Here is a 56,357-nt window from a genome sequence, read left to right on the forward strand (position 1 = left end):
CTCACCCTCTACCTCCAGGACACGCTCGGCTTCTCCCCGCTCGCCGCGGGCGCCACCTTCGGTGTCCTGGGCGCCGGTACGGTCCTCGGCGGGCTCACCGCCGCGCGCGTGATCGCGCGGACCTCCACCACGACCACGCTGGTGGCCGGCGGCCTGCTCCAGGCGGTCGCCACCGCCGTACTGCTCCTCCTCGGCACCGGCACGGGTACGGCACTCGCCCTGCTGCTGCCCGCCACATTCCTCGGCGGCATCGGCAACATGCTCGTCATCGTCGGTTTCATGATCACCGCGACCAGCGGGGTGCCGGACGACGAACAGGGCCTGGCGACCGGGCTCGCCTCGATGTCGCAGCAGGTGGGCATCACCCTGGGCACACCGGTCATGTCCGCGATCGTCACCGCGGCGAGCGGCGGCGCGATCACCGCCTCCGCGATCCACCACGGCGTCACGACGGCCGTGGCGGTCAACGCGGCACTCGTGCTGCTCGGAGTCGTCCTCGCCGCGAACTTCCGACGCGGCGACCGCACGCGTACGGCGCACCACGAGTAAACGCGCGCGGTGATCACACCGTCGCCGCCGGACCGTGCCGCCTCACCTCTCGATCGGCGCCGGATGAGCGGCGAAGGACGCGCGGTCCCGATGGCCCGTCGTGCGCAGCAGGCTCGCGAGGTACTTCCCGGCCGTACGGATGCGGCACGGGCGGCGGGGCGTCGGTTCCAGGATGACGGCCCTCACCCGTCGCCCGCCGGCGGGACGTGGACGGCGAGCATCGCGATGTCGTCGCGGTGGTCGGTGCGGGGCACGGAGTCGGCGAGGAGCTCCAGCACCTCCGACAGCGAGGTCCCGGCCGTACGGGAGCGGGCGAGCAGCCGGCCGACCTCCTCGATGGACACGTCGATCGGGCTGCCGGGCTGTTCGACCAGGCCGTCGGTGTAGAGCAGCAGGGTGCTGCCGGGCGGGAGCACCTGCTGGTGCGCCGTGCGCGCGCGGGGCGGTTGCACATACGGGTGCAACAGCCAGTCGTGCCGCTCCAGTTGCTCGACCGGTCGGCCCGGGACGAGCAACAGGGGAGGCGGATGGCCCGCGTTCGTCCATTCCCACAGCCAATGGCCGTCCGGCAGCGGAGTCAGGTGGCCGTGCACGAGGGTGCCGCTGAGATCGACGTTCAGACGGCGGCCGGCGCTTTCGAGAGCGTGCACGGCGGCCACCGGCGAGCGGCCGGTATGGTCGTACTCCGCTTGGCGGAGCATGCTGCGGGCCTGACCCATCACCGTGGCGGCCTGCACGCTGTGGCCGGTGATGTCGCCGACGGTCACCACCACCGGCCGCCGTCCGTCCAGGACCTCCGATCCCTCCGGCCGGTCCCGCCCGTCCGACCCGTGCGACGCGTCCGGCCCGTCCGTGACCGCGTACGCGTCGTACCAGTCGCCGCCGATCATCTCGTCGTGCGCCGCGGGCCGGTACAGCGCCGCCAGATCCAGGCCGGGAACGTCCGGCAGGTCGGTGAGCATGGCCCGCTGCAGGTGCCGCGCCGTACTGACCTGATGGTCGAAGTACAGCGCGCGCTCGACGGCCCGTGCGGTGTACCCGGCGATCGCGGTCAGCACGGCCTGCTCGGGCACGTCGATCTCGTGCGGTGTGTCCCAGGCCAGTACCAGACTGCCGAGGTTGGCACGGTGCGTGCCGGGCAGCGGGACGCACACGGCCGTCTGGAGGCCCATCGCGTCGAAGACCGCCACGGTTCGGGGGCTGTAGCCGTCGATCAGGGCCTGCCGGTCCGGGACCACGACCACCCGGTTCTCCCGGGCGGCCTGCGCGCTCGGCCAGTCCGCCGTCAGCGCGTACTCCGGGAACTCCGTCTCCAGCTTGACCGGCGGCGCCAGCCGGTCGACCGTACGGCGCATGGTGTTCCGGTCGCGCAGGGACAGCCCCACATAGGCGGGTCTCAGGTCGCCGCTGACCAGGTCGCTGACCCGGCGGCGCACCTCGCCCAGGCCGGTCGTGGCGGTCAGCACCTCGGCCGCCCGCAGCAGCAGCTGGGCCCGGCCCAAAAGAGCCTCCAGCGGCTGCGCCACCTCGGAGGCCAGCTCCGCGCTGTGCCGCAGTGCCTGTGCGTCCGGCCGCGCGCCACTCGCGGGCGTGGCGTACATCCGCAGCCGCAGCTCCGCCCCGCACGCGGCCGACAGATCGCTGAGGTCTTCCAGATTCCGGGCCGTCCACGCCCGGTGCTCGCCGTCGAACGCGCCCAGCACGCCGATCGGCTCGTCGTCCCCGCCGACGACCGGCACGCCGAGGAACGCTCCCGGCAGCCCGTCCGCCCGCCGCGGCTCCGGACCCGCGGCGGCGGCCCGCCATTTGGAACGCGGCGCCGGTACGACGGCCGAGTCCACCGTCCGTGCGGAGCGACCTTGCAGGACGACGGGTGCGCCCGCCGTCATCACCTGGCGGCACAGCCCGACCTCGGCGTCGGTGTGCCAGTATTCCCGGGGCGGCCAGGATTCCACCGTCGGCGCGTCGGAGCCGGGCGACTGCCAGGTCGTCAGTACCAGTGTCCGGGGCACTTGCAGGACACTGGCCACCAGACGGGCGAACCGGTCCACCATCCGCCTCCGTACGGCGCCGAGGGACCCGCGAGTCCGGGAAAAACAACTGATCTGGCACGCCCAACGTAGTCCATCGCAGCGCCGGTCGTTCAGCCGACCGGACCGTGAAGGACGGTTCGCGGCCGTCCGGCCCTCCGCGGGGCGCACCCCGTGGTAGGGGAGAAGTGGAATCGAACGCGCGCACCTGGGCAGTGGTGCAGCGGGGGAGCGGCCACGGTGTCGGGCCGGACGACGGACCGGCGCCGGGCGCTGACCTGCCGAGGAGAGGTATTGAGGATGTTCGGTCGCCAGGAGGGCGTGGAGCGGGAACTGCGGGCGACGGCGCCCCACGAGATGGTCGCCGCGGCACGGGCGCTGTTGATCGAGCGGGCCGGTGCGCTGGACGCCGCCCTGCTGCTCGCCGACTACGGCCGTACCGTGCTCCAGCCGGTCACCGAGCTGCCCAGGACCGCGGGGGCGCTGCCGATCGCCGACGACCCGTGGGGGATCGCCTTCTCCCAGCAGATCCCGGTCGTGGCCGGGATGGACGGCGACACGGTGGTGCACGCCCCGGTAACGGTGCGGGGCGACCGGCTGGGAGTGCTGGCGGTGAGCTTCGGCGAGCCGGACGTGAGCCGGGAGCTGGTGGCCGATCTGGCCGAATTCGCCGGCGCGCTCGGACACGAGCTGCTGATCGCCGACCGCGAGACCGACCTCTTCCAGCAGGCGCGCCGCCGCAGACGCCTCACGCTGGCCGCGGAGATGCAGTGGCAGTTGCTCCCGGGAACGGGCTGCGCCAGGAAGGAATTCGCCCTGGGCGGCCACCTGGAGCCGGCCTACGCGGTCGGCGGCGACAATTTCGACTGGTGCGCGGACGCGGACCAGCTCGTCGTCACCGTGACCGACGGCATGGGCCAGGGCGTGGACGCCTCGCTGGTGACCAGCCTGGCGGTCAACGCGATGCGCAACGCCCGGCGTGCCGGTCTCGATGTGGTCGGCCAGGCCACCCTCGCCGACCAGGCCCTCTTCGGGCAGTACGGCGGGGCCGCGCACGCGGCCACGCTGCTGCTCCGCTTCGATCTCACGACCGGCCGGGTCAGCGCGGTCGACGCGGGTTCACCGCGGGTGTACCGGCACCGGGACGGCCACGTGGAGCAGATCGAGCTGATCGCGCAGATGCCGCTCGGCATGGCGGAGGACACCCCGTACGAGGAGCAGTCCTTCCTGGTCGAGCCCGGGGACCGGCTGGTCCTGGTCAGTTCCGGTGTGCACCGGGCCCGGTCGGACGACGGGACGGAGTTCGGTCGGGGTGCGCTGCACGACGGGCTGCGCGGCGTGGCGACCTCGGCGCCGTACGACACGGCACGTGCGGTGGTCGGTTCGCTCTTCGACCACATCGGCGGTGGTGACCTCGAATCGGACGCGGCCGTGGTGGTCCTGGACTGGAGCGGTGGGTGAGGTGTGCCCTCCGGGTGGGGCACACCCCTGAGCCGGCGCACCGGCGCCGGTTCAGGGCAGGCACTCCTGGAGCGCCTGGAGTGCCCGCAGGAGCTCCCTGCGCCGCCTGGGCGTCAGATCGCGCAGCACCGCGGCGAGATCGCTGCGCCGCTGCGCGGACACCTTCTCCAGCAGATCACGGCCGCGCCCGGTGGTGGCGAGGGTGATCTCGCGGCGGTTGTGGGCGGAGCCCCGGCGGTCGAGCAGCCCCGCCGCCTCCAACCGGTCGCACAGGCGGCTCGCGGCCGGTACACCGAGGTCGAGCGTCTTGGCCAAGCTGGTCAGATTGACGCCGGGCGACGCATCGACGCCTTCCAGCACGCGCATCTGCTGCGTCGACAGCTGCGGATTGACGCGTGTCTGTGCGCGCGACCACAGCACGCTCAGCCGCCGTATGGGCTCGGACATCTGCCGGGCGAGCTCCAGCAGCTCGGCTGTCGGGTCCGTACTCTCTTCGGTCACGTCAGCACCAGGCGACCGCTGCGGACGCCCGCCGGTCGCGGCGCATGGCACGGCAGCAGAACGGTGTGCCGTCGATCACCGCGTTGCCGTACTGCACTCTCACGCCTCCGCGCCGCCGTCCACAACCCCGTATGGGCGCCCTACCCTGCCTCATCAGCACTACACGGACGGATTCGGCGGAACGGCCGGCGGCCTCCGGGGAGTGTCCCGTACGGAGGCGGACCGGGGCCGTGCTCGAACACGACTCGCACAACGGGCTCGTACGGATGACAGGGCGGTCCCGGGAGCGGTGGGGCGGCCCTACACCGCTCGCGCCACGGTCGTTCGCGCGGCTCGCGCCGCGTCGAGCCGTGCGCACTGTTCGACGGTCAGGTCCAGCTCCACCGCGTCGAGCGCTTCGTCCAGCTGACCGAGGCTGCTGACGCCGACCAGCGGTATCACGGCCGGAGTGCCGTGCAGCATCCATGCGTACACGACCTGGTTGGGTGTGGCCCCGGCCTCGTCCGCGACCTCCGCGAGGACGGCCAGCGCGCTGTCGGTGGCCGCGTGCCGGTACTCGACGGGTACCGGCTTCGTACCCGTGTAGGCGCCACCCAGCAGCGAACTGTAGGCCAGGACCGTCAGGTCCGGCTGTGTCGCGGTGTAGTCGAGCATGGGCGTGTCGAGGGCGACCTGGTAGTCGAAGTCGGCCTCGGCCGCCGGGGTCAGATACGTGTGCCGCTGCTGCAGTGCGGTGAACGCGGGGAGGTTCTGGCGCCGGGCGATCTCGCGGGCCCGCGAGAAGCGCAGGACGTCCTGATTGCTCATGCCCACCTGGTCCACCACCCCGTCGGCCACGAGTCGGGCAAAGACGTCCACGGTCTCGTCCAGTCCTGTGCGCGGATCGTCGATGTGCCCGTAGAGCAGATCGATGCTCTCCCTGCCCAGGCGTCGCAGGCTTCCGGACACGGCGGTCTCGACGGCCGCGCGGGAGAGTCCCTCGCGGTTGGCGGGCCACTGACCGGCGCCCGCGGGCAGGGCGCCGACCTTGGTGGCCACAGTGATCTCGTCCACGATGCCGCGCTCCGCGAGCCAGCGGCCGACAAGGCGTTCGCTGTCCCCGCCGTCGCTGCCGTCGCGCCAGAAGCAGTAGCAGTTCGCGGTGTCGATGAAGGAGCCGCCGCGCTCCACGAACCGGTCGAGCAGGGAGAAGGACGTGTCGTCGTCGACCACCGAGCCGAACGGCAGCGTGCCCAGGCACAGCGTGGAGACGGAACGGGAACCGAGATCGCGGTAACGCAAGGGGATACACCTCTTCGAATGGTGCCGCCCGCGCGGCGGCCCTCGGATCCTCACAGTTGAACCGCGCTCGAACGCAAGGGCTGCGCCGATTCAGCCGTGGCCCGGACGCCCACGGCGGCGTGTGTGCGGACCGGACCTGCGTCGGCCGCCACCCCGCGGGAGGCGCCCGGAGCCCCGGGATCCGAATCATCCGGGTGTGATCTCGCGCGTACCGGTATTGAGCGGCCCGAACCGGGCAGCAGACCGGAAGAGGCTGATCGGCCAGGCGGTCGGCGTGATTGAGGGAGGCGGATCATGAGCGGCAGCGACAAGGCCGAGGGCAAGAAGGACGTGGCGGCGGGCAAGGTCAAGGAGACCGTCGGGAACGCCGTGGGCAACGAGCGCCTTCAGGCCGAGGGCCGCGGTGACCAGGCCAAGGGCCATGCGACCGAGGCCAAGGAGAAGGCCAAGGACGCGATCAAGGACGTGTTCCACCGCGACAAGGACTGATTGCGTTGTGCGTGATCAAGGCGGACCGGGTGCTCTCCGGTCCGCCTCGATCACGCGTGGCGGGGCCGGGTGCCTGCATCGCGTTCAGGTATCGCGTGGGTGCTCGTCGCCTTGCGACGGGGTGAAGGTGAAGTAGGCGTGCGTCCCGGTCACGTCCATCAGGCGGTGGACGACGGGCGGCACGGTGGCGGAGATCAGCAGCGCGCACTGCGTTCGTCCCGGCCGCGGGGGCAGCGGCCGGGACGAACGCGGTCAGGCGGGGACGCGGCCCGCTTCGTCGTCACCGGCCGGTGCCGCTGTGGGGGGCGGGGCGGTCGCGGTCGGCGCGATGAGGTCGAGCAGAGCGGCCGTACCGCCCTCTTCCCGCGCGCGGCGTTGCCGCTCGGCGCCTGTGTTGGCATCGAGCAGGCGGACGAGGCCGTCGTGGACGCGCTGTTCGTCACCGTATTCCCGCAGGGCGGGAGTGACATGGTCCAGCAGTGCGGCGACGACGTCGGCGGCTCTGGCGGGGGAACCGCTCAGCGGGTCGACGAGGTTGCCGGTGAGGCCGTGCCGGGCGGCGTGCCAGCCGGCGGCGTGCAGGACGCTGCTGGGCGGGTCCAGCGGTGGGGCTCCGTCGATCGTCTGGCGCAGTCCCGTGGCGACCAGGGCACGGGCCAGCCCGGCGAGGGTGATGGCGCTGTCGACGTCCAGTTGGACGTCGGCCGCGCGTACTTCCAGGGTGGGGTAGGTCTCGGAGAGCCGGGCGTGCCAGTAGAGCTGCCGACGGTCGGGTATGACGCCGGTCCGCAGCAGTGCGTCGACACGCTGCTCGTACGTCGCGGCGTCTCCGGTGTAGGGCGGGGCGCCGCTGACGGGCCAGCGGCCGAACACCACGGTCCGCCAGCTGGCGAAGCCGGTGTCACGGCCCTCCCAGTAGGGCGAGTTGCCGCCGAGGGCGACCATGACGGACAGCCAGGGCCGCAGCCGGCCCAGGGCGGCGGCGCCCGCGTGCCGATCGGGTACCGCGACGTGGATGTGCATGCCGTCGATGAGCTGCTCGTCGACCAGTACCGCCGCGTTCTCGCGCATCTCGTGATAGCGCTGCTTGTCCGTGACGGGGATCGTGGTGCCGGAGGAGAAGGGCGCCGCGCCGGTGGCCGCCAGCCGGCAGCCCGCGCGGGCCGCAGCGTCGCCGACCGCCGTACGGAAGTGCGCCAACTGCTCGGCGGCGTCGCCCAGTTCGGTGCAGATGCCGGTGGCGACCTCCACCTGGGCCTGCAGGAGTTCGTTCTCCACTTCGGTGACACCGACCTCGGCACCCAGATGTGCCATTGCCTGTACCTGTGTCGCGCGCGGCGACGGTAGTCCGGTACCGGCGTCGAGTAGCAGGTATTCCTCTTCGATGCCCAAGGTGAGGGGGGAGTCCGTCATAGAAGGTGCGTACCCCCGATTTCTCCGACCACGGCGGGCATTCGCGCGGGCAACCTGCCCTGCCGCGGGCACGGCATCCGCGCAGGACCTCCATGCCGACCGGAACGGCGAGGCGGCCAGCCGGGCTGGCCTCCGCCGAGCCGTGCGGCTCCGCTCGCGGGCATGAGATGACGCCTGCGGTGGAAGATGTGTGGACATGCGTCCTGATGAGTGGTTGCTTGCGGCGGGGGAGCGGGGCAATCCGGCGACGCGGCTCGAAACGCGGCGCGGCGACGCGCCGCCGTGGTCGGAGGGCAACGACGTCCGGCCGCTGGTCCACGGAGCGGAATACTTCCCCGAGCTGCTGGCGGCCGTGCGCGCACAACAGGCGGGTGATCTGCTGCTGTTCACCGACTGGCGGGGTGACCCGGACGAGCGCCTGGGGGAGGAGGACGAGGACGCGGTGGGTGCGGTCCTGTGCGACGCCGCGCGCAGGGGAGTCGTGGTCAAGGGCCTGGTGTGGCGCTCCCACGTGGACTCGTTGGCGTTCAGCGAGCGGGAGAACGCCCACTTGGGGGAGGAGATCGAAGAGGCTGGGGGCGAGTGCCTTCTCGACATGCGGGTGCGGCCCGGCGGGTCGCACCACCAAAAGCTCGTCGTCCTGCGGCACCGGGCGCATCCCGAGCGGGACGTGGCGTACGTCGGCGGGATCGACCTGTGCCACAGCCGGGGAGACGATGCCGAGCACCGCGGTGACCGGCAGCCGCTGCCGATCGCGGACGCCTACGGCCCGAGACCGCCCTGGCACGACATCCAACTCGCCGTGCGGGGCCCGGCCGTGGGGGACATCGAGGCGTCGTTCCGGGAGCGCTGGGAGGATCCTCACCCGCTCAGCCGCAGCCTGCCGGGCCGGATCCGGCAACTCGTCCACCATCAGGACACGGTCGCCGACCCGCTGCCCGAACAGGGTCCGGACCCCGGGCCGCGCGGTACGGCGCGCGTGCAGGTGCTGCGCACCTATCCTCCGCTCAGGCACGGCTATCCGTTCGCACCCGAGGGGGAGCGGAGCATCGCGCGGGGCATCCGCAAAGCCGTGCTTCCGCCGTTCCCCGACCAGAACGGCGCCCTGTCGGGGCCGATGAATCTGCTCGGACGCGCCCGTGCCCTGAACCTGCTGCGCCGTGCGGGCGGTCGGCGTTTCGCCGTCTACAGCCTGGAGAACGAACAGGGGACGCCGGTCTACACGCACGCGAAGGTGTGCGTCGTGGACGACGTATGGGCCTCGGTGGGATCGGCCAACCTCAACGTGCGTTCCTGGACCCACGACTCCGAGCTGACCTGCGCCGTACTCGACACCCGGGAAGCCACACCACGACCAGGCGAGGTTGCCGACGGTGCTCGCGCGTTCGCCCGGAATCTGCGGCTGCGTCTTGCCGCGGAGCACTTGGTCCGCGCCGAGGATTCCCGCGACGACCTCCATGACGCCGTCCCCGCTTACGACGCCTTCGCGGCCGCGGCTAGCGCTCTCGACTCCTGGCATCACGGCGATCGCCTGGGAACCCGGCCGCCGGGCCGTCTCCGTACCTACGCCACACCGCGCATCTCCCCGGTCGCCCACGCCCTGGCCGTCGTTCCCGCGCGCATCCTGGCGGACCCGGACGGCCGCCCCCGCCCACTGCGTCGTCGCGGCACCTTCTGACGACCTGTCCGGTGTGCTACCAGGAGCGTGACGGCCCGCCCGCGCACAGCGCGGTCCGGACGGTGGTCCGCATCATCTTCCTGAGCTGGGCCGGGCGCAGCAGTCTGCCGCCCAACAGGGCCGCGGGGAAACGATTGACGTCACCGGTGCTGGAGATCATCTCGCCGGAGGCGCCCGCGACCGAAGGGGTGATCGCGGTGATGTCGCCGAGGGGTGCGCAGGCGCCGAGGCGTACGGAGCCGCGCGGGTGTGGGCCGATGATCGCGGTGTCGTCGCCTGGTACGGACGTTCGGTGCAGACCGAGTTGCAGCACGACCGTGGCGACGAACGGCTTCGTCATACTGCCGATGCGGAATCTGCTGCCGGCCTCGACAGGAGCCCGGCTGGTGATGTCCGCGACACCACTGGCCAGTACCGCGTCATGTCGCCGACCGCCACGGTCAGTGCGAGCGCTCCGCCCAGCATGCTCTTGGTCCTGATCACACGCTTCTCCCCGCGTTCGGCCGGACCACCGTGATTCCGGCGTACTGCTCCGCTCACGTCCACTGCTGGTTGGCGCCGCCGTTGCAGTCCCACAGCTCGGTCAGGGTGGCGTTGGCGGTGGTGGCGTGCTGATTGGCGGAAGCCCCTCCGTTGGAACATGTTTTATTGATACGCACCTTGACGCAGAAATGAACATGACCCCACGCTGTCGCGCAGTCTCCCGGTCGTGCGGCTCCAGGTTGCGGATCGGGAGGCGCTCCTGTGCCGTTCCCCCCACCGGCGAAGGGCCACGCCGTGCAGCGATGCCCCGAACTCCGCGGCCCTCTGCCGCCGCTGCCGTCACGCGGCGCGCTGTCGGCATCTGCCCGGACGCCACCAACGACGTCTCACGTCGGTGACCCGTTCCGACCCGACCAAGGAGCAACGACCATGCCCTTCAGTGCACGCCTCTTCTGCCGGCCGCCGCGCGCGGCCCGGTCTCGTCGCTCCCTGTCCACCCGGATTTCGGCCGGCGTGACCGCGTTGGGACTTGCCGCCGTCACCGCGCCCGCCCTCGTACTGCTGGCTCCGGCACCGCAGGCCGCCGCCCTGCCGAACGGACTCGCCGCGACACCTCCCATGGGGTGGAACGACTGGAACTCCTTCGGGTGCAACGTCACCGAGCAGAAGGTCAAGTCGGTCGCCGATTTCATGGTCACCTCGGGCCTCGCGGCGGCCGGCTACAGCTATGTCGACATCGACGACTGCTGGATGTCCGGCAGCCGTGACAGCGGCGGCCACCTCGTACCGGATCCCGCCAAATTCCCCGACGGGATCAGCGGTACCGCCGCGTACGTCCACAGCAAGGGCCTCAAGCTCGGTATCTACGAGAGCGCCGGAACCAAGACCTGTGCGGGCTATCCCGGCAGCCTCGGCCATGAGCAGGCCGACGCCAACAGCTTCGCGTCGTGGGGCGTGGACCTCCTCAAGTACGACAACTGCAACGGCGACGGCACCTCCCCGCAGCAACGGGACACGACCATGCGCGACGCTCTGGCCAGAACGGGACGCTCGATCCTGTACAGCCTGTGCGAGTGGGGTCAGGACAACGTCTGGACCTGGGGCGCGGGCGTCGGCAACATGTGGCGCACCACCGGAGACATCAACGACAGCTTCGGCTCGATGCTGTCCATCTTCCATGCGAACGTGCAGCTCGCCGCGTACGCCGGTCCGGGCGGGTGGAACGACCCCGACATGCTCGAAGTCGGCAATGGCGGTATGTCGTTCACCGAGGACCGCAGCGAGTTCAGCCTGTGGGCCGAGATGGCGGCCCCGCTTATCGCCGGCAACGACCTGCCCGGTTCCTCCGCCGCGACCTTGTCCCTGCTCGGCAACCGGGACGTCATCGCCGTGGACCAGGACTCGCTGGGCAAGCAGGGGACCCAGATCTCCTCCGCGGGCGGTCTGGACGTGCTGACCAAGCCGCTGGCCAACGGGGACCGGGCCGTGGTGCTCTTCAACGAGAACGCCGGGGCGGCGACGATCTCCACGACCGCCGCCGCGGTCGGACTCCCCGCATCGTCCGGCTACACCCTCAACAACCTGTGGTCGCACGTGAAGACCACGTCCAGCGGTGCAATCTCCGCCACGGTGCCGGGCCACGGCAGCGTCATGTACCGCGTCTCCACCGGCTCGTCGACCACCACCGGGACCACCCACCCGCTCGTCGGGGCGTCCTCCAACCGGTGCCTCGACGCGTTCAACAACCAGACCGCACCCGGAACCAAGATCGAGATCTGGGACTGCAACGGCGGAGCCAACCAGCAGGTGACGTCCACGGCTTCCGGGGAACTGCGCCTGTACGGGGGCACTCAGTGCCTGGACGCCACGGGCGGAGGCACGTCGACGGGCACCGCGGTCGAACTGTGGACGTGCAACGGCGGCGCCAACCAGCAGTGGCGGCTCAACGCCGACGGCTCGGTCACCGGTGTCCAGTCCGGTCTGTGCCTGGACGTCACGGGCGGCGACCAAGCATCGGGGAACGTCAACGGCACCGCACTGGAGCTGTGGACGTGCAACGGTGGCGCCAACCAGCAGTGGCGCCTCGGCTGACCTTCCCGCGCGCCCCCCGCGCCCGCGGCCCGGCGCGGGGCCGTCCGGCCTCACCCCCACCCGCGGCCACTTCGCTGGAGTGCCCTGGCATGCACGGTGGTTGTCCGGGCAGCCGGATGGCAGATCATTCCTTTGAGGACAGTGAAGATGACGATGGATTCTCCGTTCTTCTCCCATACAGCCGACGCCGTGGCGGAGTTGCCCGCCGTCCCCGCACCGGTGTGTGACCCTTTCGCGGTTCCGGCGCCGGATTCCGTTGATCGCTCGGCGTCCGTTCCGGTCGACGCCACCGCACCGAAGGCGTCGTAATACCGGCTGGATTGCCGAGGCAGAGAACTTCCGTATGGGTACGAGACGGTAGGAGGCTTTTGTGGACTGGAAGCTCGACGCGGCTTGCCAGGGTGAGGATCCAGAGCGTTTCTTTCCTGTCGGCCACAGCGGGTCCGCGCTGCTTCAGGAGCAGCAGGCCAAGGATGTGTGCCGCCGGTGCCCGGTCGTGGAGCAGTGCCTTGCCTGGGCCATGGACACCCGGCAGGAATTCGGTGTGTGGGGTGGCCGCAACGAGGACGAGCGGCGTTCGATGAGGCGGCGCGCGGCCCGGCAGACGCGGACCGACACCAGTCGGTCCTGAAACACCCGGCGCGCCGCCCGTCGACCGGGCAGAGCCTCCGGCGCATGACGGCAGAACACGCTCCTCCACCCAACAGCAAGCGGCAGAACCATGATGTCCGGCAGTCACACCGGGGTGTCACCGTGCAGCCGGTCCGGAGCCCACTCGAACGGCGCGGCCGTCCTGGGGACCTGATCGTGCGGTACGTGCCCGGGGCGGATCACTCCATCGAGGGATGCCCGATTCCCGGGCGAGGGGGAAGGCTGCCGGTGCGGGCGCACCTGTGAGGGCCGTCAGGCGGTGCGAGGGTCGGGGAGGGGGAGGACGAGATGGAGCAGGACGCGGATGCGTTTGCCGCCGGATGCGGGGCGGGTGACGGTGACCGAAGAGGCGAGAGCGAGGACCATCGGCCAGCCGAAGCCACCTTCCTCGCCCCCGGGCCCGTCGGCCGCATCCGTGGCGGGACGCGGCGCGGGAAGGCGTGTGTCGCGGTCGCTGACGCAGATGTCGACGGTGTCAGGGCTGACGCGCGCTTCCAGCAGGACCAGATTCCCCGCGTGCCGGAAAGCGTTGGCGATCAGCTCGGTGATCATCAGGCTGACGTCGATGCGGTCCGTGCGACCGGCCGCCGGGCAGCCACGGTCGATCAGGGCAAGGACCGCCTGGCGGGCATCGGCGCTACTGGCGGGCTGTCCCGCGACGGAGCAGTCGGTATGCAGCATGTGCGGCTCACACCTTTCCTCGGGCCGGTCAACGTCCGACACACCGGCGCAGATGCTCCACACCGTGTCACGCATGCCTCCCGCGCTACCGAATACCCCGAACGAGTGACAGGCCGGCCATGACGCACACCTCTGCCCACCCGCGCCCGGTCATGGCCGGGCTCTCGCTGAGCCCGCCGGACGCCGGTCCGCCGCGGCGCAGCGGCCCGGAGGGCGTCTCCCGCGCCCTCACGGTGCGCCACGAGGTGTCAGGCACCTGCCGTCTGGTGGCACTGACCGGAACCTTCGACTGGACCAGCCACAGCGATTGGCGCGGCCTCGTCGACGACCTACGGGCGCGCCCGGCTGACGTCACGCTGGATCTGCGCGCGGTGACAGACGTCGACTCCACCGCCCTGCACCTGCTTCTCGACCTCCAGTGCGATCAACGCCGGTCCGGCCACGGCCTGATGATCCACGATGCGCTGCCGCCCGCACTGGAACGTCTTCTGGAAGTCACCGGCACCCGCCCCTACTTCACCTTCACCACCTGAACGCCTGTTCGGGACAGGCACGGCGGGCCCACCGTCGGACATGATCGGAGGGCCCCACCGCGAGGGGCTTCGCGGAGGGGCCTCACCACCGTGTCGGGGGAGCACGGTGATGCTCTTGATACTGACGGTGACGAGTGTGGTGCACAACGGTGCGAACCAGCCGATGATCACGACCGGAACCCGCCGTTTATACCGGCCGCACGCAGGTACCCGACCTAATGGCGCCTCGCTTCTTCCCCTGACGGCGACGGTGCCTGCGGGGGCTGACTGCGCTTGGCCCCGGGGTCCGGCCGGGCCCGTCTGGCGACGCCGGCCGGACCCCGTTCCCAGCCAGGGGATCGACGCCGGCATGCGGGGGCCGGGCCACGCCACCGTGCGGGTGTTCCCACTCGCGCTAGCCGCGCGTGTCACCGCACTCGACCTTGCGCAGCTCGGACCCTCGCGGTCGCCACGGCGCAACGGGCTGGGACACGTCCGGCGTGCCGCCGGCCCGTCCCTTTGCCAACTGCCCCGACCGGTACGCGAATTCGATGCATGCTCGCTCCGAGTCCGGGCACATGGGCGTCACCGGTCCCCACAGCATGAGGTCAATGACATGATCACTACCACTGAACACCCAGCGAAAGATGCCCCAGCCCGGCATGAACAGGCTCTGCCGCGGGTGGACGATGCCCGTACGGTGGCGCCGGCGGACGCCCGGGTGCTGTCGAAGCTGTTCTTCGACCGCCTGCAGGTTCTCGAGGAGGGCACGCCGGAGTACCAGTACGCACGGAACACCCTGATCGAGATGAACCTGACGCTGGTGCAGTTCGCGGCCCGGCGTTTCCGCAACCGGGCCGACACCGACCTGGAGGAGGTCGTGCAGGTCGGCACGATCGGTCTGATCAAGGCGATCGACCGATTCGACCTGTCGCGGGAGAACGAGTTCACCACGTTCGCCATCCCCTACATCGTCGGGGAGATGAAGCGCTTCTTCCGCGACACCTCCTGGGCAGTCCATGTGCCGCGCCGGCTGCAGGAGTTGCGCGTGGAGCTGGCCAAGGCCAAGGAGGCACTGGCACTGCGCCTGGACCGTGACCCGACGGTCAAGGAGCTGGCCACGCACCTGGAGCTGACCGAGGACGAGGTCGTCGAGGGCCTGATCGCCTCAAACGGCTACACCGCCGGATCGCTCGACACCCCCTATACCGACGGTGACAGCAGCGGTGACGACGACCCGGGACGCACGCTCGCCGACACCGTCGGCGTGTGGGACCCGCAGATGGAAATGATCGAGGACTTCCGCACCCTGGCTCCGCTGCTGGCCAAGCTCCCGGACATGGAGCGGCGACTGCTGGAGATGCGGTTCGGGCAGGAGATGACCCAGGCCGAGATCGGCGCCGCCATGGGGTACTCCCAGATGCACATCTCCCGCCTCATCTCCCGCACCCTGGCCAACCTCCGCAAAGGCATGCTCACCACGCGCTGACCATCCGGCAGCGAGCCGACTTCGACACCTGCTGAGGGCGACCGGGCAGAAGGACTGCCCGGTCGCCCTCAGCAGGTGTGCTTCATCGACGGACCGCCCGCGGCGGGTGCGTCCGGCGGCGTTCTCGGATTCGACATGAAGATGAACTTCAGGGGAACACCAAGTATTTACCTTCCCATGAACAAATCTGGAGGATCCGTGTCCGTTCCGCCGCCCGCGTCCACCGGTCCGAGACATCGCCCCGACCCGGACGCCGACGACGGCGTCCACACCGGCCTCGCGGACGGCCTCGAGGAGGAGAACGACCAGGAGCGGGCCAACAGACGCTGGGGAGAGGTGCTGCAGGAGACCCGCGTCGCGCAGATGGGAGTCCAGATCCTGTTCGGCTTCCTGCTCAGCATCTCCTTCACGCCGCACTTCCGTCAGTTGGAAACGTTCGACCTGACCGTCTACGTCACTGCGGTCGTCTCGGGAGCCCTGGCCACCGGTGCGCTGATAGCCCCGGCGTCCATCCACCGCATCCTCGCCGGCCAGAGCCTCAAGCAGGAGATCATCGGCGTGGCGGGCCGCCTGATGGTCTGCGGCATGGCATTGCTCGCGTTGACTGTCGCCTGCGTGGTGCTGCTGATCCTGCATGTCGCCCTGGACGACGTCGTCGCCGAGATCGTCACCGGCGTCGTAGCGCTCTGGTTCGTCGGCTGCTGGTACGGACTCCCGGTGTGGCTCCGTCGCAGGACCGCGCGCCACGGTCAACAGGCATGACCCACGTCGCGCGGCCGGCCGCCGTCGCACTCCTGCGAGCAACGGCCGCTCTTCCCTCCGCGGGCATTGGCAGGAGCAAAGCGGAAGCCTCTCCACGGAAGGTGGCCCATGCCGAAGACGACCGGTGATGCGGTGGACCCCACTCTGACGGCGGAAGCGCACGACACAGGCGGCGCCTCCGACGCCCGTGACGAGGACACGAAGCAAGTCAGCTGGGCCGAGCTGTTCTTCGACCTCGTATACGTCTTCGCCATCACCCAAGTCAGCGCGCTGCTGCAGTCCGACCACACATGGGCCGGCGTCGGCCGCGCTCTGATCGTGTTCGTCCCCGCCTACTGGGCCTGGACAGCCACCACCGTGCACGCCAACCGGCAGGACGTGGAGAACGCCGTCGACCGGATCGGCATCTTCGCCGTCGGCCTGAGCGCACTGTTCATGGGCCTGGCGATACCGGACGCGTACGGCGACCGCGGGCTGCTCTTCGGCGGAGCGTATCTGGCCGCGCGGTCGGTACTTCACGTTCTGGCGCTGCGCCGGCAGGAGGTCCGCCTCAACTCCTTCCTCGTGGGTGCCTTCGTCAGCAGCCCGCTGCTCCTCGTCGGCGGTCTGGTGGAGGGGCACGCGCGGATCGCCCTGTGGGCGGCGGCCGCGCTGGTCGACACGCTCACTCCGCAGCTCATCCGGCGGAAGACGGCCGGTTCACCGTTTCACTCGGGCCACTTGCCCGAGCGTTTCGGCCTGCTCCTGATCGTGGCGCTCGGCGAGACCATCATCGCCATCGGCAGTCCGGTCACCGGTTCCCGCCATATCGGCGCCGACGTTCTGGCGGCGGTGGCCGCCGCCTTCACTCTGACCGCCGCCATGTGGTGGGTGTATTTCGCCTTCGCGGCCAGCGCCATGCAGTTCGCGGTGGCCCACGCGAACAGGCAGTTCGACATGGTCCGGCACGTCATGTCGTACGCCCATCTGGGCCTGGTCAGCGGCGTCATCGCCACCGCGGTGGGCATGCACGAGACCGTCGCGCATCCCGGACACAGACTGGGAATCGGTCCGGCCGCGCTGCTGTTCGGAGGCTGCTGCCTGTACCTGGCGGTGTTCGGGTACACCCGTTGGCGGATGTTCCGGCTGTGGTCCACCACCCGGCTCATTGCCTCCGCGATCATTCTCCTCTGCCTGCCGCTCGCCACCCGCATGCCGGCGCTCGGGTCCATGACACTGCTGGCCGCGTTGATCATCGCCCTCGACCTGGTCGAGTGGTACCGGTTGCGGCGCGCCGCGGCCAGGAAGGGAACGCGCGACGGCGCCGACGCCGCATCGGCTGCGGCCGTCGGGAGCGGCGACGCGTCCGAGACCGAGGCCGAGATCCGCGTGGACGCCGAGGCGTAGGACGCGGCGCGCTGCCGAATCCGTCACGGACCGCGTCCACGCGGTTCGTTTGTATCGGAGCTTCGGGTCGGGGCAGGAGGTGCTGCAAGGAGTCCGCGCGTCTGCCGTGAAGGGCGGAGCCATGGCCGATCCGAATGAGTCCGTCGTGGCGGAGACGGACGGAATCATGCCGCCGCACCGGGCCGGTGGTGCGCCGCTGGAGCCGGGACCGGTACAGGTCCCGCACATCACCGGTTCCGGAACCGTGGCCGGCGAAGAGGTCGCACCGGCGGCAGGAGCGCGTGCTCCGGCATCCGCAGTGCTGAACGCTTGCCCGGCCGACACCTCCTCCCCATACGAGGTGGACGCCCTGCCGGCGGCGACCGAGCCGGCGTCGAACGCGCCGCGCCGCGGCGCGGCACCGGCTTCTCCGCATTTTTGAGCCCGGACGCGCGCAGACCGCGGCTGGTCGCCGACTTCGGGTCGACCGGAGTTCCTGTCCCGTCACCCGGTCGTCCGGCACGGACTTCCGCCGTAAGCCTGGTCGGAGCGGTCAGGAGTGCGGCCGCCGCCCGTGTCGTCAGTGCATAACCGGTCCGAGCCGGGGCACACGACCTCCGCGGCACGAGCCCGCAACCGGGGTGCGTTCATCCTTCCGTATGGATGTGCGATGAGAGTTTTAGGGGTCCGTCATGTCAATTTCTTTCGGTCGGCTGTGCCCGGGGGAGGACCAGCCGCACGGTGAGGCGTGCGATCTGCTGGACTTCATCGCGCTTGCCGACGACGAAAAGCACTGCTGCCTCAAGCACCACCCGGACGCGGTTCGGCGTGCTCCTGCCATCGCCGAGGCCGTCTAGGCGGTGTCTGTCGGCTCACCGAGGTCTTCGACTGTGCGCCGACGACGGCGCCCACCCTGTTCCTGGACCTCAGCAACGCCGACCTCGTCCACCGCACAAGCCCGATCGGTACCGGTACGTCCGCCGCCTCAGCCGCGATATGCGGTCCTCGGGATACGCACCCCGGGCGCCCCGTCTTTCCTGCACGGCAGATACGACGGGGCCCGCTACTGTTCCGGTGGCGCGGACCGATCAATCCGACGGGCACCTGATCGAAGTCCCCGGTACGACCGCGTCCGCGGACGCCGTCGTCGTCACCGGAGCCGGTGAGTGAGCCGGGTCCAGCTCTCGCCGGGGGCCATCGGCTCGCCAACGCGCGATCACGGGAAGTGTCGCGCGCGGATCTCGACACTGTCGGATCCGTTCGGCGGACTCGTCGCGGCGCCACCGGCGGCTACGGTGACGATGACCGCGACATCGCAGCACTCCGGCAGGTGAACCCATGGAATACATCGCCCAGGTGCCCGCGTCACCGCTCGACCGGTTCATTGACGACATCTACTGCCTGACCGGTGTGCCGCGCCATCGGCGGGTCACCGTACCGCCGATGCCGTCGGCCCACCTCTTTCTCCACCTCGGTGATCCCGTCCGCCTGAAAGACTCCGACTCCTCGGTGCCGCCGGCCCTCTTCACCGATGGTTGGTTCATGGGTGTGTGGACCAGGCGCTTCCTGGTCGAGTACCCGGAACGCGTACGGCTGGTCGGCGTGCACTTCAAGCCCTGGGGAATGTCGCCGTTCATCGGTGTGCCGGCCGGTGAACTGCGCAACCTGTGGGTGCCGGTCGACGCGGTCTGGCGCCGGTCGATCGGCCGGATCCGTGACCGGGCCGGTGACACCGCGTCGGCTGCAGAGACCCTGCGGGTGGTGGAGGACGAGCTGCGGTCGCGGCTCGCCGATTCCCCGCCGCGCGGCCTCGACCTGGTCCGGCACACCGGCATGCGACTGGAGACGTCGTACGGAGCGATCCCGGTCGGCGCTCTGGCCGACGACGCCGGGGTGAGCGGCAACCATCTGGCGACGCAGTTCAAGGCCCACGTCGGGGTGACCCCGAAACGGGTGGCGCGGATCTACCGCTTCGCGCGCCTGATCGTGTCCGTGGACGCCCGTCTGCCTGTCGACTGGTCAGATCTCGCCCAAGGCGCCGGCTACTTCGACCGAGCCCATTTCACGAGGGAATTCAAGGACTTCACCGGTCTCACCCCGACGCAGTATCTGGACCTGCGGCGCCGCTTCCCCGCCCGGCCGGACTTTCCGCCGGACAGCGGTCCGATGCCCGCCGATTGATTTCTTACATGCGCCCGCGCCCTCCCTCGCGTCAAGATCGACGTGACGCAGACCGACTCCGAGGAGAACTTCCGTGGGCACCGTGATCATGCACAACGTAGTGTCGGTCGACGGCTTCATCGCCGACAAGAACGACGAGGTCGGGCCGCTGCACGAGTGGTACTTCAGCGGGGACACCCCGATCACCCCGGCCGACGACCAGCAGTACGACCACTCCGCGGTCGGCACCGCCTTCCGGGTCTCGCACGCTTCGGCGCCGTACGTACGGGCGACGTGGGACTCGATCGGCGTGATCGTCATGGGCCGCACCCTGTTCGACCTGGTGAACGGGTGGGAGGGCCGCCCGCCAGTCGGCGATCACGTGGTCGTGGTATCGCACCGGCCGAAGCCTGAGGGATGGCATCCGGAAGCCTCCTACCATTTCGCCGAAGACGTCACGACCGCGATCAGCACGGCCCAGGAACTGGCCGGAGACCGGACGATCGCCGTCAACGCCGGTCAGGTCGGCGCCCAGATCCTCGCGGCCGGCCTCGTGGACGAGGTGGCCATGGACGTGGTGCCGGTCGTGTTCGGTTCGGGCAAGCGCTTCTTCGGCGGGATCGACGGGCAGGTGCTGCTGCGGGACCCGCATGTCGTCATCCAGGGCGAGCGAGTTCTGCACCTGCGCTACGAAGTCGCCCGCTAGCACGCGATCCCGGCCAGGCGCCCGCCTGCACCGGCGTGTGCAGCACGCGCGGGTCATGCGCGTCACTCCCTGCGCCGCCGCGGCGCGCCGGCGGGCGGCCTTTGCCGCACGACCGTTACGTCTCGTCGAGAAGCTTGTCCTCGAGCACTGCGGCGTCCGTGGCCAGTTTGCGTGCGGTCGCTTTGGCCTTGGTCAGCATCTCCGCGCGCCGGGCGTAGTCCTGTACTCGGCGATTGGCTTCCGCGTCCGTCAGTTCGGCATGGATGGTCGCCGCGCCCATCATCAAGGCAGAGATGCCGGCTGCCAGACATGTCACCGCCACTGTCACACGGAGCTCGCCGTCGCTTTCCACCGTCAGGGTCTGACCGAGTGCGACCGAAGCCCAGGCGCTCGTGCCGGGCGGATCGGCAGCACGATGCAGCAGAAGTGAACCGTCATCCATGGTGATGCGATCCGCGATCCGCCAGTCGGTGACGGCCAGCCAGTCCTCCAGCGCGCGGCGGTCCCCGGCATGGGTGAAGGCCGGTGCGTCCCCGTGGGCCGACGCAGCAGCCGGATCGTTCCTGTCGCTCATGAAGTGCTCCCTGTGCTGTGAGGTGAGCTGCGGTCGTCGGCTCGGAGGCGGTGTCCAGGACGTGCACCGTCCTTGCGAGCTGCCCTGTCGGGAAGCCGCCAGGCGCGGTTGGTCACTCGGCTCGACGGTGAGCCCGCACCACGACCGCCCTGCTGCACCGTCTGCCCCCGAACATCCGGCGGACAACAACGTCGCGGTCGCGAAGCAGCTGCCGGCCGAGCGTTCTTCCCCGTAACCGGGGCAGTCCTGACGGTATGAACCTTCAGGGCGGTCGCGCCTATCCCCTGGGCGCCGAGTACGACGGCGCCGGCACCAACTTCGCCCTCTTCTCCGAAGTCGCGGAGAACGTGGAACTGTGCCTGATCGACGACGACGGGAATGAGCAGCGTGTCGCGCTCCCGGAGGTCGACGGCTTCGTCTGGCACGGCTACCTACCGGATGTCGGCCCCGGCCAGCGCTACGGCTACCGCGTGCACGGCCCCTTCGACCCGGCCGGCGGACTGCGCTGCAACCCGGCGAAGCTGCTCCTGGACCCTTACGCCAAAGCCGTCGACGGTCAGGTCGACGGGGATCCGTCGCTGTGCGGCCATCGCCTGGACGCGCCCGGGGAACCGGACGACCGCGACTCGCTGGGCCACGGGATGCTGGCTGTGGTGACCGACCCGCGTTCTTTCGACTGGGGTGAGGACCGGCCGCCACGGCACTCGTATCACGACTCGGTGATCTACGAGGCGCACGTGAAGGGCATGACGGCGCTGCACCCCGACGTGCCCGAGGATCTGCGCGGCACGTACGCCGGCCTGGCGCACCCGTCGGTGACCGCTCACCTGGTGGAGCTCGGGGTCACCGCGGTGGAGCTGATGCCGGTGCACCAGTTCACCCAGGACGGCTTCCTGATCGACCGGGGACTGTCGAACTACTGGGGCTACAACACCATCGGCTTCTTCGCACCGCACAACGCGTACGCCGCAGCCGGAAGCCGCGGCGGGCAGGTCGACGAGTTCAAGGAGATGGTCAAGGCCCTGCATGCGGCGGGTCTGGAAGTGATCCTCGACGTGGTCTACAACCACACCGCCGAGGGCAACGACCAGGGCCCGACGCTGTCCTTCCGCGGCATCGACAACGCCTCCTACTACCGCCTGGTCGACGACGACCCGCAGCACTACTTCGACACCACCGGCACCGGCAACAGTCTGCTGATGCGCCACCCGCACGTGCTCCAGCTCATCATGGACTCACTGCGCTACTGGGTCACCGAGATGCACGTGGACGGCTTCCGCTTCGACCTCGCGGCCACACTGCTGCGCCAGTTCCACGAGGTGGACCGACTCTCCGCATTCCTCGACATCGTCCAGCAGGACCCGGTGATCGGCCGGGTCAAGCTCATCGCGGAACCCTGGGACATCGGGGACGACGGCTACCAGGTCGGCAACTTCCCGCCGTTGTGGAGCGAGTGGAACGGCAGGTACCGTGACACCGTTCGCGGCTTCTGGCGCGGCGACCAGGGAACACTGGGCGACCTGGCGGCCCGCATCACCGGCTCGCCGGACCTGTACGAACACGACACCCGGCGCCCCCGGGCGAGCATCAACTTCGTCACGGCCCACGACGGATTCACCTTGCGCGACCTCGTGTCGTACAACGAGCGGCACAACGAGGCCAACGGCGAGGACGGGGCCGACGGCGAGAGCAACAACCGCTCCTTCAACTGCGGCGCCGAGGGACCGTCCGACGACCCGGCAGTGAACGAACTGCGGTCACGCCAGCAGCGCAACATCCTGACGACCCTGCTGGTCTCACAGGGCGTTCCGATGATCGCCCACGGCGACGAGACGGGCCGCACCCAGAACGGCAACAACAACGTCTACTGCCAGGACAACGAAACGGCCTGGATGCACTGGGACCTGGACGACGACAAGCGCGCGCTTGCCGCATTCACCGCCCGGCTGCTCGGACTCCGCCACGACCATCCGGTTTTGCGCCGACGGCGCTTCCTGCACGGCCCGAGCGACACCATCGCCCCGGACCGCGCCGACATCAGCTGGCTGCGCCCGGATGCGAGCCCCATGAACGAGGCCGACTGGCAGCGCGGCGATGCCCACGCCCTCGCCGTTCACCTCGGGGGTGACAGCGACATCGAACGCGCTCAGCGCACCCCCGCCCCCGACGACTCGTTCCTCCTGCTGTTCAACGCCCATCACGAGCCGGTCGACTTCACACTGCCCGCGGCGGAATTCGCCGAGAAGTGGACCGTCGTGGTCAACACGGCCGAGCCGGAAGGCGACACGTCCCACGCCCGCTCCGCCGGCGAGGCCGTCACCCTGACGGCCCACAGCATGCAGATCCTGCGGGCTCCGCGCGCGCAACGGCAGTAGTCGACGGCGCCCGCCTGACGCGCATGTCCACGGCGACATCTCGCCGTGGACATGCGTCGCCGACCATGAGCGTGTCCGCCGGCGGCCAGGCTGCGTCAGCCACGGCGTGCCGGTGCGGTGTGACGGCGCGCGGGTCAGGCGCCTGCCGACGGCCCGGGCAGCTTGGGCAGGACGATTGCCGGGTAGCAACGAGCCGTGACAATTCCGCTGTTACGGACGTCGGAGGATACGCATCATGGGACGCGCCTACCGCTTGACCAGCTTCGCCGCTGCGGCCGTACTGGCCGGGGGAGTGGTTCTCACCGCCGCGTCGCAGGCGGACGCCGCGACGAGCGCCACCTGCTCGGTGGGATTGACGCAGATCGGCGGCGGCGTGCCTGCCGCGTCGTTCCAGACGAGAACCACCGTGTGCCCCGGATGGACGGACGCCGGACCCGCGTACACGTTCCATATCGCGACCATGCAGGTACAGGTCTGGCTCAACAACCGATGGGTTGCTGACGGAACGGTCAGCAACGTCACGACCGCCTGCACGGCCGTCAGGGTCACGGGCACAACCATCGCCGCGACAGGGTGCACGAACCTTTCGGCCTGACAGGGCCGCCGCGCGCCGTTGTCCGCGGCTGCCCCCGAAGCACCTCCGTCCGGCCCCCGGACACTCCCGTTCGGACCGAGGACTGATTGGGCTTCGGATCATGCGGCCGAGGTGATGTGCTCCACCCGCATGTGGCGGTCGTCGGGATCGGTCCCCAGGACGGGCCCCATCGCGTCTCCTTCCTCCGTGCCCTCGGGCGGATCCGGATCACGCGCGACGGTCGCCGTAGCACTGCTCGGATCATGGACGGCCCGGTCTCCGGCGGCCCGTGTGCCCGGGGCGGTCGCTGTCGGCGGTGTCGTTGCTGCCATCCCCGTCGGCGGCCCCGCGGTCATCGCTTCGCTGACATATGTCGTTGGCATGGTTGTGACGGTTGGGGGCATGCGCCTGTCAGGAGGTTGATAATCATGGGACCGTTGCTTCTCGTTCTTCTGTTGGCGCTGATTCTCTTCGGTGCGGGTTTCGCACTGAAGATTCTGTGGTGGGTCGCTGTCGTCGTACTGGTGGTGTGGCTGCTCGGATTCGTGGTCCGCTCCACGAATTCCAGCGGCGGCCGAGGTCGTTGGTACCGCTGGTAGCAGCACACGCGAAAACCGGTGGGCGGCACCCCTCAGGGGTGCCGCCCACCGGCACGTCCGCACTCATTCCGGAAACACGGGGATAGTTCTCGCACGGGCGGAAAGGAGCGCAGTGCCGGGGCGCGCACTGCGCGATTCCCATGTCAACCTCCTGCGCGCCCCGGCGCCCCGCCTGCCGATGAGGGGGGCACCTGGAGGCCGAGGGGCGCGGACGGACTCACTTCTCCTGCCATGTGAAGGAGAACACCACCGTCGCGCCCTTGCAGAGACCGGGCGACAGCATGCCCGCGCGCAGCGTTTTGTCCTTCGCGTGGTAGTCGATTCCCTCGGCCTCGTAGGTTCCGGAACACTTGCTGACTTTCGGCAGCTCGAAAAGGTGCGTGACGGTGGCGTCGATTCGCTTGCCGTCCAGCGGGCGGGGGAGGTCCAGTTGCAGGACGTCGCCCTGGTCGGCGGTGCACACCAGCCGCTGGGCGGAGAAGAAGTCGCATCCCTGGACGTTGTCGACCTCACGGTCGAGGGTGATCTGCCCGGCCTGCGGGAGATTGGCCGTCGCTGACGTCGACTTGTTGAGGACCGGCGCGGGGAACACCTGCAGTCGCTTCTGTGCGCCGAACTCGCCCGCGACGATCCACTGGCCGTCGGGGGAGACGGTGACGAACGAGTTGTTGAATTCTTCTCCCCGGTCCAACGCATGGCGGAACTCAAGGCGTTTGCCGTCGGCGGTGGTGACGAGGAACATTTTTCCGGCGCCTTTCCGCTCATAGGCGTCGAAGGTGACGCCCTTGGCTATGTCCAGATCGCCGACGTGCTCGAAGCCCTCCTTGCGGACCGCCAAAGGTATGCTGCCGAGCCCGCGGTGCACCAGCGCCCCGTCCTCCTTGGTGGCGATCCCCTCCGCGCCTGTCACCGAGTTCACCGTGGCCTTGCCTTCCGGTTTCCACACCCCGTCCGGCGTCGGGTCCTTGGCCGGTGCGCAAGCGGCCACGAGGCCGCACAGCAGGGTGGCGCACGTAGCGGTGACGATCAGGGACGGGCGATTTCGCATGACTGTCCTCGTGCCGGGGCCGCGTTTCACGATCGTGCGATCGTAACGACAACGCATGCCGTGCCCACTTCGCCAACATCTGTGGCTACTCACGGATCGCGAGGGTAGTCGGCCCCGTGTGACAACAGAAACAGCACATTCAACCGGCCGGCGTGGTGCCAAGCGCGCGGCGGACAGCCGTGCGGTCGAGATCGGGGGACGCGCGGGCTTCGTGGCCCGTGGCGTGATCTATCTCCTGGTGGGCGTACTGGCCGTGCGCATCGCGTTCTCCGACGGAGGCGGCCAGCAGGCCGACCGCGGTGGGGCCCTCGCCGACATCGCGCACAAGCCGTTCGGTGATGTCCTGTTGTGGCTCCTGGGTATAGCCCTGGTGGGCATGGCGTTGTGGCGCCTCTCGGAGGCCGTCATCGGGCAGCCGGGGAAGGACGGGGACAAGCCGACGAAACGCCTGGCCGCCGCCGGCCGAGCGGTCTTCTACGGCTTCGTGTCGTATTCGGTCCTGGCCTACGCGGCCGGTGAGAAGGGGAGCGGCAGCGGGGCGACCGACAAGCGCACCGACGACGTCACCGCCAAGGTGCTGGGATGGCCCGGTGGCCAATGGATCCTCGCGATCGCCGGCATCGGTGTCGCGTGCGCGGGTGCGTGGATCGCCGCCCGCGCTCTGATGCGCAAGTTCCACAAGCATCTCAAGATGGCGGAGATGTCCCGCCGCCAGCGCCAAGTCGTCGATGTCCTCGGTATGTTCGGCGGCGCGTCCCGCGGTGTGCTCTTTGCGACGGCCGGCGGTTTCGCCGTCGCTGCCGCCGTTCAGCACAAACCGGGAAAGTCCAAGGGCATGGACGACACTCTGCGGTCGTTCGCCGACACCCCGGCCGGTCCGTGGCTGCTGGTCCTGATCGCTGTCGGTCTGATCGCCTTCGGTCTGTTCTCCTGGGCCAACGCCCGATGGCGCGACGTGTGAGACCGCGTCTGCCGGCCGGCTCGGTGCGGACGTCGCGGGTGTGGGCGCCGCGGATGGTCAGGATGGAGCACATGGTGTGGTGGTCGTCCTCCGCGCAGCTCGGCGCAGATGCTGCGGATGCGGTCGGACCGGGACCTGAGGCATGAGCCAGGACGGGTTCAGACGCCGCCCGTACCGAGCGGCAGGCGCGCGGTGTTCTGTCTGCCCTCGGCCCGCGGCGTGACGGTGTAGCCACCGCACAGCGCGGCGATGTGCAGGTCCATCCCGACCGGCCCGTCGGTGTGCTTGACGGCGTTGGCGACCAGCTCGGACGCCACCAGCGTCGCGCCCTGGACCGATGCTTCGGTGACGACGGTGCCGCTCGCGGTGGCGTTGTACAGGAAGGAAGTCATCAGCCGCCGGGCGGAGGCGATGGTGCCGATCGTGCCCGGGAAGCTTGTGTTGATGCGCATGTCACCATCTCCTGTGCCCCGCGTGCGGTCACAGCCGATACGGTCCACCGCCACGTGTTCAGGACGCATGCTGCCCCTTGTCAGGTTCCGCCTACCCCCGTACCACCGGCTACGCCGAACTATCGCACCGTGACGACGCCGCACACCGCCGGATCACCACAAGTGGCGCACACCGATTCTTCATACGACCGGCCACTGTCCAGTGCCGCCGTCACGCGTTCGGGCGCCCAGTTGGCCTCCGCCCTCGCCCACGTCCACGCCGACGGGATCATTCACCGGGCAGCCGCTCAGGAAGTGCTGCGGAGGCCCTCACGGCGTTGATTGCGCGTCGTCCGGGTCGTCCGCGTCGTCCTGTGGGTCGCGCACGGCGGGGAGCGCGTCGGCCGGGAGGCGGACCACGGTTTCACCGTCCGGAATCCCGGGCGTGTGCCCGGGGGCGGGCCGTTCGGCGCCCGCCGTACGGGCGGCCGGGTCGGCGTCGGCATACTCGACGATCAGGTCGCCGTTGGACGTGTCGCGCCACACGGTGGGCGGTTCGTCGGAGGGACTGGCCGGGGCGACGCCCAGGAACTCCGCATCCATGGTGCCCTCTCCTCCGCGCGGCGTGCACAACGATTCTCCTGACCGTCACCATCCGCGGGTGACTGGTCAAGGACTTCTCGCCCGGGCGGTCCGCAAGCGGTGTCCGCGCGACCGGGAGATCAGAGTGCGACACCTTCCGCGAGCTGTCAACGAACGCGCGGGCCGGGCCGGGCGGAGGGTGGGGCGCCCCGCGTCCGCAGCCCTTGCCCGGGGCGCCCCATGGGTGACCGTGTCCGTCCGCGGGGGACGCATCTGCCGGACTCGATCACCCCATCGGACCGGGTGCCCCGCCGCGAGAGGCATGTGCTCGAACCCCGCCTCGAACAGACGGCTCGTGCGGATGAACCGGCCGACCGGGCGGCGCTGCGCCGCGGGGCGTACCTTCAGCCGTCGATCGGGGTCAGGTGAGCGGCGAAGGACGCGCGATCGGGATGGCCTGTCTTGCGCAGCAGACTCGCGACGTGCTTCTCGGCCGTACGGGGCGAGATGTGCAGCTCTTCCGCGATGCCCCTGTTGCTGGCCCGCCGCACCAGCAGTCGGGCCACGTCGAACTCCCGTACCGTGATGCCGAGTCGTCTCAGATGCGCGGGCACGACCTCCACGCCGACGCGTCGTTGCCGCAACGGTTCGCCCATGCCGCGCAGCAGTCCGCGGCAGGCTTTGGCGGCCTCGGGGAGCGCCGCGGAGTGGAAGAACTCTTCGGCCTCCTGGAGCCAGCCGACCGGATCACCCCAGCCGTCCTCATGGGCCGCTTCGGCCACGAGCCGAAGTCCGAGGTGACGTGCCAGTGGGTAGGGCTCGGCGGCCGCACACGCGGCGCGAGTGGCGGCGTCGGCCTCGCCGGGCCGACCCTCCCGACCGAGCAGTACCGCGTGGGCGAGTCCGGTGAACACGCGATTCCAGCGGTCCCCGGCGGATGTCACGGCGTTTGCGCGCAGGCGGGCGCGACCCAGCCGGCCCGCGAGGACATCGAGCAGGACGCGGGGCCCGAACCGGCCGGAGCCGCGGCCGGCCGGGACGGCGGCGTCCAGGGCGGAGGCCCGTATCCACTCCTGTTCCGCGGACGCCCGGTCCTCGGTCAGCAGATAGCACAGGGCGCGGGCATGACCGTGCGCCAGCGCCCGTACGCCGGGCATGTGGCCGGCGACGGTCTCGAGACGGTCGAGGATTTCAGCGAGGGCATCCAGGTCTCCGCGATGGGCGTGGCGGACGGCGTCGGCGAGCAGCAGCGTGGGCAGCGCCGCACCGAGCCGTGCGTGCGCCACCTCCGCCGCACCGGGCCGTAACCGCAGGGCGGCGGCGGTGAACTCCCCGCGCCTGCTCTCGTCGACCGCCAGCGCCGCGTCCGCGTAGGACGCGGCAACCCGCGCTCCCATGCGTGATGCCTGTCGCCGGACCGTCTCCACGCGCTCCCAGCCCCCGTCCCTGCGTGCGGTCAGACATGCCAGAGCCAGCTCCGCCAGGACTCCTTCGACCGGAAGGCCATGACGCCGGGCGAGGACACAGGCCCTGGTGAGGTGGCTGACGGCGGCCGGCTCGTCCTCCACCGCCGCGAGCCGGCCGAGCAGGACCAGGGCCCTGCAGTGGACATCGGGTAGTTCGGCGCGGGCGGAGGCCGCGGCCGCGCGGTGCGCGCAGGCGGCGGCGGTGCGCCACCCGTCCGTGGCCGGCCGGTACGTCTCCACCTGCGCCGCCGCCAGTTCGACGAGGGCGTGGTGCCGGTCATCGCCGACGCCTCGCAGCAGGCCGCGCGCCACATCGAGGCGGTGCAGCGCGTCGACCGGACGACCCGCCGCGGCGGTCAGCGCCGCGACGTCCGCCGCCAGTACCGCTCGCTCGGCCGATGTCACCGTGCCGTCGTCGAGCGCGTCGACCACCCGGCTCAGCGGCGGCAGGAGCTCGAAGCGGCCCGCACACGCCGCCGCTCGGAGCAACTGCTCCAGAGCTGCCGCCCGCAGCGCGTTGGCGTCCCCGTCCTCCAGCAGTGAGACGGCCCGCAGCAGCAGGTCGACAGCGCGGTCGACGGCACCGGCCGCGATCGCCCGGCGACCGGCCTCCTGGTACAGCCGGGCCGCGTGGAGCGGATCGTCGGCGTGCACCGAAAGGTCGGCGGCGCGTTCGCACCAGTCGCCGGGGAGCCCCGGGTGCAGGGCGTGCAGTGAGGTGAGGGCTCTCCTGGCGTAGCGGATCCGCTCGCCGGGGGTGAGGGAGTCGCGTACCGCCTGAGCCACCGCGGGATGCCGGAAGGCGAACCAGTCCGTCTCCCGGTCCGGTTCCCACAGATAGGAAGCCGTGCCGGAGCGGAACAGCGCCGCCGACTCGCGGTCCTCGCATCCGGTGGCGTGGCGCACGACGGATCCCGGGAAGCGCGCGCCGAACAAGGCGGCGGTGAGGAGCGCGGCCCGGCCCGCCGGCCCGGCACGGTCGGTGCGCGCCATCACGCTGCGGGTCACGGAGTCCGGAAGCGACGTGGTGCGGCCGTTGATCGCGGCCGGCCCGGCGAGGCCGCGGGCCAGTTCCTCGACCAGCAGGGGGTTTCCACGGGACGAGGCGACGACGCGGTCGAGGACGGCCGAACCGACCGCGGCGGCGTTGATGCCCAGTCGTACGGCCACCAGCGCCCGTACCGCCGACGGGGACAACGGGGGAAGGTCGAGGATGGTCGCCGTGCCGCGCTGGGCGGCTCGTGCCGCCAGGTCGCCGGCCACGCAGTCCGAGCGCCCGCAGGTCAGGAGCAGCAGGACCGGCTGGTCGGCGATGTTGTCCATCAGGTACTCGACCACGGCCAGCGTCTGCACGTCGGCGTCCTGCAGATCCTCGAGCACCACGAGGCATCCTTGCCGGCCGATCACGCCGAACAGCCGCAGCAGTCCCTCGGCGACCACCATGGCCGACGCGCTGCCTTCGCCGTCCGACCCCACCGGGCGGTCCTCCGGCTGCGCGCCGCTGACGGCCGGGCCACGAAACGCCGCGGAGGCTACGCGCGTCGACCTTGCCGGCGGCCCATCGGCAGTGCGCCGTGCACGGGCCGGGACGCGTTCGCCGTCCGGGGCACTCCACGGTCCGGACGCCGCCCAGACGGGCACCACGGCGTCGAGCGCGGCGGCCCACGAGCCCATCGAGCCGCGGGAGGGGAGCAACCCCTTGCGGGCCAGATGGTGCAGCGCCTCGATCACGGGACGGAACGGCAGGGCCGGAGTGAGCGAGCTGACACCGCCGCGAGCGGTCGCCATCCCGGCGGCTGCCGCGGCGGCGAGTGCTTCGGAGGCCAGGCGGCTCTTCCCGACACCCGGCTCCCCGGTCAGGAAGAGCGTCCCGCCGCGCCCGGCCGCGGCCGCTGCCAGGACGGTTCGCAGCTGCCGGACTTCGGTGTCCCGACCGATGAGACGTGTGGTCCCGGAGGGAACGGCCGGCGGCTGCGACCGTAAGAGGGTCACCGGTGACACGGCAGGGACACGGTGCGATACGCGATGTGCGACAGGTGTTTCCTCATCAGACTCCCGGTGCGCCACAGGTAGGCCGCGGGTGCGCCGAGTCGGACCCGTCCGGAGGACCGACGGTGCTGTGCCGGCGGTACCGCACGGAGCCACCCGGCCGCAGCGTCGGACTCCTGCGCCGGTACAGCCTGTTCGGCCGGCTGTGCGAGCACGGTGCGGCTCGCGACGGGCGGCCACTCGCGGACCTCAACTCGTGCCCACGATGACGCATCGGCCCATTCGCCGTCAATGGCACACGGTGAGCGGACCACCACCATTCGTGACGGCTCGGTGGTAGTGCCGCATGGGTACCGCCGCGCCGATTTGTGGGTAGCGCCTACCGATGCCTCCGCACCGGCGTCCGGGTTGGCTTGCTGCGCCGACCCGGCCGGTACCCATGTCCGCCGGACAGAGAAGGCCCACCCAACGCGAAACGGGGGGCCGACGGAGCCGGGCCCCCGTCAGCGGTAAAGGAGATCCGTCATGAGCATCCTCGGACTGCAGAAGCTGCAGCCGGCCGTCACCGACAGCGCGGTGGCGGTCATCAGCGCCACCAGCAGCGGACACGACTGCTGCAAGAGCGGCACCAAGCCGGGCGTCTGACGCCCCCCATCCACCCTTCGGACACGAGGAGATCGACGATGAGCATTCTGAACCTGCAGCGCCTGGAGCCGGTTGCCGTCGAGAGCGCGGTGGCGGTCATCAGTTCCACCAGCAGCAGCAGCGACTGCTGCAAGAAGCCCACCCAGCCGGGCGTCTGAGTCACACCTGTGCGGAGGCGGACCCGCCTCCGCACAGTCCCGTTCCGCACCCGCCCGACGTCCGTCCCCCGTCCCACCGTGACGGCATCGGCCGATGACACCACGAGGCAGACATGCGCGACGAACGCTGGGTCAACCGCTTTCTCTTCTCCTGGAACGACACACTGTTCTTCGATCCTCTGGACGTCCACTACGAGCCGCGTGAAGATCACTTCCTCGCCGAGCTGGACGACGCCACGCGTGCGCGATTCCACCGCAACGGCATCTGGTGGAGCCACCGGCACAACGAGGAGCTCCCCGAACAGGGCTGGAAGATCCACGTCTCGTCGAGCCACCGGACGGTGCGTCAGGTCGCGACGACGGTGATCGGCCATCTCGTCGCACGATCCATCGACTTCAAGATCGCGCTGGATCTCAACATCTTCGAGATGCTCAACTCCAAGGCGATGGCCCGCGGAAGCGCGGGAAAGCTGATCACGGTCTACCCCGCCGACGAAGACCAGTTCCGTACGTGTCTCGACGAACTCGCGGCGCTGCTCGAAGGGGCCGAGGGCGCCTACATCCTCTCCGACATGCGGTTCCGCGACAGCAAGGCGCTCTACTTCCGGTACGGCCAGTTCCTGCCCACGCACACCGTGGACGTGATGGGCCGTCACGTGCCGCACATCACCGGTCCCGAAGGACCGGAGCCGGACGAGCGGGCCATCGGCTACACCCAGCCGCCGTGGCAGCCGTGGCCCTTCCAGGACTGGAAACCCGCCGACTACGGGGCCGACGACGACGCCGGTCTGCTGGACGGCCGGTACCGGGTGGTCGAGGCGCTGCAGTTCTCCAATACCGGTGGTGTCTACAAGGCGGAGGACACCTGGCGCGGGGACAGGACGGTCGTGGTGAAGGAGGCCCGTCCGCACACCAACATCAATCCACGGCTGGACCAGGATGCCCTGGACATCTCCGACCGCGAGTGGACGTTCCTCACCCGGCTCGGTGACCTGGCGTCCTTCCCGACCCCGATCAGCAGGTTCCGGCACTGGGAGCACAGCTTCATCGCGGAGGAGTACATCGACGGCAAGGACATCCGGTCGGTGCTGCTGGAGCGCAATCCCCTGGCGCGGCCGATCCGGACGACCGAGGGATCGCGCGCGTTCCTGCGGATCTACCTGTCCGTCTTCCGCGGCCTGACCCAGGCGGTGCGCGCGGCGCACGAACGCCATGTCATCCTCGGCGATCTGTCGGCGGCGAACCTGCTGGTCGACACGGACTCCTACACCGTCACCGTGATCGACCTGGAATCGTGCAGGCTCGCCGAAGCGGACCCCGCGCAGGCGCACCTCGTACAACCCGTCGACCTCTTCACGCCCGGATTCAGCCACTCGCGGCGCCGCTCCAACGCCTCGCAGTACGAGGACGATCTCTACAGCCTGGCCACGACCATGGCCTACTTCATCTTCCCGATCGCCGCGATGCTGTACCTGCGGGAGGACGTCCTTGCGCTGTACCGGCTCTTCACCGACCGGCTGGGCTGGCCGTCCGCCGTGCACGACATCCTGACCGGCCTGGCCGAAGGGCGTGTCACGCTCGACGAGGCTCTGGACTTCCTCACCACCGAGGACGAACTGGTGGCGGCGGTGGTCGACGTGCCGACGCCGGTCCTCGACGAGGCGGCGCTCGGCTTCGCCGAGACCGAGACCTCCGTCGCCGCGTTCATGGCGGCCGTCGCGGATCCCGGGCGCGAGACCCTCTTCCCCGTCGATCCGTTCGCGCACATCACCAACCCTCTCGGCCTCGGCACGGGGGCCTGCGGCGTTCTGTGGGCGATGCGGGACTCCGGCGTCCCGATCCGTCCGGAGTGGACGGCGTGGCTGGCGCGCGGGATCGACGGGATCGATGTCGAGGACTACGCCGACGGATTCATGAACGGCCTGGCCGGCATCGCGTGGGCCGCCGACACACTCGGCCTGGCGGAACAGGCCGGGACGCTGCTGGCGACAGCCAACGAGCGTGCCGTCATGAGCACCGACCACACGTTTTACTACGGTCTGGCCGGAATCGGCATGACCAATCTGCGCTTCCACCTCGAACACGGTGTCCGCGCCTACCTGGACGCCGCCCGTACGTGCGCGGACCGCTTGGTGGCCCTGGCGCACCACGACGGCGATCTCACCTTCTGGCTCAACGACTTCTCCACGAGGGGGCCCTTGACCGGCCTCGGCTTCGGACAGGCGGGGGTGGCGCTGTTCCTGCTCAGGATGACGCAGGCGACGGGGGATCGGCAGTACGCCGAGCTGGGAGGCCGCGCCCTGCGCTGGGAGATGGCGCACGCCGAGACGATCGAGGAAGGCGTGATCATGTTCAAGCACGCCGGAACGATGGAACCGTACGTCGAGGTCGGTTCGGCCGGTGTGCTCCAGGTCCTGCTCCGCTACGGCCTCATGGACGACGCGCGCGAGGTGGCGCGAGCCCTCGACACCGGCCAATCGGTCCTGCCGGGCTACGCCTTCGGACTCACCGGCGTGGCCGACGCCCTGTTGGACGCGGCCGAGATGACGGGTGACGCCACCTACCGGCAATGGGCGCTGGGACAACTGGACTATGTTCGGCGGATCTTCCTGTTCGAGCCTGCCGAGAGGTTCGGACTGCCACGGGAGGAGGGCAGGCGACTGCTCGCGGTCCCGGGGGAGGGGCTGCTGCGCTGCTCGTGCGACTACCTCACCGGATCCGCGGGCCTCCTGAGAGTTCTGCACCGGCTCAACTCGGGCTCGCGCTCGGACTTCCTCCTCGACCGGCTCGGCGATCCGGGCCGGCCGGAAACCGCTCGGGTGACCCGATGACCGAGCTCTGGCGCACCCTCATCGGATACCGCGGGCGCTTCGCCGTGATCCTCGTCCTGGAGGCGTTGGTCAGCGGAGTCGAGGCACTGGTCCATCCGCTCCTGGTCAAAGCGCTCTTCGACCAGGCGATCGTGGCCGGTCATTTCGGGAAGTTCGTCTTCCTGGGCTTGATGTACCTCCTCCTCGGTCTGACCTTGAACATCGGCGGCTACTGGATCTCCCGGTGGCGCAAGTCGTCGGAGAACACCTTCGTCCTGGCCTTGGAGATGGAGCTGCTCGACCGGTCCCTGGACCAGGACGGGCGGACCGTCGCGGAGGCCGGCAGCGCCTCGTACGTCAGCCGTGTGCACAGCGATGTGCGGGACGGAGTGCTCCCGGCGATCGACGTGTGCGTGCAGATCGCCAAACAGGCCCTGGCGTCCGTGGTGTTCGTCGGCGTCCTGCTGTACCTGTCGTGGCAGGCCAGCCTGATCCTGCTGGTGATCATCCCGCCCCTCGTCCTGGTCAGCAATCGCATCGCCCGGCGGATCGAGGACAACACCGAACCCGAACGCGAGGGTGAGGCCCGGTACATCAACACGCTCACCCGCACGCTGGAGGCGATCCACGCACTGCGCGGCGTGCGGTCCTTGCGGCCCGCCACGCGCGCCGCCAACGAGAGGGCCCTGTCCGGCTATCTCGACATCACCTTCGTCAACTACCGCCTCACCCAGAAGCAGAGCACGCTGAGCGACCTGGTGATGAATCTGTCCGACACCACCTCCATGGTCGTCGGGGCCTATTTCGTGTTCGCCGGCCGCATGACCTTCGGCAGCTTCCTGGCCTTCGTGAATTCGCTGTGGCGTGCGGTGACCGGCATCTTCGACCTGATCAACATGATTCCGCAGGTGCGCAGGAACACCGCCGTCCTCAAACGCATCGACGGCCTGCGGCGCGCTCACCCGGCTCCCTACCACCGGGAGGACGCCGTCGTCCTGGTGCGCGGAGCGAGCGTCGAATACGGAGCCGGTCCGGACGCCACGACCGTCGCGATCGACGACTTCGAACTCCGCCCCGGAGAGCACGTCCTGCTGCGGGGCCCCAACGGCTGCGGCAAGACCACACTGCTGCACATCATCGCCGGCGCGCTGGCGCCCGACACCGGGACGGTGACGCTGCCCGCACGCGTGGCGAGCCTGACCGCCCCGGTGAACCTGCCCCCGCTCCCCGTGCGTCAGCTGGTCCCCGACCAGGCGCTGCGCACGGCGCTCGCACTCGACGGGCACACCGACCAGTTGCCGACCGAACTCTCCTCCGGCCAGCGCCAGCGCACCGGCATAGCCGCCGTTCTCTGCCAGGACGCGGACGTCTACCTCCTCGACGAACCCTTCGCCAATCTCGACCAGCACAGCCGTGATCTGGTGCTCCTCGCGATCGAGGAGCGCACCAGGGACCACGGACTGCTGGTCGTCCACCACGGCGACGACGCTCTCGACGCGCGGTTCGACCGCGTCGCCAACCTCGCCGGGGCGGCGGCGCTGCGCGCCTGACCACCCGCCCGGACAACGGTCGGCGTCGTACGGCTGTGAGAGTGGACGCCCCCGCCAGGACGGGACGGAACGCGGTGGTGCCTCACCGGGAGCCCTTCCTACTGCCTCGCCGGGGTGTCCGTCCGGGCGGATCAGGACGGCAGCCGGTCGGCGCGCAGCGTGGTGGTGACCTGTTTGCCCACGCCTCGCCTGGTCACATGCACGGGTCCGCACAGCGTGCTGATGATCGTCATGCCGTGGTGCCCGGCGGACACCTGATCAGGTGCGGGGGCGGCCGGCCGCAGGGGCGAGGTGTCCCAGACGGTGATCCGCACGGCGTCGCCGACCAGCTCCATCACGATGCCGCAGGGGCCCGGTGTGTGTTTCACGGCGTTGGTCACCAGCTCGGACACCACCAGCCGAGCGTCGCCCAACAGGCGCTGCGCCGGGGCGAAGCCGTCGGCGTCGGCCCGGCACATGAACGCGGTGACCAGGTTGCGTGCGGCGGCGATCGACCCGGAGCCGCCGGTGTAGGTGCCGCTGATCCTCATGCTTCCGCTCCCGTTCGTGCGGCACACCTGCGGTGGGCGGCGCGGGCCGCGCTCACTGGGCCGTACCTCCCGTCTGCCCTTTCCTGTGAGTGCCATGGGTGCGGGCTTCGCGGTGCGTAACAATTGCAGTTCGACAAGAGTTTGATGATGAAGACTTCGCGGTTCGGCGGCATACTGCTTCCATGCCGTCCCGCGGATCCGCTCCCACTCCGCTGCCCGTCGTGGCCGCCCGAGGGGAGCTCGACGCCGAGAACCTGCCGTCCCTGGAAGCGCGGATCGAGGCAGCCACCGCCGACGCTCCCGGTGTCGTCCTCGACATCAGCGACGTCACCTTCGGCGACTCCAGTTTCATCAATCTGCTGCTGCGCATCCATCAGGCCACCGATCTGCGTGTGGCCGGTCCGCAGCCACAGGTGGAGCGCCTGTTCCGTCTCGTGGGCGTGGACGCGCTCCTTCGGATCTACCCCACAGCGGCATTGGCACAAGCCGTGCCCCGCTGACGCCGGTTCCGGTCGTCGCGTTCCCGCGCGCCGATCTCAGGTCAGGGCCGGGGACCTGTTCATCGTCCCGGCGGGATCCTGATAGATCGACTCCAACGCGTACTGGGCCGCGCCGCGGAGCGCCGAGGTGTACATGTACGTGGAGGGCCGCACCTGGCAGGTGGTGACGGCCGGGGCAAGGGTCCGTTCGTCGAGGATCCGCTGCACCGGTTCGAGCAGGTAGTCGGCGAACTGGTGGAAGTATCCGCCGACGACAACGAGTCGGGGGTCGAAGGCGTCGACGATCAGCGACAGACCGCGTCCGAGGCCGGCCGCGAGGTCGCGCAGCGCACCGAGGACACGCTCGTCGCCCGCCCCGGCGCGGCGGTGGAGTTCGGCCAGGCGCTGCTCCCGGTCGGTCATCGTGTTCCTGACGGTGTCGGTGGGGTCGGCGGCCTTCTTCAGGAACGCGCCGAGGCCGACCATGGTCTCCCAGCAGCCGAGTCGCCCGCAGACACACGGCACCGGCTCGGGGTTGACGGGCATGTGGCCGAACTCGCAGGCCCGGTCGTGGGCGCCGTGGTAGAACCGGCCCGCGTTGTACACACCGCCGCCGACACCGACCTCGCCGGTCACGTAGACCAGGTCCTGCACGCCGTCGCCCGCCACGGCCAGGTACTCCGCGACGGTGCCCAGGTGGGCGTCGTTGCGGACGGAGACGGGAGGCAGCACGGTCCCGGCGAGCCGCTCCTTCAGCGGACCGCCGACCGCGACGTCGTGCCAGTCGAGATTGACCGAGGTCGTGATCGTTCCGGTGGCGGGGTCGGCGCCGCCGGGCGCCGCGACGGTGATACCGACCGGAGTGATGCCGCCGGCACGCGTGTGCGCGATGGCACTTTCCAGCAAGCCGGCGGTGATGTCGAGCGTGCCGCCCGGCCCGAGCAGCGGGACGTCGGCGGCGGCCCGCCGTTCGAAGACGGTCCGACCGCGCAGATCGACAACGATGGTGGCGACGTAGTCGCAGTTGATCTCGAGCCCGATCCCGCACACGCCGCGCCCGTCCAGTTCGACCGCGAGACGCGGCCTGCCGATGACGCCCTCGCCGCGTACCAGGTCTCCCTCGCGGACCAGGCCCAGGTCCGACAGTTCGTTGACGAGCGTGGAGATGGTCGCTTTGGGCAGGCCCGTGTCCTCGGCCAGCGCGGTGCGCGACCGCGGTCCGCCGTCGCGCAGGAGCCTGAGGACCAGCCCGAGGTTGCCGGGGCGGATGGAGGAACGGTCGGTGACGCGCGGCCGGGCGAGGCCGGCGGCATCGGTGCGCATTCTCGTCACAGAACTCTCCAGTGGTCGCGGCGTGGCGCGGGACCACCTTGCCAGGAACGGAGGAGTGAGGGGGATTGACATGCCCTCGACTTAGTAAGAACAATAAGCGAACTAAAGGCCCCATGTCACCTCCAGGCCGGAAACCGCAGGTGAGACCCTCCGACGCAGGGGAGCCCTCGCGTCCGCAGATCGTCACCCTCGCCCGCGGACGTGCGGTCATCGGCAGGTGCCGAGCACGTCCAGGCCGAGGGTCTGGGACCACCCGCCCCACGAGGAACGGAAGATCCCTGTGTCACGTTCTCGCAGAGCATGGGCCGCCGTGGCCGGAGTGATCGCCCTGGCGATCGCGACGGCGGTCGGCCCGCCGACCCCGGCGTCGGCGACCCCGCCGAGCGCTGCCTACACCGTCACGGTCGGTGCCGCCGGCGATTTCCCGTACCAGACGGACTCGCCGGCGAGCCCCTACATCGACAAGGACGGCACCTTCTACTTCCAGCAGTCCTACAACCAGTACAACGACGCCACGACGCCGGACCACTACTTCCAGTTCTTCAGCGGCACCACCATGGACACCGCGACACTCAACACCGGCATCAGCAACGCGACGGATCCCGACAACCCGCAGGACAGCAACGCCAACACCGTCTGGCGCTGTCAGCACAGCCCCACCGGACTGACCGCAACGCCGAGCTCGGGCTACCCGCTGGGCAATTACTGCGACCTGATCGGCACCTGGGTCGACCCCGACACCGGGGACTGGTACGGCCTGGTCCACAACGAGTTCACCGGCCAGCCCTTCGGCGACGGCCTGCACTTCGACTCCATCGACTGGGCGGTCTCGCACAACCAGGGCCACACCTGGGCGATCACCGGCCACGCGATCACCTCGCCGTACAGCACCACACGGGGCGACACCGGCGCCTTCCCGCAGCAGAGCTACTACTACGGCGACGGCGACCAGCGGCTCTTCGCGGACGTGGCCTCCGGCTACTTCTACCTCTACTACACCAGCCGGGTCGTTCCCAAGGGCGGCGTGAGCGGCGCGACCGTCAGCCAGGCGCACGTGGCCCGCTGCCCCATGTCCGCCAAGATGACCACCGGATGCTGGCACAAATGGTACGACGGCACCTGGTCGCAGCCCGGAGTCGGCGGCTCCGAGAGCAACATGGTGCCGGTCAGCGCCTCCAACTCCACCGGCTACACCCCGGTCGCCGGGGAGTACAGCCCCTCCACCCCGGGGAGCCCGGAGGACCAGGTCGCCGCGGGCAAACTGCCGCCCAAGGCCGACCTGCTGACCATGAACATCGCCTACGACGCCTACCTGGGCCTGTACATCGGCGAGCCGGAGGTCATCGACCAGGACGCCGGCGCGACGCAGCGCTTCTACGTCACCGACGACCTGTCGACGCAGAAGTGGCACCTCATCGGCGACACCGGCAGCCGTACCACCGGCTCCTGGTACCGGTGGTTCCTCGACAGCGTCAACAAGACCAGCTCCACCATCATCGGCAAGACCTTCCGGTCGTACTGCTCGGTCAACTGCATGGACCTGGGCTCCAAAACGGACATCACCATCAGCTCCACGGCACCCGCCGTGCCGCCGGTCGACACCTCGAAGACCTACCTGATCGGCAGCGCGTCCGGCCGGGTGCTGGCCCAGACGGCGGGCGGCTCCGCGACGACATCGGTGCCGGCGGCGACCGGATCGGCGCTCGAATCCTGGAAGTTCAGCCCCCGCGGCGACGGGTCGTTCACGATCGCCAACGCGTCCACCGGACGCCTGCTGGGTGTCGACTCCAGCACGACGGCCACCCGCGCCTGGGCGACAAAGCCGACCGCGACCGCGCCCGGCTCCGGCGGCGCCACCGTCGGCCAGCAGTGGTGGATCATCAAGAACACCACCGGGACCTTCCGATTGGTCAACCGCTACAGCGGGCTGGCGCTCGCCATGTCCTCGAACGCCGCACGCCCGGCCGAGACCACACCGTCCCGGAGCTGGACCAACAGCACCGGCAACGCCGTCGGCGGAACGCGCACCGCGGACGAGCAGACGCTCACCTTCGCCCCGACGGGATCGCCCGCGACCGACCTCGCCCAGGGGAAGCCGACCACCGCGTCTTCGGTGGAAAGCCCCTCCTATCCGGCCGCGTACGCCACCGACGGCAGCCCCGGCACCCGCTGGTCCAGCGGCTCCAGCGACCCGCAGTGGCTGCGCGTCGACCTCGGAAGCACGCACACCATCCGCGAAGTGAAGCTCAACTGGGAAGCCGCCTACGGCAGGGCCTTCACAGTCCAGACCTCGCCGGACAGCAGGACCTGGACGACGATCTACTCGACCACCAAGGGCACGGGCGGCGTCCAGGACTTGACCGGACTGGCCGGCTCGGGACGCTACGTCCGCATCTACGGCACCGCCAGAGGCACCGGCTACGGCTACTCCTTGTGGTCGTTCGAGGTCCACGGCACCTGACCCGGAGGTGCCCGGGGCAGTCCGGGGAGGTCCGGGGCGAGGGGGCCATGGGGGAGCCCTTTAAGGACGGGCGGTCCGGCCGGCAGGAGCGCGTGAGCATTTGTGATCGGTAACAAAGGTGGTCGATCCGTCGTGCGGGGCCGACCTCTCCGTTCATCGGATCCGCTGTGAGCGCTGTCCCGGTCCACCCGCCGTACCGCGACAGCACCCCGCCCGGCGCCGATGTGGCCGACAGCCGGGCGGGGTGTGCGGACGTACGGGTCAGGCTGTGGGGGCGGCCCGCAGGACCAGCCGGAGCGTATAGACCGGCTGGGTCCGAGCCGTGGTCCACGTAGCCGCGGCAACGGCGTAGTCAGGCCCTTCCTTGAGCCAGTCGGCGACGGCCTGCATGAGGACGGCAGGGCTGTCGGCGGCCATCACCAGCTCGCCGTCGTCCTCCACCGTCACCCAGACATCCTGATGGGAGTTGACGAAAGTGCCTGCGCGGGAGCGGAGTTCCTCGGTCACGGACAGTGGCATCTCGGTGGAAGTCATGGGTCACCCCGTCGTTATGGTGGAACGGTCGAGCCACCCCTTCCCCGCCACGCGGCCGACACACCGCGGCCGTTCGGCCGCGCTCTCGTCCTCGACCGCCCTTGTCGGGAGCGCCTGCCGCGGCCCCGCACGCCCTACGCCGTCGAGGGAACGAGCGCGCGGATGCGTCCGTCGAGCTCGCGGCGGTAGAAATCGATGAAGCCGTCGGGATCGGGCCCGGCGTTCTGCATCACCAGATGGTCGAAACCGGCGTCCACGAAGGGCTGAGCCACCTCGACGTAGCGCGCGGGGTCGTTGCCGCACGCGAAGCGGGCCAGCATGTCCTCCTCGCGCACCGTCGTGGAAGCGGCCTCGAAGTTGGCCGGGTTGGGGAGTTCGCTCATCACCTTCCACCCGGTCACCGCCCACCGTGTGGTCTCCAGCGCGGCCCGTGCGGCGCTGTGCTCGTCGGGAGCCCAGGCCATGGGCACTTCCGCGTAACGCGGTCCGCTGCCGCCCGCCTCGCGGAACGCATCGACCAGGTCGCCGCGGGGCTCGGTCGCGAAGAGACCGTCCCCGAGTTCGGCCGCCAGCCGGGCCGCGTCCCTGCCGCCGGCCGCGACCGCGATCGGCGGCGGCTCCGGCGGCAGGTCGAAGACCCGGGCGTCGTCCAGCGCCAGATACGTACCGCGGTACGACTGGTAACCGCCGCTCCACAGCAGTCGGATGATCTCCAGCGCCTCCCGGAGCAGTGCGTGCCGCTCCGGTACGGAATTGGGGAAGCCACGCCCGACGACGTGCTCGTTGAGCCGTTCCCCGGCACCGACACCGAGGGTGAAGCGGCCGTCAGAGAGCAGGGCCAGTGTCGCGGCGGCCTGCGCGATGATCGCCGGGTGGTAACGGACCGTCGGACATGTGACGCCCGTGGCAAGTCCGATGCGCTCGGTCCGAGCCGCGACTGTGCCGAACACCGTCCAGGCGAAGGGCGAGTGGCCCTGGACGTCCAGCCACGGGTGGAAGTGGTCGCTCATCTCCACGAAGTCGAACCCCGCCTGTTCGGCGAGGACTGCCTGGCGTACCAGCTCCTTCGGGCCGAACCCCTCGGCGGACAATTTGTAGCCGATCTTCACGTTCACTCGATTCCCGTCGGTCCACGTCGGCGCCCGCGCCACGTTCTCGGCGGACCGGAGCGCCGCGATCCGGGACGTCCACTCTGCCCGGGCCGCGGCGCTCCTGTTAGGCGAGGTCAGGCGTCCCTGGCCGGATCGTCCGCGTCGCCGCCGTAGGCCTTTTGGACGCTGTCGACACCACGGTCGATCTGGTCGTCGTACTTATGGCCCGTACGGTCCTGGGCGAAGTCCTGACCCCGGTCCGCGGCCTTGTCGACCTGATCGGGGTGGTCCTTCGCCGCTTCCTTGGCCTTGTTGACGAGATCTCCGAACTTGCCCATGCCTGATCCTTCCCTTCACAACAGGTGCTACCGGCCGGTCGCCTACCCGTATGAGCGCCGGCCAGTACCGTTCGACGGTGTTCGGCTGATCGGCGCGGTTCCCGTACCGCTCGGCCGTGGTCAGGGGCGGGGCGCCCCTGGTGACCAGCCGGATGGGGCGCCCCTGCGCGGCGGATCCGTTCACACGGGGGATGTCCCGGATCCGATGCCCGCTCCGGTCGTGTGCCCGGTCCGGTGGCCGGCGCCCTCGAACACTACGGGGAACGCCGTTCACGAAAGAGTGATGCGGAACCCCGCAGGCGCATGATCCACTCGGCCGGGAGCGCCGGGTGACGAACGCTCAGGAGTCGCCGTATGCGCCCGGCCCGGATCGACCGAACGAGGAGATGTGATGGCCAGGTACGAGTCGGTCCTCGACACCGTCGGTGGGACCCCGCTGATCCGGCTCACCCGAGCCGCCGCGGGACTGCGCCCGCGCATCTACGTCAAGCCCGAGTGGCAGAATCCCGGCGGCAGCGTGAAGGACCGGGCGGCGCTGTGGATGCTGCGCCGGGCGGAGGCCGACGGGTCACTGCGTCCGGGCGGCACCGTCGTCGAGGTGACCAGCGGCAACACCGGTATCGGCCTTGCTCTCGTGGCCGCACGGCTCGGCTACCGCACGGTGGTCTTCACCAGCTCCGGGACCTCCCGGGAGAAGCGTGACCAACTCGCCGCCTACGGTGCCGAGGTCCGGCTGGTCGACGCCTTCGTCCCGCGGGAACACCCGGACAGCATGCGCTCCCGAGGCGCCCGGTTCGCCGCCGAGACCCCCGGCGCCTGGTTCGTCGACCAGTACGACAACCCGGCCAACCCGGCGGCGCACATCGCCACCACGGGCCCGGAGATCTGGGCGGACACCAACGGCGAGGTCACCCACTTCGTCGCCACGGTCGGCACCGGCGGCACGATCTCGGGCACCGGCCGCTACCTCAGGGAGGCGAGCGACGGCCGGGTGCGTGTCATCGGCGCCGATCCCGCCACTTCGCTCTACGCCGGCGGCGACGGCAGCCAGAAGGCCGTCGAAGGCGCGGGACACGTCCTCCACCCTGACGCCGCGGCCGACGTCTGGCCACAAGCCCTCGACACCGACGTGATCGACCGGTTCATCGCCGTCCACGACCAGGACGCGATCGACGCGGTGCGGCGGCTGGCCCGCACTGAAGGCATCCTCGCGGGCGGCTCGTCGGGCGTCGCCCTGGTCGCGGCCTTTCGCGTCGCCGAGGACCTCACGGAGGACGACACCGTGGTGGTCCTGCTGCCGGATTCGGGACGCGCCTATCTCTCGACGTACTTCAACGACCAGTGGCTCTGCGCGAACGGCTTCCGCGGTCCCGCGCCCGCGGAGGGCCCGGTCGTCGGCGACGAGGCCTGCGTGGCCCGGCTCGTGGAGCGGGACGAACGACCGGCGGATGCCGTACGGCGGCTCGCGGCGGCCGGGGCGGCGGACGACGACGCGGTGCTTGTCGTGTACCCGCGTCCCCGGCGTCTGCTCGCCGCGCACCCTTCCGAACTCCTCGGCTGGACCACCGTCGGCCGGCTCCGCGCCGCCCCGTCGGTGAGCGATGCCGTCCGACCGCTCGGCCCCCGGCTGGGCATCGGCCTACCGCTGTCCGATCCCGCGGTGACCGGCTGGACAGCGGCGGACACCGAGGTCGCTCCGGTCCTCGACCGCGGACGAGTGACCGCGACATTGTCCCGCCGGACTCTGGCCGGTCCGCCGCCGACCACGCAGCCGCCGACCGCCTCTGACGGCGCCGACGTCGGGTGACCGGCCGCGGAGCGAGGACGGGACCAGAACGACCTCGCCGGTTGAACCGTTCGCGGATCACGACTGCCGCCTGGCCGTCCACAGTTCGCAGCACGTAGGTCCTTGCGGCACAGCGGCCGGCCCTGGGCCAGGGGGCCGAAGTCCGGATTGCGGCGTGCGCGAGCTCGGATTTTTCCGCACGTGCCGTGCGGGGCGGGAGTGGAATGCTGGCAGGAATAGACACTCTCATCCGGGGAGTTGCGGGGTCGGCGTCCTCAGGGGGGGACGCCGGCCTCGTGCCCCGTCCGTCCACTGTCCCGCGAGTGGTTCAGCCTTCGTGGCCTACGCCCGCCCCACCGGCTGACCGTCCGGCGCCGCGGGCGGTGCGTCCGGGTGGTCGTCGAACCAGGCGAGGCCGCTGGGATCGAGGTGGTGCCGGGCGCGGGTGACGGCGACGTAGGCGAGGCGGGCCTCGGCCGGGCCGACCGGGCGGAGGACCGGACGGCCGTGGTCGTCGGTCTCCTCGCCCGGTACGGGTTCAAAATCCGGCGCGATGCGCACGGTGTCCCACTCGCGGCCCTTGGCCTTGTGCGCCGTGGAGACCACGACATCGGCCCGGCGTTCGTCGTCGAGCCGACGGACGGCGCGCAGGACGAGATCCACGCCGTGCTCGTCGATGATCTCGACCAGGGGCAGCAGGTCGTGCCCCGACGGGTCGTCCTCGGCGTACTCGCGCAGCTCCTGCCAGGTGCCGAAGAGCACCAGATCCCGGTGACCGGCGCGGCCACCCGCCTTGAGCTGCCCGGCGGCGACAGCGAGATCCTCGAGCGCCCTGCCGCCGCCGACGAGCCCGACGCTGCGGTTGCCGGCGAGCAGATCGAGCACGGCAAGCATCGCGCCGACATTGGTACGGCACAGAACGGCGTCCGGCGAGGCGGCCGGGCCGATGGTCGTGTCCAGACCGGGGTCCCCGCGGAGCCGGACGGGGGAGTCGACGACGGTCAGCCATCTGTTGGCCTGCCGCGCCAGGGCGGGCCCGAAGCGGAAGGACTGCGACAGGACGAGATGCAGGCCCGCGAAGCCGGCCATCACGTCGCGGGCGCCGCGCCAGCCGTAGATCGCCTGCGCGGAGTCGCCGACCATCACGAGCTGGGCGTGTCCCCGCTGGGCGTTGAACACCTGCTCCAGCACGGGGTTGGTGTCCTGCGCCTCGTCCAGGAGCAGGAAGTCGCCCGCTATCCGCGGTTCGGTCATCGCCCACATCTTGAAATAGTGGTCGTGCTCGAAGCGCATCGCGTCGCCGGACGGGTCCTGCAGATCCCGCCACGCCCGTACGGCGTACGGCAGCACGACCTCGGCGAGCCGCGCGTACTCCTCCTCGCCGGCGAGTCCTCGCAACCACGGCACGTGGTGCAGGGCCGGCTCCGGGTCGGCGGACTGGCAGAAGGCCCGCACGGTACGGACCATGGCGTAGGCGAGTCCGCGGTTGGTGACCGTGCGGTCCCCGATCGGCACCTCCATGGCCGGCGCGATACCGAGGGCGGCGCCGGCCTGCCAGGCGGGTTTGCGCGGTGCCTGGAGCCGCCTCTCGAAACGCCGGCCGACGGCCGCGTGGGCGAGGGAGTGCGCGGTCCGGCACGCCACGTTCCGCGGGAATCTCATGGCCGCGGCGTCCGCGATGGGCCGGTTGAAGGCGAAGTACTGACCGCGCCGCCCCGCGGACGCCGCCGCCGCGGCGAGGAGCAGCAACGTCGTGGTCTTCCCCGTCCCCGCGCCGGCCTGCAGTGCCATGTGCCCGCCGGAGCCGAACGCCTCGCTCGCCGCGCGCTGTTCCTCGGTCACCCGGACACCGGAGAGCACCCTGCGGTCCGCGTAGGACCGCGCGGCGCGGTCCGTACGTGGCGGCACCGTCGCGCCGACGGGCATGGTCCGCGTGTCGGCCAGCCATCGGTCGGCCGCGGACACCGCTTCCCGCACCACATGCAGGTCCGCGGCGGCCAGCGTCCGCACGCCCAGCCGGACGGCCAGTTCGGCCCGCACCGCGGCTGCGGTGAGGCCGGTCGCGCGGGTCAGCTCCCCGATCAGCCGCCGCAGGTCGGCCGCGGGATTCCAGGTCAGCCCGGGATGGCGCACAGGCGCGTCGGCCCGCTCCGGCCGGCCGAACAGGCCGGGCTGCCCGTCGTCATCCTCCGGGGCCGTCTTGCGCTGTGGGCTGCTCACATCCACCTCGACAGGGACGCGGAATCAGGTCAGGCCCACGGTAATGGGCGGCACTGACACCGCGATGCTGCGCGACGTGACGAACGTCCCAGGACAACTGGCGCAATTCCCCGGCCCCGACGGCCTGTTCTGCCCCGACCCGCCGCGGTGGTTCAGGCATCCGCCGCGGGATCGGTGGCCGGACCGGGGGGCGCGGCCGGGGCGGCGGGGAGGGTGAAGTCGACGCGGGTCCCGGGGGAGTGCTCCGGATCGACGCCGATCGTTCCACCGTGGAGTTCGACGACCTTCTTGCACATGGCCAGGCCGATGCCGTTTCCCTCGTACGTGTCCCGGGTGTGCAGCCGCTGGAAGATGACGAAGACGCGCTCGCTGAATTCGCGATCGATGCCGATGCCGTTGTCCGTCACGGAGAAGCGCCAGAAGTCTCCGTCGGGTTCGGCGGACACGTGGATGCGCGGCGGGTGATCGGGCCGACGGAACTTGATCGCGTTGGACAGAAGATTCTGGAACAGCATGCCGAACTGTGTGGTGTCACCGGTGACGGTGGGGAGTTCGGTGCGGGTGATCTCGGCGCCGGATTCCTCGACGGCCACGGCCAGGGCGTCCACGGTGGCGTCGTGGATCTGTTCCAGGTCGACGGGGACCTGGTCGTTGTGGAGGCGGCCCACCCGTGAGAAGGCCAGCAGGTCGTTGATGAGGGTCTGCATGCGGTTGGCGCCGTCGACGGCGAAGCCGATGTAGGTGCGGGCCCTGTCGTCCAGCTCGGACGCGTAGCGGCGTTCCAGCAACTGGCAGAACGAGGCGACCTTTCGCAGCGGCTCCTGCAGGTCGTGCGAGGCGACGTACGCGAACTGCTCCAGCTCGGAGTTGGAGCGCTGCAGATCCTCGGCCTGCTCCGTGAGCAGGCGGTGCGCGAGGTTGCTGGCAGCCAGTTCCTGCGACAGTCGGCGCCGCATCGTCTCGACGTCGTCGCCGAGGCCGCGCAGGTCGGCGGGTCCGGTCGCCTCGATGGCGTGGCCGAAGTCGCCGTCGCTGACCTTGCGGGTGTCGCGGGACAACCGCAGCAGTGGCGAGGTGATACCGCGCCGCAGTCCTTCGACGGCGAGGACGGCGAGCAGCAGGATGACGAGGGCGGTGGCCGCGAAGATCCAGTCACGCAGGCGGGTGGTATGGCTGAGGCGCTGCCGGGCGGCCGAGCGCTCCGCACGCAGGTGGTCCTGCTGGGTCGCCGCAGCCTTGCGGATGCGGTCGAAGGACGTCTTTCCCGCCTCGACCTGGCCGGGACCGAGGGAGCGCACCGCGGACGGCGAGGCGCCCGCGACGGGTTCGGCGATCGTGCGCTGCCAGTCGCGCACCCGGTCGAGCATCTGCTGGAGGTCCGCCTCGGCCCGGCGGTCGCCGGTGATGGCCGTACGGATCGCGGTGAGCGCGGTCTTCTCGTCGGCGAGACCTTGGGTGTAGGGCTGCAGGAACGTGCGACGGCCGGAGAGGGCGTAACCCCGCACTCCGGTCTCCTGGTTGATGACCGCCATCTCCAGGCGGACGGAGTTGACCAGGGCGGGCGAGGTGTGGTCGACCATGTCGGAGGTCACGGACGATGAATGGGCGAGCGTCCAGCCGCCGACCACGCCGAGCGCCGCCAGCACCAGCAGTGCCACGCCCGACACCACGGCGAGCCAGCGGCCGGTGGTCCACCGCTCGACCCGGGACCGCGCGGGGGCCGAACCCGCGTCGCTGTCGGGGCCGACCCGCGGGAGGGGCACCGCCGCGGAGTCCGTACCCCGTTCCTCGACAACCCCAGCCGGAGTCCGTGCTGCCATGGTCCGTCCCTCCCCGCGCCTGACCACCCGCTACGGGGGCAGCCGAACAGTACACGGCCCGGAACACCGCACGACAACAAAGGTTGTCGAACGCTCGTGGTTGCCCGTAAGGTCCGGTCAGGTGCGGAGGGCCTTCGCCGTCACCTCCGACCCAGCACTTGGAGCCGAACATGATCGTCGCCCCCGGGCGTGCCGATGACATCCTCCTCGTCGAGGACGACGCCGCCGACGCGTTGCTCATCGAAGAGGCCCTCCAGGAGAGCCGGACCGGACGGCGGCTGACGCAGGTCACCGACGGGGTCGCGGCGCTTGACTATCTGCGCGACCCCGCGAACGACCTGCCCGACCTGATCGTCCTGGACCTCAACATGCCCCGGATGAACGGCCGTGAGCTGCTCGCCGTCCTCAAGCAGGACGAGCGTCTGCGGATCATTCCGACCGTCGTCCTGACCACGTCCTCCGCGCCGGAGGATGTGGAAGCCGCCTATCGCCGGCACGCCAACGCCTATGTGACCAAGCCGGTGAACCTCGACGAATTCACCGCGGCCGTCAGCAAGATCGACATGTTCTACCTGGACATGGCGACGCGCTTCCCGCGCGTCTGAGGCTGTCGGCGGCGTTCTTCGGGGCGCCTGCGCCGCGGCAGGGTCAGGCGCCGGCCGCGTCGAGCGGAAGGCGCGCGCTGACGTGCTTGCCGGGGCGCCGTGGCGTGACGGTGTAGCCGCCGCACAGTACGGCGACGATCTCCATTCCGTGCCGCCCGATCCTCGTGGGATCCGGCCCCATCGCCACCGGCGCGTCGGACGAGGTGTCCCACACCGAGATCTCGACGGCGCGGCCATCGATCCGCAGTTCCACCCCGCACGGGCCGTCGGTGTGCCGCACGGCGTTGGTGACCAGTTCTGACACCACCAGCACCGCCCGCTCGACGGTGTCCTCCCGCACCGCGGCACCGCCGGTCCCGGCTCCGCGCAGGAAGGAATTGGTGAGAAGCCGGGCCGCGGCGATCGCGCCGCTCGTCCCCGCGAACTCCTTGCTGATCCGCATGTCACCATTTCCCGCGTCCGGCCCTCGGCCACGGTCGAAGTGGTCCACCGTCACGCGTTCAGGACGCATAGTGCCCCCGTCAGGTTCAGGTCCCGCCTACCCCGGTACGCCCCGCTACGCCGAACTATCGCACCGTGACGGCTCCTGTGGCACCGGCTTTCCCGAAGCCGTGCACACCAATCCTTCACAAGGGGCCGGCGCTGTCGGCTCGTTGCCCGCGCCGGACGGCAGGAAGCTTGCGGGGGCGGAGGTCGGGCCGGCTCAGCTGTTTGTACGGCCCCGCATCGCCTCCACGGCCTGGTCACGGGAGTCGTAGACGGGCAGGGACTGCTCCGTCGCGGTCATCCGGAGCAGGAGGACGACCTGCTGGCTGGGCGCCACCAGGGCGATCGATCCGCCGGCTTCCTTCGCGCGCCGTTGCAGCCGTAGCAGGGCGTTCAAGCCTGTCGAGTCGCAGAATTCGAGTCCGGACAGGTCCAGGACGAGAAGCGAATGGGTCTCGAGGGCGGCCGTCGCGCTGTTGTAGAAACCGGGCGTCGTCACGTGGTCCAGTTCCCCTTCCGGGGCCAGGATCGCGACATCTCCGCTTGCCTCACCGCTCACCATGCTCATGCTCTCGGACATGTGCCGGTCTCCTCCCCATCACCGCATACGACGTCATCGAGTCCGGCATCGGTCAGGACGCCTGCTCCATACATCAGTCTGCGTCATCCGCGCATACGGCCACATCAGCCACCGTTCCGGCTACCCGTACCCGCCGCGGACATTCGCCGGGAAACGACAGGTCGCACGTATCGGGTCGTCTGGAACCGTCCGCCGGGACGCATTTCCCGAGTGGTCTTGTCGGCGCCGGCAGCGTTCCGTACGACGGTCAGGACCCGTTCTCCTGCGGCTGCGCCACGGGCTGAAAGACGCCGATACGCGCACGCGGTGCGGGGAGCCGGTGTTACGCGGCGGTCCGATCCCGGCCCCGCTGTTCGGACCCCTCGCCCTGGGCAAGGAGACGCTCCAGGCGGTCCGCGAGGACGTCGCCGTCCGGGCAGAATTCCTCGGCCGCGCAGTCCCGGCAGCCGTCGAGATGCCGCATCGCGGACCGGAACGCATGGGCGAGCTCGGTGAACCACCAGGTCGCGGACCCATCGGCGCGGCGCAGGGGAACGACCGTCCCGCCGGGGCCATGGCCCGCCTCCACGAGCAAGCCGTTGCACAGGAGTGCGGCCCCCGTGGAAGGGTCGGTCAGGACCGGTTCGGCCGAGTCGCTGTCGGACGCGCCGATGGCCGGACAGGGCCGCACATGCGGGCACCAAGGGGATGTGGCGCTCATGACAATTCTCTCCTCCGGGGGCGGGCGTAGTGGTGGCACGCGACAGGGGCCGTCGACGCGGTGCCGTCCCTGCCCGGTGCGGTGACCGGCGGGGTCCGAATGCGCCGACTTGTCGGTGCGGATTCCCCTGCTCCGGGCGGCTATGCAGATGAGTCTTCGCCCGTCACCGCTCCCCACGACGTCGACGGCCGCGCATGGATCCGCCGAAGCGTCGTGCCGCCTTTCTGTGTACTCCCGCGCTCCGTGAGCAGCAGTATTTCGATGCTTCTTTCGATGAGGGTGAGGGCGGGCGTGGACGGTAGAACGGGTGACAGCGGCAGCGGTCGGGCGAGTCAGGGCACCGACAACGGCGCGGGGCGAGCGGGCAGAAGCGGCGAGCGGCGCACCGTAGTGATCGCGGGAGCGGCCGAGCTGGACTGGGAAGGTTCGCAGAAGTTCGGCGCGGAACTGCAGGCCGCGGTCGACGACGGAGCCGACACCGTGGTCGCGGACCTGTCCGGGACCGTGTTCGCCGACTCCACCGTGCTGCTCGGACTGCTCACCGCGCACACCGATCTGACCGCGCGCGGAGGACGGCTGATCATCAGCGGCCCGCTCGCGCCACCCGTGCGGATGCTCTTCAAGGTGACGGGGGTGTCCGAGCACGTGGACTACGCCGATTCCGTGGACGCGGCCAAGGCGGGCACGGTCAGGACGTCCACGCCCGATCCTGCATCGTGACGCGCCACCCGTCCGCGGCCGGGCGCCGCCCCCCAGGCGTCTCCGTACGCCGAGCGGGCAGCCGTCCCACGGCGGAACACCCCAATGCGATGGAGAGGACCGAATCGGCGTGAGTGACCTGGAAGATGCGACACCGGCCACCGTGACGCAGGAACTTCCCGTCCTCGACTACAAACACCTGCCGCGGCTCGAGATCGAACGTCACGTCCTCGGACTCGACGAGGACGCCACCGCGGTCCTGCTGCGTTACGAGTGCGACCACCGTGCCCGTACGCCCGTCATACGGCTGCTCACCGCGCGCCTGCGGCACCTACGGGCCGACCGTCGCAAGCAGCCGTGACGGCCGCACCGGGGCGACGGGCCGGGAAGCCCGGGTGCCGGGTGCGTGCCGGCCTGCGACGAGCGGGGGAACGCCTCCGTCGCGGGGGCCGTCCGCCCCGCCGGAGCGGTCACTCCCGACCGGGCGGCCGGGCCGAGTGGTCGGGATGGCCGTGGGTGCGACGGGACTCCTTCATCTCGGCCTCCTGGATATGGCGCCTGCCGTCCGCCAGGTCCGCGCGGATCCGCTCCTCGATACGGCGGAAGGGTTCGTAGTACGTGTCGTCGTACGCCTCGACCATCTGGAAGGTCCAGTAACCCGGCAGCACATTGCGGCCGACGACCTCGTGTTCGAGCAGATCCGCATGGTCGGTATGGCCCGCCTCCCGCAGACGCGTCACCGCCTCGCCCAGCCGCAGGTCCGCCCCGCCGGTGAGCTGGTGGAAGTCGTAGAGCCTGCCACGGGCCCGCTCCACCGTCTCCAGAGCCTCCGAGAGGATTCCGAGGGCCTCCACCGACGCGTCGGTCATGCCGGGCGGACGCCGATTCGCTGCCTCGGGGCTTCGGGTCTGTTCGTCATGGGTCATGTGCGAGACCTTCCCCGTGCGCGCGGTCCCATGACGGATGTCAGCCGAAGGGGGCAGAGCGCTTGCCGGTCGTCCGGCCAGGACTCCGCCGTGTGCCGTGGACCAGCGGAACGGCTGCCCGTGAGTCCGTCACGAAAGGCTCCGCTGCGAACAAGTGGTCGATCGCCCGCATGATCGCGCCGTTCGCGGCGAGACGACACTGCGGCGGCCGGTTTCCTCGCAATGCCCCTCGGAGGCGGGCCGCCGGCCCGCCGTCGCACACTGGCGACGCGGCGGCGGGCACTCATCGGCTTCGTACGCGAGCGTCACCGTCCCGGGACGTCGCTGTGCGGCGGCGGATCGGTCCACCGTACGACGAGGGCTCACGAGCCGTTCGCTCGGCGGCGGGCCCGCCGGATACGGATCGGGCCGTGAGCCTGGGCCCGGGTGATCGGACGACCGGCCCTGGTGACCTCGACCTCACCGGCGTCGGCCAGGCGCCAGGCGGCCTGACGGGTCCGCTCCATCAGCTCACGCCACCCGTCGTCCTGGCCTGCGTACGCCTCCCGGGCGGCATCGGAGGGACAGATCGACGAGTCCGGTCCCCGCCGGTCCAGCAGATCCACGATGACGCGTTCGAGCGACCGGTCGGTGGTCCGCTCGTCCCTGGTCACCCGCCGAGTGTCGCATGTGGGCGGTGAGCGCGCCGGGCAGACGGGAGGCGCCCGGCGCACGACCGGTTCAGCCGGGGGAGCGCCCCATCTGACAGGGGGCACCGGACGGCCGCCGCCCACCGCTCGGTCCACGGTGCCGCGGGCCCAGGGCGGCCTCGGCGGGTGGTGCTCATCCGACGGTCAGGAGACCGTTCCTCGGCACGGCATCGATGGAGAGCGTGCGGTAGCCGGCGGTGTCGAAGAGCACCGTCACCTGTCCGTCGTCGGCGCTCATCACCGAGCCGTCGCCCCAATGCGCATGGAGCACGCAGATGCCGGGGGCCGGAAGGGGTGCTCCTCGTCCGCGCAGGAGTCGTCCGCGGGGCCGGCCCCCTACCTCCGGTGCCGGACAGGACGTCGGGACCTCCGCCGTCGTCACGGCGGGCACGGTCCGCGGCCACGCACCGATCGCACGTGCCGCACTCGTCGGAGTGTTCCTGGCCGAAGTAGCCGAGCAGGAAGCGGCGACGGCATTTCGCGGTCTCCGCGTAACCGCGCATCATCTCGACGCGGGAGCGCTCCATCTGCTGGTGCGCGTCGCTGAGTTCGACGGCCTGCTGGGCCACGCGGGCCGCGGGCACGTGGTCGGTCGCCGCGACGCGGCCGTTGTCCATGGTGCGGACGGCATCGACCTGACCCAGGAGGTCGACCACCGCGGTGGCCCGGCTGGCGGTCAGATAGGTCTCGTCGCGCAGTTCGCCCGGACGGACGGGCCCTCGTGGTCCTCTAGGGAGTTCGCCACCTGGTCCACCGGGTCGGGGTCGACCGAGCCCGCGGCGAAGAAGCGTTGCATGGCGAGGTCCTTCGCCCGGAACGCGAGGATCGCGCGAGCCGCCTGTCCCTCGCGGCCCGCCCGGCCGATCTCCTGGTAGGAGGCGTCCAGCGACCCGGGCACCGAGGCGTGCAGGACGAACCGGACGTCTGGCTTGTCGATGCCCATGCCGAAGGCGGATGTCGCCACCACCACGTCCAGCGAGCCTTCGAGGAATCCGTCGTGCACGCCGTCGCGGTCGGCCGACGACATCCCGGCGTGGTACGCCGCCAGGTCGAAAATTCGCGGCGACCGCGTTGGTGCCGGCGCGGTCGACGAGCGCCTGTACCTTGGTCGCGCTGGAGCGCGACCAAGGGTGACACGACGATCGTGGGGCCGGTCATCAGCAGGCCGGGCACCTGTTACACCGCGGACTTGCCCGCACCGGTGGGCATCACGACCAACGCCTCGGTCAGCGGGCCGGTCCCGGAGCACCGGATCGGCGGCTGCGGGCGAGAGCCAGTGCGGCTGCCATGGCCGTCAGCGTCCCGGCGGCGAACAGTGCCGGCCGGTGCAGGCCCACCGCTGCGACAACGGCGGTCGCGGTACCGACCGCGAGGACGAGGGCCACCACGGCGGTGCTCCAGATCCGGCCGGGGTGCGGGCTCACGCCGAGGGCGCGGGCCAGGCGCCGGTCGGCGGCGAGACCGCGTTCGATGTCCGACAAGATGCGCAGTTCGCGTTCCGTCAGGCTCGTGCTCATCCTGGCCGCCCCTCACCCGTACCCCGATGTGACAAGGGAATTCCTGCCCCGTGGACGGGCCCCCAATGCAGAGCGGGAAAGGCCGGGCGGCGCGCCCCGGCACCCCGGGAGCGTTCCGACGCGCATATTCCGTGAATCGGCGGGAACGCGGCCCGGCGGAGGTTGATAATCATGGGACCGTTGCTTCTCGTTCTTCTGCTCGCCCTCATTCTCTTCGGCGCGGGATTCGCGCTGAAGATTCTGTGGTGGGTCGCCGTCGTCGTCCTGGTGCTGTGGCTGCTGGGCTTCGTCATGCGCGGCACGCACTCCAGTGGGCGCCGTCATCGCTGGTATCGCTGGTAATACGAAACCGGAGTACGAAGGGTGGGCCGCCGGATCCGATCCGGCGGCCCACCCTTTCTCCGTCCCACGACGGGAGATTGTTCCCGGGTGATCCGGCCCGTCTCCGCGGCACGGGGTAATCTTCCTGTGAGCCGGGACGGTGCCGGGATTGCAGTGGTCCTGCAACCTCCACCCGGCATCGTCCCGGCCGCCGAGGCGCACCGGGTTCCGGCTCGGTACGTCCCCGCGGGTCATCACCCGCGCACGGCGTCACACGGCGTCAGACGATGTCACACGACGTCCGTGAGGCGCTCTACCTGGCCCGGATCCCGGCCGTAGCAGTACAGCATGACCTCGTCGGCGCCGAGGTCGGCGAAGCCGGCGATCGCCGTACGGATCCCGGCCGGCGTGGTGAGCATGCCCGCCACCATCCGATCGGCCATGCCGGTGAACGCGTAGTACGCGGCCATGGCGGTGCGGGCGTCGTCGACGACGCGGTCGGGGCCGAGCGCGACGTTCACCTGTGCGACAAGGCGCGGCTTCCCTTCGCGGCCGTACCGCTTCCAGGACGCCCGGGCGGTGTCGAAGAGTCCGCCCGCCCAGGAGGGCGGCGCGGCGGCGAGAAAGCCGTCGCCCCAGCGGCCGACGCGTGCGATCGCGGCGGGCTTGAAGCCGCCGAACAGCACTTCGGGACCGCCCGGTCGGGCGGGTGCGGGACCGATCGGGCCGACACCGTCCCCGTACGGCTCGCCGGACCACAGACGGCGCATGACCGCCATCTGGGCGTCGAGGCGCCGGCCCCGGGTGCGCATGTCGACACCGGAGACCTGATGGTCGTCGCCCCTGCCGCCGATTCCCAGACCGAGCACGAGGCGGCCGCCGGTCATCCGGTCCAAGGTGGCGGACTGCTTGGCGAGGAGGGCGGCATCACGCAGGGGCGCGAGCAGCACCTCTGTCTGGAGACGGATGCGGGTGGTGGCGCCCGCGAGGACGGCGAGCGCCACCAGAGGTTCAGGATTGTCGTAGACGAGCCGGTCGAGCAGGCCGAGGGTGCTGAAGGGCCCGGCGTCCGCGCACCGGGCCCATGTCAGCAAGGCGGCGGGGTCGGCGATGGGCAGACCGATACCCACGTTCATGAAGGAGACCTCCGAAAAGAAGGGACGGCAATGACAGTTGCCG

General features: G+C 70.4%; 56 protein-coding genes and 1 pseudogene. 29 read left to right on the forward strand and 28 right to left on the reverse strand.

Annotated elements, in window-relative coordinates; translation table 11 throughout:
- Positions 1–549, forward strand: a 549-nt coding sequence (locus tag BM076_RS32080; RefSeq protein WP_143120700.1) for an MFS transporter, incomplete at its 5' end; no start/stop codon positions are given.
- 182 nt (positions 550–731) lie between these two features.
- Here BM076_RS32080 and BM076_RS32085 read toward each other — a convergent pair.
- Positions 732–2,561: a SpoIIE family protein phosphatase gene (locus BM076_RS32085; RefSeq protein WP_245796584.1), complete on the reverse strand. Its 1,830-nt coding sequence runs from the start codon at positions 2,559–2,561 to the stop codon at positions 732–734.
- A 318-nt stretch (positions 2,562–2,879) separates the two neighbouring features.
- Here BM076_RS32085 and BM076_RS32090 point away from each other — a divergent pair, with 318 nt between their 5' ends.
- Positions 2,880–4,040 carry a PP2C family protein-serine/threonine phosphatase gene (locus BM076_RS32090; protein WP_093717277.1) on the forward strand — a complete coding sequence of 387 codons (1,161 nt, stop codon included), beginning with the start codon at positions 2,880–2,882 and terminating at the stop codon, positions 4,038–4,040.
- Positions 4,041–4,091: 51 nt separating this feature from the next.
- Here the strand turns inward: BM076_RS32090 and BM076_RS32095 are convergent, their stop codons facing one another.
- Positions 4,092–4,541, reverse strand: a complete 450-nt coding sequence (locus BM076_RS32095) for a MarR family winged helix-turn-helix transcriptional regulator (protein ID WP_093717278.1) — start codon at positions 4,539–4,541, stop codon at positions 4,092–4,094.
- A 300-nt stretch (positions 4,542–4,841) separates the two neighbouring features.
- The gene (locus BM076_RS32100) at positions 4,842–5,822 is read right to left on the reverse strand and encodes an aldo/keto reductase (protein WP_093717279.1); all 981 of its coding nucleotides are present in this window, start codon (positions 5,820–5,822) and stop codon (positions 4,842–4,844) included.
- Positions 5,823–6,116: 294 nt separating this feature from the next.
- On the opposite strand from BM076_RS32100, the gene BM076_RS32105 reads away from it, so the two are divergent.
- A complete protein-coding gene (locus BM076_RS32105; RefSeq protein WP_093717280.1) occupies positions 6,117–6,311 on the forward strand; it encodes a CsbD family protein in 195 nt (64 codons plus the stop codon).
- 252 nt (positions 6,312–6,563) lie between these two features.
- Here BM076_RS32105 and BM076_RS32110 read toward each other — a convergent pair whose 3' ends face one another.
- Entirely contained in the window at positions 6,564–7,724 is a 1,161-nt protein-coding gene (locus tag BM076_RS32110) for a carboxylate-amine ligase (RefSeq protein ID WP_093717281.1), read from the reverse strand.
- Positions 7,725–7,920: 196 nt separating this feature from the next.
- Between BM076_RS32110 and BM076_RS32115 the strand changes: the two genes are divergently transcribed.
- Positions 7,921–9,402 carry a phospholipase D-like domain-containing protein gene (locus BM076_RS32115; protein WP_093717282.1) on the forward strand — a complete coding sequence of 494 codons (1,482 nt, stop codon included), beginning with the start codon at positions 7,921–7,923 and terminating at the stop codon, positions 9,400–9,402.
- 16 nt (positions 9,403–9,418) lie between these two features.
- On the opposite strand, the gene BM076_RS32120 is transcribed toward BM076_RS32115, so the two are convergent.
- Positions 9,419–9,814, reverse strand: a complete 396-nt coding sequence (locus tag BM076_RS32120; protein WP_093717283.1) for a serine hydrolase — start codon at positions 9,812–9,814, stop codon at positions 9,419–9,421.
- Between the two features lie 500 nt (positions 9,815–10,314).
- Between BM076_RS32120 and BM076_RS32125 the strand changes: the two genes are divergently transcribed.
- Positions 10,315–11,976 (forward strand): glycoside hydrolase family 27 protein, encoded by a 1,662-nt coding sequence (locus tag BM076_RS32125; protein ID WP_093717284.1) that lies wholly within the window; start codon positions 10,315–10,317, stop codon positions 11,974–11,976.
- 370 nt (positions 11,977–12,346) lie between these two features.
- Positions 12,347–12,607, forward strand: a complete 261-nt coding sequence (locus tag BM076_RS32130; RefSeq protein WP_093717285.1) for a WhiB family transcriptional regulator — start codon at positions 12,347–12,349, stop codon at positions 12,605–12,607.
- 272 nt (positions 12,608–12,879) lie between these two features.
- Here BM076_RS32130 and BM076_RS32135 read toward each other — a convergent pair whose 3' ends face one another.
- On the reverse strand, positions 12,880–13,383 hold the full coding sequence (locus tag BM076_RS32135; protein WP_093717286.1) for an ATP-binding protein: 504 nt from the start codon (positions 13,381–13,383) through the stop codon (positions 12,880–12,882).
- Positions 13,384–13,427: 44 nt separating this feature from the next.
- On the opposite strand from BM076_RS32135, the gene BM076_RS32140 reads away from it, so the two are divergent.
- The 8 genes from BM076_RS32140 (at position 13,428) to BM076_RS32165 (ending at position 20,302) form a co-directional block, all read left to right on the forward strand.
- Entirely contained in the window at positions 13,428–13,841 is a 414-nt protein-coding gene (locus tag BM076_RS32140) for an STAS domain-containing protein (RefSeq protein WP_093717287.1), read from the forward strand.
- 595 nt (positions 13,842–14,436) lie between these two features.
- Positions 14,437–15,309, forward strand: a complete 873-nt coding sequence (locus BM076_RS32145; RefSeq protein WP_093717288.1) for a SigB/SigF/SigG family RNA polymerase sigma factor — start codon at positions 14,437–14,439, stop codon at positions 15,307–15,309.
- A gap of 198 nt (positions 15,310–15,507) precedes the next feature.
- Positions 15,508–16,071: a DUF6328 family protein gene (locus tag BM076_RS32150; RefSeq protein ID WP_093717289.1), complete on the forward strand. Its 564-nt coding sequence runs from the start codon at positions 15,508–15,510 to the stop codon at positions 16,069–16,071.
- A 108-nt stretch (positions 16,072–16,179) separates the two neighbouring features.
- Positions 16,180–17,457: a low temperature requirement protein A gene (locus tag BM076_RS32155; RefSeq protein ID WP_093717290.1), complete on the forward strand. Its 1,278-nt coding sequence runs from the start codon at positions 16,180–16,182 to the stop codon at positions 17,455–17,457.
- Positions 17,458–17,578: 121 nt separating this feature from the next.
- Entirely contained in the window at positions 17,579–17,878 is a 300-nt protein-coding gene (locus BM076_RS36280; protein ID WP_143120701.1) for a hypothetical protein, read from the forward strand.
- 250 nt (positions 17,879–18,128) lie between these two features.
- On the forward strand, positions 18,129–18,293 hold the full coding sequence (locus BM076_RS36890) for a hypothetical protein (protein ID WP_177246715.1): 165 nt from the start codon (positions 18,129–18,131) through the stop codon (positions 18,291–18,293).
- A gap of 481 nt (positions 18,294–18,774) precedes the next feature.
- The gene (locus BM076_RS32160) at positions 18,775–19,617 is read left to right on the forward strand and encodes a helix-turn-helix domain-containing protein (protein WP_093717291.1); all 843 of its coding nucleotides are present in this window, start codon (positions 18,775–18,777) and stop codon (positions 19,615–19,617) included.
- A gap of 73 nt (positions 19,618–19,690) precedes the next feature.
- Positions 19,691–20,302 carry a dihydrofolate reductase family protein gene (locus BM076_RS32165; protein ID WP_093717292.1) on the forward strand — a complete coding sequence of 204 codons (612 nt, stop codon included), beginning with the start codon at positions 19,691–19,693 and terminating at the stop codon, positions 20,300–20,302.
- A gap of 115 nt (positions 20,303–20,417) precedes the next feature.
- Here the strand turns inward: BM076_RS32165 and BM076_RS32170 are convergent, their stop codons facing one another.
- Complete coding sequence (locus BM076_RS32170; RefSeq protein WP_093717293.1) at positions 20,418–20,876, reverse strand: hypothetical protein; 459 nt, start codon at positions 20,874–20,876, stop codon at positions 20,418–20,420.
- Between the two features lie 254 nt (positions 20,877–21,130).
- Between BM076_RS32170 and glgX the strand changes: the two genes are divergently transcribed.
- From glgX to BM076_RS32185, 3 genes are all read left to right on the forward strand, one after another.
- Positions 21,131–23,251 (forward strand): glycogen debranching protein GlgX, encoded by a 2,121-nt coding sequence (glgX, locus tag BM076_RS32175; RefSeq protein WP_093717294.1) that lies wholly within the window; start codon positions 21,131–21,133, stop codon positions 23,249–23,251.
- 235 nt (positions 23,252–23,486) lie between these two features.
- The gene (locus BM076_RS32180; RefSeq protein ID WP_093717295.1) at positions 23,487–23,846 is read left to right on the forward strand and encodes a hypothetical protein; all 360 of its coding nucleotides are present in this window, start codon (positions 23,487–23,489) and stop codon (positions 23,844–23,846) included.
- A 407-nt stretch (positions 23,847–24,253) separates the two neighbouring features.
- Positions 24,254–24,424 (forward strand): hydrophobic protein, encoded by a 171-nt coding sequence (locus BM076_RS32185; RefSeq protein ID WP_093717296.1) that lies wholly within the window; start codon positions 24,254–24,256, stop codon positions 24,422–24,424.
- A gap of 217 nt (positions 24,425–24,641) precedes the next feature.
- Here the strand turns inward: BM076_RS32185 and BM076_RS32190 are convergent, their stop codons facing one another.
- Complete coding sequence (locus tag BM076_RS32190) at positions 24,642–25,472, reverse strand: hypothetical protein (protein WP_093717297.1); 831 nt, start codon at positions 25,470–25,472, stop codon at positions 24,642–24,644.
- A 190-nt stretch (positions 25,473–25,662) separates the two neighbouring features.
- On the opposite strand from BM076_RS32190, the gene BM076_RS32195 reads away from it, so the two are divergent.
- Positions 25,663–26,433, forward strand: coding sequence for a DUF1206 domain-containing protein (locus tag BM076_RS32195; RefSeq protein ID WP_245796593.1), 771 nt, complete (start codon positions 25,663–25,665; stop codon positions 26,431–26,433).
- A gap of 158 nt (positions 26,434–26,591) precedes the next feature.
- On the opposite strand, the gene BM076_RS32200 is transcribed toward BM076_RS32195, so the two are convergent.
- The 3 genes from BM076_RS32200 to BM076_RS32210 form a co-directional block, all read right to left on the reverse strand.
- Positions 26,592–26,885 (reverse strand): ATP-binding protein, encoded by a 294-nt coding sequence (locus tag BM076_RS32200; RefSeq protein ID WP_093717299.1) that lies wholly within the window; start codon positions 26,883–26,885, stop codon positions 26,592–26,594.
- A 309-nt stretch (positions 26,886–27,194) separates the two neighbouring features.
- Entirely contained in the window at positions 27,195–27,467 is a 273-nt protein-coding gene (locus tag BM076_RS32205) for a hypothetical protein (RefSeq protein WP_093717300.1), read from the reverse strand.
- Between the two features lie 383 nt (positions 27,468–27,850).
- Positions 27,851–31,141, reverse strand: coding sequence for a helix-turn-helix transcriptional regulator (locus BM076_RS32210; RefSeq protein ID WP_093717301.1), 3,291 nt, complete (start codon positions 31,139–31,141; stop codon positions 27,851–27,853).
- A gap of 285 nt (positions 31,142–31,426) precedes the next feature.
- Here BM076_RS32210 and BM076_RS37120 point away from each other — a divergent pair, with 285 nt between their 5' ends.
- The 4 genes from BM076_RS37120 to BM076_RS32220 all read left to right on the forward strand — a co-directional run bounded on the left by BM076_RS37120 (position 31,427) and on the right by BM076_RS32220 (position 36,064).
- Positions 31,427–31,546, forward strand: coding sequence for a class III lanthipeptide (locus BM076_RS37120; protein WP_218160136.1), 120 nt, complete (start codon positions 31,427–31,429; stop codon positions 31,544–31,546).
- A gap of 38 nt (positions 31,547–31,584) precedes the next feature.
- Positions 31,585–31,704, forward strand: coding sequence for a class III lanthipeptide (locus tag BM076_RS37125; RefSeq protein WP_218160137.1), 120 nt, complete (start codon positions 31,585–31,587; stop codon positions 31,702–31,704).
- A gap of 113 nt (positions 31,705–31,817) precedes the next feature.
- The gene (gene lanKC, locus BM076_RS32215) at positions 31,818–34,535 is read left to right on the forward strand and encodes a class III lanthionine synthetase LanKC (protein WP_093717302.1); all 2,718 of its coding nucleotides are present in this window, start codon (positions 31,818–31,820) and stop codon (positions 34,533–34,535) included.
- On the forward strand, positions 34,532–36,064 hold the full coding sequence (locus tag BM076_RS32220) for an ATP-binding cassette domain-containing protein (protein ID WP_093717303.1): 1,533 nt from the start codon (positions 34,532–34,534) through the stop codon (positions 36,062–36,064). The genes lanKC and BM076_RS32220 overlap by 4 nt, the downstream gene beginning before the upstream one ends.
- A gap of 131 nt (positions 36,065–36,195) precedes the next feature.
- On the opposite strand, the gene BM076_RS32225 is transcribed toward BM076_RS32220, so the two are convergent.
- On the reverse strand, positions 36,196–36,594 hold the full coding sequence (locus tag BM076_RS32225) for an ATP-binding protein (protein ID WP_093717304.1): 399 nt from the start codon (positions 36,592–36,594) through the stop codon (positions 36,196–36,198).
- 182 nt (positions 36,595–36,776) lie between these two features.
- Between BM076_RS32225 and BM076_RS32230 the strand changes: the two genes are divergently transcribed.
- Positions 36,777–37,094 carry an STAS domain-containing protein gene (locus tag BM076_RS32230; RefSeq protein ID WP_093717305.1) on the forward strand — a complete coding sequence of 106 codons (318 nt, stop codon included), beginning with the start codon at positions 36,777–36,779 and terminating at the stop codon, positions 37,092–37,094.
- A gap of 36 nt (positions 37,095–37,130) precedes the next feature.
- Here the strand turns inward: BM076_RS32230 and BM076_RS32235 are convergent, their stop codons facing one another.
- A complete protein-coding gene (locus BM076_RS32235; RefSeq protein WP_177246717.1) occupies positions 37,131–38,396 on the reverse strand; it encodes an ROK family transcriptional regulator in 1,266 nt (421 codons plus the stop codon).
- A gap of 319 nt (positions 38,397–38,715) precedes the next feature.
- On the opposite strand from BM076_RS32235, the gene BM076_RS32240 reads away from it, so the two are divergent.
- Positions 38,716–40,866, forward strand: coding sequence for a discoidin domain-containing protein (locus BM076_RS32240; RefSeq protein ID WP_245796587.1), 2,151 nt, complete (start codon positions 38,716–38,718; stop codon positions 40,864–40,866).
- Positions 40,867–41,127: 261 nt separating this feature from the next.
- Here BM076_RS32240 and BM076_RS32245 read toward each other — a convergent pair whose 3' ends face one another.
- The 3 genes from BM076_RS32245 to BM076_RS32255 form a co-directional block, all read right to left on the reverse strand.
- Positions 41,128–41,400, reverse strand: a complete 273-nt coding sequence (locus BM076_RS32245) for a hypothetical protein (protein ID WP_093717307.1) — start codon at positions 41,398–41,400, stop codon at positions 41,128–41,130.
- 134 nt (positions 41,401–41,534) lie between these two features.
- The gene (locus tag BM076_RS32250; RefSeq protein ID WP_093717347.1) at positions 41,535–42,509 is read right to left on the reverse strand and encodes a TIGR03557 family F420-dependent LLM class oxidoreductase; all 975 of its coding nucleotides are present in this window, start codon (positions 42,507–42,509) and stop codon (positions 41,535–41,537) included.
- Positions 42,510–42,625: 116 nt separating this feature from the next.
- On the reverse strand, positions 42,626–42,829 hold the full coding sequence (locus BM076_RS32255) for an antitoxin (protein WP_093717308.1): 204 nt from the start codon (positions 42,827–42,829) through the stop codon (positions 42,626–42,628).
- Positions 42,830–43,220: 391 nt separating this feature from the next.
- Here BM076_RS32255 and BM076_RS32260 point away from each other — a divergent pair, with 391 nt between their 5' ends.
- On the forward strand, positions 43,221–44,636 hold the full coding sequence (locus tag BM076_RS32260; RefSeq protein ID WP_093717309.1) for a PLP-dependent cysteine synthase family protein: 1,416 nt from the start codon (positions 43,221–43,223) through the stop codon (positions 44,634–44,636).
- Between the two features lie 321 nt (positions 44,637–44,957).
- Here BM076_RS32260 and BM076_RS32265 read toward each other — a convergent pair whose 3' ends face one another.
- Together BM076_RS32265 and BM076_RS32270 are read right to left on the reverse strand one after the other, a co-directional pair.
- Positions 44,958–46,835, reverse strand: a complete 1,878-nt coding sequence (locus tag BM076_RS32265; protein WP_322936869.1) for a UvrD-helicase domain-containing protein — start codon at positions 46,833–46,835, stop codon at positions 44,958–44,960.
- Positions 46,836–46,987: 152 nt separating this feature from the next.
- Positions 46,988–48,655, reverse strand: coding sequence for a sensor histidine kinase (locus tag BM076_RS32270; protein WP_093717310.1), 1,668 nt, complete (start codon positions 48,653–48,655; stop codon positions 46,988–46,990).
- Positions 48,656–48,825: 170 nt separating this feature from the next.
- Here BM076_RS32270 and BM076_RS32275 point away from each other — a divergent pair, with 170 nt between their 5' ends.
- The gene (locus BM076_RS32275; RefSeq protein WP_093717349.1) at positions 48,826–49,260 is read left to right on the forward strand and encodes a response regulator; all 435 of its coding nucleotides are present in this window, start codon (positions 48,826–48,828) and stop codon (positions 49,258–49,260) included.
- 43 nt (positions 49,261–49,303) lie between these two features.
- On the opposite strand, the gene BM076_RS32280 is transcribed toward BM076_RS32275, so the two are convergent.
- The 3 genes from BM076_RS32280 to BM076_RS32290 all read right to left on the reverse strand — a co-directional run bounded on the left by BM076_RS32280 (position 49,304) and on the right by BM076_RS32290 (position 51,026).
- Positions 49,304–49,702, reverse strand: coding sequence for an ATP-binding protein (locus BM076_RS32280; RefSeq protein ID WP_093717311.1), 399 nt, complete (start codon positions 49,700–49,702; stop codon positions 49,304–49,306).
- Between the two features lie 261 nt (positions 49,703–49,963).
- On the reverse strand, positions 49,964–50,326 hold the full coding sequence (locus BM076_RS32285; RefSeq protein WP_093717312.1) for an STAS domain-containing protein: 363 nt from the start codon (positions 50,324–50,326) through the stop codon (positions 49,964–49,966).
- Between the two features lie 322 nt (positions 50,327–50,648).
- Complete coding sequence (locus BM076_RS32290; RefSeq protein WP_143120702.1) at positions 50,649–51,026, reverse strand: DUF5999 family protein; 378 nt, start codon at positions 51,024–51,026, stop codon at positions 50,649–50,651.
- Between the two features lie 291 nt (positions 51,027–51,317).
- Between BM076_RS32290 and BM076_RS32295 the strand changes: the two genes are divergently transcribed.
- Positions 51,318–51,746 carry an STAS domain-containing protein gene (locus BM076_RS32295; RefSeq protein WP_177246718.1) on the forward strand — a complete coding sequence of 143 codons (429 nt, stop codon included), beginning with the start codon at positions 51,318–51,320 and terminating at the stop codon, positions 51,744–51,746.
- A 109-nt stretch (positions 51,747–51,855) separates the two neighbouring features.
- The gene (locus tag BM076_RS32300) at positions 51,856–52,086 is read left to right on the forward strand and encodes a hypothetical protein (protein ID WP_093717315.1); all 231 of its coding nucleotides are present in this window, start codon (positions 51,856–51,858) and stop codon (positions 52,084–52,086) included.
- 109 nt (positions 52,087–52,195) lie between these two features.
- Here the strand turns inward: BM076_RS32300 and BM076_RS32305 are convergent, their stop codons facing one another.
- From BM076_RS32305 to BM076_RS32320, 6 genes and pseudogenes are all read right to left on the reverse strand, one after another.
- On the reverse strand, positions 52,196–52,651 hold the full coding sequence (locus BM076_RS32305; protein ID WP_093717316.1) for a hypothetical protein: 456 nt from the start codon (positions 52,649–52,651) through the stop codon (positions 52,196–52,198).
- A 362-nt stretch (positions 52,652–53,013) separates the two neighbouring features.
- Positions 53,014–53,304, reverse strand: coding sequence for a DUF3253 domain-containing protein (locus BM076_RS32310; protein WP_093717317.1), 291 nt, complete (start codon positions 53,302–53,304; stop codon positions 53,014–53,016).
- Positions 53,305–53,473: 169 nt separating this feature from the next.
- The gene (locus tag BM076_RS38230) at positions 53,474–53,731 is read right to left on the reverse strand and encodes a DUF3553 domain-containing protein (RefSeq protein WP_322936874.1); all 258 of its coding nucleotides are present in this window, start codon (positions 53,729–53,731) and stop codon (positions 53,474–53,476) included.
- A gap of 25 nt (positions 53,732–53,756) precedes the next feature.
- A pseudogene (locus BM076_RS38235) lies at positions 53,757–53,957 on the reverse strand (RecQ family zinc-binding domain-containing protein); the annotation flags it as partial.
- Between the two features lie 59 nt (positions 53,958–54,016).
- Positions 54,017–54,367, reverse strand: coding sequence for a helicase-related protein (locus tag BM076_RS38395; RefSeq protein WP_245796589.1), 351 nt, complete (start codon positions 54,365–54,367; stop codon positions 54,017–54,019).
- Positions 54,368–54,566: 199 nt separating this feature from the next.
- Positions 54,567–54,857, reverse strand: a complete 291-nt coding sequence (locus BM076_RS32320; RefSeq protein ID WP_093717318.1) for a DUF3040 domain-containing protein — start codon at positions 54,855–54,857, stop codon at positions 54,567–54,569.
- Positions 54,858–55,028: 171 nt separating this feature from the next.
- On the opposite strand from BM076_RS32320, the gene BM076_RS32325 reads away from it, so the two are divergent.
- Positions 55,029–55,199, forward strand: a complete 171-nt coding sequence (locus tag BM076_RS32325) for a hydrophobic protein (protein WP_093717319.1) — start codon at positions 55,029–55,031, stop codon at positions 55,197–55,199.
- A 269-nt stretch (positions 55,200–55,468) separates the two neighbouring features.
- On the opposite strand, the gene BM076_RS32330 is transcribed toward BM076_RS32325, so the two are convergent.
- Positions 55,469–56,314, reverse strand: a complete 846-nt coding sequence (locus BM076_RS32330; protein WP_093717320.1) for an LLM class flavin-dependent oxidoreductase — start codon at positions 56,312–56,314, stop codon at positions 55,469–55,471.
- Positions 56,315–56,357: the final 43 nt, after the last annotated feature.

Origin of the sequence: Actinacidiphila alni (assembly GCF_900112845.1) — a bacterium.
GTDB classification, from domain to species: Bacteria; Actinomycetota; Actinomycetes; order Streptomycetales; family Streptomycetaceae; genus Actinacidiphila; species Actinacidiphila alni.

Excerpts from the sequence above, each read along its gene's own strand:
- BM076_RS32200 (WP_093717299.1), bottom strand. The coding sequence starts at position 26,885 with ATGCGCATCAACACAAGCTTCCCGGGCACGATCGGCACCATCGCCTCC.
- BM076_RS32320 (WP_093717318.1), bottom strand. The coding sequence starts at position 54,857 with ATGAGCACGAGCCTGACGGAACGCGAACTGCGCATCTTGTCGGACATC.
- BM076_RS32105 (WP_093717280.1), top strand. The coding sequence starts at position 6,117 with ATGAGCGGCAGCGACAAGGCCGAGGGCAAGAAGGACGTGGCGGCGGGC.
- BM076_RS32245 (WP_093717307.1), bottom strand. The coding sequence starts at position 41,400 with ATGACTTCCACCGAGATGCCACTGTCCGTGACCGAGGAACTCCGCTCC.
- BM076_RS32290 (WP_143120702.1), bottom strand. The coding sequence starts at position 51,026 with ATGAGCGCCACATCCCCTTGGTGCCCGCATGTGCGGCCCTGTCCGGCC.
- BM076_RS32135 (WP_093717286.1), bottom strand. The coding sequence starts at position 13,383 with ATGCGTGACACGGTGTGGAGCATCTGCGCCGGTGTGTCGGACGTTGAC.
- BM076_RS32185 (WP_093717296.1), top strand. The coding sequence starts at position 24,254 with ATGGGACCGTTGCTTCTCGTTCTTCTGTTGGCGCTGATTCTCTTCGGT.
- BM076_RS32140 (WP_093717287.1), top strand. The coding sequence starts at position 13,428 with ATGACGCACACCTCTGCCCACCCGCGCCCGGTCATGGCCGGGCTCTCG.
- BM076_RS37120 (WP_218160136.1), top strand. The coding sequence starts at position 31,427 with ATGAGCATCCTCGGACTGCAGAAGCTGCAGCCGGCCGTCACCGACAGC.
- BM076_RS32305 (WP_093717316.1), bottom strand. The coding sequence starts at position 52,651 with ATGACCCATGACGAACAGACCCGAAGCCCCGAGGCAGCGAATCGGCGT.
- BM076_RS32190 (WP_093717297.1), bottom strand. The coding sequence starts at position 25,472 with ATGCGAAATCGCCCGTCCCTGATCGTCACCGCTACGTGCGCCACCCTG.
- BM076_RS32280 (WP_093717311.1), bottom strand. The coding sequence starts at position 49,702 with ATGCGGATCAGCAAGGAGTTCGCGGGGACGAGCGGCGCGATCGCCGCG.
- BM076_RS32170 (WP_093717293.1), bottom strand. The coding sequence starts at position 20,876 with ATGAGCGACAGGAACGATCCGGCTGCTGCGTCGGCCCACGGGGACGCA.
- BM076_RS32235 (WP_177246717.1), bottom strand. The coding sequence starts at position 38,396 with ATGCGCACCGATGCCGCCGGCCTCGCCCGGCCGCGCGTCACCGACCGT.
- BM076_RS32225 (WP_093717304.1), bottom strand. The coding sequence starts at position 36,594 with ATGAGGATCAGCGGCACCTACACCGGCGGCTCCGGGTCGATCGCCGCC.
- glgX (WP_093717294.1), top strand. The coding sequence starts at position 21,131 with ATGAACCTTCAGGGCGGTCGCGCCTATCCCCTGGGCGCCGAGTACGAC.
- BM076_RS32255 (WP_093717308.1), bottom strand. The coding sequence starts at position 42,829 with ATGGGCAAGTTCGGAGATCTCGTCAACAAGGCCAAGGAAGCGGCGAAG.
- BM076_RS32110 (WP_093717281.1), bottom strand. The coding sequence starts at position 7,724 with ATGACGGACTCCCCCCTCACCTTGGGCATCGAAGAGGAATACCTGCTA.
- BM076_RS32155 (WP_093717290.1), top strand. The coding sequence starts at position 16,180 with ATGCCGAAGACGACCGGTGATGCGGTGGACCCCACTCTGACGGCGGAA.
- BM076_RS38395 (WP_245796589.1), bottom strand. The coding sequence starts at position 54,367 with ATGTCGTCGGCCGACCGCGACGGCGTGCACGACGGATTCCTCGAAGGC.
- BM076_RS32260 (WP_093717309.1), top strand. The coding sequence starts at position 43,221 with ATGGCCAGGTACGAGTCGGTCCTCGACACCGTCGGTGGGACCCCGCTG.
- BM076_RS32285 (WP_093717312.1), bottom strand. The coding sequence starts at position 50,326 with ATGTCCGAGAGCATGAGCATGGTGAGCGGTGAGGCAAGCGGAGATGTC.
- BM076_RS32090 (WP_093717277.1), top strand. The coding sequence starts at position 2,880 with ATGTTCGGTCGCCAGGAGGGCGTGGAGCGGGAACTGCGGGCGACGGCG.
- BM076_RS32160 (WP_093717291.1), top strand. The coding sequence starts at position 18,775 with ATGGAATACATCGCCCAGGTGCCCGCGTCACCGCTCGACCGGTTCATT.
- BM076_RS32205 (WP_093717300.1), bottom strand. The coding sequence starts at position 27,467 with ATGGATGCGGAGTTCCTGGGCGTCGCCCCGGCCAGTCCCTCCGACGAA.
- BM076_RS32230 (WP_093717305.1), top strand. The coding sequence starts at position 36,777 with ATGCCGTCCCGCGGATCCGCTCCCACTCCGCTGCCCGTCGTGGCCGCC.
- BM076_RS32115 (WP_093717282.1), top strand. The coding sequence starts at position 7,921 with ATGCGTCCTGATGAGTGGTTGCTTGCGGCGGGGGAGCGGGGCAATCCG.
- BM076_RS32325 (WP_093717319.1), top strand. The coding sequence starts at position 55,029 with ATGGGACCGTTGCTTCTCGTTCTTCTGCTCGCCCTCATTCTCTTCGGC.
- BM076_RS36280 (WP_143120701.1), top strand. The coding sequence starts at position 17,579 with ATGGCCGATCCGAATGAGTCCGTCGTGGCGGAGACGGACGGAATCATG.
- BM076_RS32145 (WP_093717288.1), top strand. The coding sequence starts at position 14,437 with ATGATCACTACCACTGAACACCCAGCGAAAGATGCCCCAGCCCGGCAT.
- BM076_RS32275 (WP_093717349.1), top strand. The coding sequence starts at position 48,826 with ATGATCGTCGCCCCCGGGCGTGCCGATGACATCCTCCTCGTCGAGGAC.
- BM076_RS32330 (WP_093717320.1), bottom strand. The coding sequence starts at position 56,314 with ATGAACGTGGGTATCGGTCTGCCCATCGCCGACCCCGCCGCCTTGCTG.
- lanKC (WP_093717302.1), top strand. The coding sequence starts at position 31,818 with ATGCGCGACGAACGCTGGGTCAACCGCTTTCTCTTCTCCTGGAACGAC.
- BM076_RS32180 (WP_093717295.1), top strand. The coding sequence starts at position 23,487 with ATGGGACGCGCCTACCGCTTGACCAGCTTCGCCGCTGCGGCCGTACTG.
- BM076_RS32220 (WP_093717303.1), top strand. The coding sequence starts at position 34,532 with ATGACCGAGCTCTGGCGCACCCTCATCGGATACCGCGGGCGCTTCGCC.
- BM076_RS37125 (WP_218160137.1), top strand. The coding sequence starts at position 31,585 with ATGAGCATTCTGAACCTGCAGCGCCTGGAGCCGGTTGCCGTCGAGAGC.
- BM076_RS36890 (WP_177246715.1), top strand. The coding sequence starts at position 18,129 with ATGTCAATTTCTTTCGGTCGGCTGTGCCCGGGGGAGGACCAGCCGCAC.
- BM076_RS32270 (WP_093717310.1), bottom strand. The coding sequence starts at position 48,655 with ATGGCAGCACGGACTCCGGCTGGGGTTGTCGAGGAACGGGGTACGGAC.
- BM076_RS32125 (WP_093717284.1), top strand. The coding sequence starts at position 10,315 with ATGCCCTTCAGTGCACGCCTCTTCTGCCGGCCGCCGCGCGCGGCCCGG.